Below are 57671 nucleotides of genomic sequence, written 5' to 3' on the forward strand. Positions count from 1 at the left end.
CGGCGCCCGGCCACGGGTTCAGGATGTAGATGCCCGGATTGGCCTTCTCGTCGGCGGCGGACGCTGCCATGACCATGCCTTCGGAAATGCCGAACTTCATCTTGCGTGGCGCCAGATTGGCCACCAGCACCGTCAGCTTGCCGATCAGTTCTTCCGGCTGGTAGGCCGAGCGGATGCCCGAAAACACGTTGCGCAAACGGCCTTCGCCCGCATCCAGGGTCAGGCGCAGCAGCTTGTCGGAGCCGTCGACCAGTTCGCAGTTGACGATTTTCGCGATGCGCAGGTCGACCTTGAGGAAGTCGTCGATCTTGATTTCGGGCGCCAGTTCTTCGATGGCGGCAGCGGCCGGAGCAGCGGATGTTGCGTCATTCGCGGCATCGCCAGCCGGTGCCGCGATGGCGGCCGCTTGCGGTGCGTCAAACAGCGCTTCGATCATCTTCGCATCCATGCGCGTCATCAAGTGGCTGTAGGCGCCGATGGTACGGCCCAGCATGCTGTTCGCGACGGCGTCGCCGAATACTTGCGTATCGGCCCAAGTGAATTGCTCGTCGTTGAGGAACGAGGCCACGTTCTTGGCCACGCCCGGCAGCACCGGCGACAGCAAAATCGTCAGCTGGCGGAACAGGATCAGGGCCGTCGTGCACACGTCGTGCAGTTCTGCGGTTTTTTCTGCATCCTTGGCCAGAATCCACGGCTTGTTTTCATCGACATACTGGTTGGTGATGTCGGCGATTTCCATGATTTCGCGCAAGGCCTTGCCGAATTCGCGGTTCTCGAAGTGCGCAGCGATGCTGGCCTGGCGCTCGACGATGACGCCGTTGACGTCCACCGTCAGGGCGCGGTTGATCCAGCTTTGCGCGCCTTCCGACAGCGTCGACGCCAGCTTGCCGTCGAAACGCTTGGCGATGAAGCCGGCGCAGCGGCTGGCGATGTTCACGTACTTGCCGATCAGGTCGCTGTTCACGCGGGCAACGAAGTCTTCGCCGTTGAAGTCCAGGTCTTCCACTTTCGAGTTCAGCTTGAAGGCGATGTAGTAGCGCAGCCATTCCGGGTTCATGCCCAGGTCCAGGTAGCGCAGCGGCGAAATGCCCGTGCCGCGCGACTTCGACATTTTTTCATTGTTGACCGTCAGGAAGCCGTGGACGTTGACTTTCAGTTTGTCGATCACCGGGTGATCGGCGAACTTCAGCATGGCGGGCCAGAACAGCAAATGGAAGGAGACGATGTCCTTGCCGATGAAGTGGATCTGTTCCGTCGACGGGTCGTTCAGGAAGGCGTCGAAATCGATGCCTTTCTTGTCGCAATAGTTTTTCAGGCTGGCCAGGTAGCCGACGGGCGCGTCCATCCACACATAGAAGAATTTACCTGGTGCATCAGGAATCGGGATGCCGAAGTAGGGCGCATCGCGCGAAATATCCCAGTCGGCCAGCTTTTCACCGGCTTCGCCCAGCCATTCGCTGACCTTGTTGACCATTTCCGGCTGCAAGCGGCCTGGCGTATTCAGCCAATCTTTCAGGAATTCGAAGCAGCGCGGGTCGGACAGCTTGAAGAAATACTGTTCCGACGGCTTCATCACGGGCGTCGCGTTGGTAAACACGGAGAACGGATTGACCAGGTCGGTTGGCTGGTAGGCCGCGCCGCACACTTCGCAATTGTCGCCGTACTGGTTCTTGGCGCCGCATTTCGGGCATTCGCCCTTGATGTTGCGGTCGGCCAGGAACATGCCCTTGACCGGGTCGAAGAAGCGGTCGACGGTTTTCGTGACGATCAGGCCCGTATCGCGCAGCTTGCGGTAGATCGATTGCGACAGGTCGACGTTTTCCGGCGAATCGGTCGAATACCAGTTGTCGAAGGCGATATGGAAGCCATCGAGGTACTGGGCGCGGCCGGCGGCGATGTTGGCGACGAATTGCTGCGGCGTGATGCCTTCCTTTTCGGCGGCGATCATGATGGGCGTGCCATGCGTATCGTCGGCGCCCACAAAGTGCACTTCACGGCCGGCTGCGCCATCGCGTTGCATTCGCTGGAACCGGACCCAGATATCGGCCTGGATGTATTCCATGATGTGGCCAATGTGAAAAGCGGCGTTTGCGTAAGGCAGGGCAGTGGTGACGAACAGCTTGCGAGTCATGATTGATGCACTTTTGGGATGGATAATAGGACATTTTAACAGCGGAAAGGCAATATGAGCAGATGCTGCGCCGGCAAGTGATACTTTTGCCGCCATCGCGCCATGCAAATTTGCGCTAGACTGCGCGTATTGCATATATGTAGTACACACGGAGATTGTCATGAGCATCACAGTAGAAGACGTCAAGGCCGCGCTGGCCCAGGTTATTGATCCAAATACACATAAAGATTTCGTTTCCAGTAAAACCGTCAAGAATCTGAAGGTCGATGGCAATGATATTTCCCTCGACATCGAGCTGGGCTACCCCGCCAAAAGCCAGATCGACCTGATCCGCAAATCCGTGCTGGCCGCCCTGCGCGTGCTGCCGGGCGTGGGCAACGTCAGCGTGGGCGTGTCGTCGAAAATCATTTCGCACACGGTGCAGCGCGGCTTGAAGCCGATGAGCAACGTGAAAAACATCATTGCCGTCGCTTCCGGCAAGGGCGGCGTGGGTAAATCGACCACGGCCGTCAACCTGGCCCTGGCCCTGGCAGCCGAAGGCGCCACCGTCGGCATGCTCGACGCCGATATCTATGGTCCGTCGCAACCGATGATGCTGGGTGTCAAAGGCCAGCCAAAAACGCTGGATGGCAAGAGCATGGAACCGATGGAAAACCACGGCCTGCAAGTGTCGTCGATCGGTTTCATGATCGATCCGGACGAGCCGATGGTGTGGCGCGGCCCGATGGTCACGCAAGCGTTGCAGCAATTGCTGGACCAGACCAACTGGCGCGACCTCGATTATCTGATCGTCGACATGCCGCCAGGCACGGGTGACATCCAGCTGACCCTGTCGCAGAAAGTGCCCGTCACGGGCGCCGTTATCGTCACGACGCCGCAGGACATCGCGCTGTTGGATGCGCGCAAGGGCTTGAAAATGTTCGAAAAGGTCGGCATTCCGATCCTCGGCGTGGTGGAAAACATGAGCACGCACATCTGCTCGAACTGCGGCCATGCGGAAGAAATCTTCGGCGCCGGCGGCGGCGCGAAGATGTGCGCGGACTTCGGCGTGGAATTCCTCGGCGCCTTGCCGCTGACCATGGCGATCCGCCAGCAGACGGATTCGGGTACGCCCACCGTCGTGGCCGAGCCCGATGGCCCCATCGCCGTGATCTACAAGCAGATCGCCCGCACCATCGCGATCAAGGTGGCGGAAAAGGCGAAGGACATGACCAGCAAGTTCCCGTCGATCGTCATCAAGAACGATTGATGATCGGCCATGGGGTCAGACCCCAGCAGCTCCCCTGCGCCATGGTCGCCAGGAATATGGTTTCATGCAGTCTGTGTTGTTATTAAACAAGAGGAGACATCATGCAATTGAGCACCGTATTCCTGCGCCAGGCCGCAGGCCTGGTCGCCGGCAGCCTGCTGGCCGCCAGCGCGTTCGCCCAATCCGTATCCTTCGTCGAGCCAGTCGATGGCGCGACGGTGACCAGTCCGTTCAAGGTGAAATTTGCCGTCAGCGGCATGGACGTCAAGCCGGCCGGTGACATGACGGCCAAGACGGGCCACCATCATCTGCTCATCAATATGGGGCCGATGAAGGCGGGCGAGATGATACCCATGGATGACAAGCATTTGCATTTCGGCAAAGGACAAACGGAAACGGACGTCACCTTGCCGCCGGGCCAGTACACGCTCACCATGCAGTTCGCCAATGGCGCGCACCAGTCATATGGTCCGGAGTTGAGCAAAAGCATCAAGGTGACGGTCAAGTAAGTCAGGCAGATTGTCTGTTGCGGCAAAGGCCGGGTTCCAGCGATGGAGTCTGGCCTTTTTCATATTGTTGTCTCTTGTCATCATCGCGTCATATGGTTGGCGTATGCTGGCCGGTGGCCTAACTTTTGATGAGCGGATATGACGAAACATTTCTCCCTTTCCCGGCAACTGGCACAGGCGCTGCTGCTGGTCGCTGGCGTGGCGGCGTGCCAGGCGCATGCTGCCAAGGCGCTTCCTGCTGCTGCCTCTGCGGCGCAGCCGAAACTGGTCGTGGTGCTGGTGGTCGATGGCTTGCCGCAGGAACAGGTGACGCGCTACCGCGAGCAGTTCGGCCAAGGCGGTTTCCGCCGCCTGCTGGAGCAGGGCGCGTGGTTCAGCGACGCGCACCAGGCGCACGGCATCACGGTCACCGCCATCGGCCACTCGGCCGTGCTGTCGGGTGCCTATCCTTACCAGCATGGCGTGATCGGCAATAACTGGATCGATCCCGTCACGAAAAAATCCGTGTACTGCACCGAAGACGGCAATTTCCATTACATCGGCGAAGCAACACAGCCCGACGACGGCACGGCGCCGACCAAGCTGCGCGTGAGTACCCTGGGCGACGAGCTGCGCTATGCCACGGGCGACAAGTCCAAGGTCGTCACCGTGTCGGGCAAGGACCGCGGCGCCATCCTGCTGGCCGGGAAAACGGGCACGGCCTATATGTACATGGAAAAGACGGGCAATTTCGCCAGCAGCACCTACTATATGCAGCAGCATCCGCAATGGGTGCAGCGCTACCAGGCGACCAAACCGCAGGATCGCTACTATGGCAAGAGCTGGACGCCGCTGCTGGCCGATGCCGCCTATGCGCGCGACGCCCGTGATGATCTGGTGGCGGCCAAGCCGGGCACGCGCAACACCTTCCCGTTTGCCTACTACAGCGACAGCGGTAAGCTCGATGGCGAGTACTACAGCCGCCTGAAATCCGGTCCCTTCCTCGATGAGCTGACCCTGGAATTTGCCCGCGCCGCCATCGATGGCGAAAACCTGGGCCGCAACCCGGCCGGCGTGCCCGATATCCTGGGCGTGAGCCTGTCCGCGCACGACTATGTGAACCACGCCTACGGCCCGGAAAGCAAGATGTCGCACGACCACCTGCAGCGCCTGGACCGCATGCTGGCCGGCTTCTTTCTTGATCTCGATAAAAAAGTCGGCATGGACAACGTGCTGGTGGTGCTGACGGCTGACCATGGCTTTGCCAACGTGCCGGAATTTGCCGAAACGCGCGGCTTCTCGGCCAAACGCATCGATGGCGCCAAACTGGTCGATGGCTTGAACCAGCACCTGGCAACAAGCCTGGGTATCGACAAGCTGGTGACGACGTCGTCGCTGCCGAATATCTATCTCGATTACGCGCTGGCGGAAAAGAGCGGCATCCATCGCGCTGCCCTGGAAGATGCGGCGGCCCGCTTCCTGCTGCAGCAGGACGGTCTGGCGCAAGTCTACACGCGCACGCAGATGGAAGCGGGGGCGGTGGCCACGCGCATGGACACCCTGATGCGCCGTGCCTGGAACCGCCAGCTGTCGGGCGACCTGATGGTCGTCACCAAGCCGGCCTGGTACTTCGGCAAGGGCAGCGGCGGCACGTCGCACGGCACGCCGTACACGTATGACACCAACGTGCCGCTGATGGTCTTCGGCCCCCGCTGGATCAAGCCGGGCGCCTATGGCCAGTACGTGGAAGTGGTCGACATCGCGCCGACCCTCGCCCACCTGCTGCGCATACGCCAGCCGTCGGCGTCAGAGGGGCGGGTGTTGACGGAGGCGGTGCGCTAACGATGTTGGCTTGTGGTGTTGTCGGCTTACGCGCTGCGCGCTAAGCCGACCTACATTGGCCTTGTGGTGGGCATAGAGCGTAGGTCGGATTAGCGGGGCAAAGCCCCGCGTAATCCGACAACAGTGTTGGCAAAACAGCTTACAGCAGCCAGTCTATCGGCAGCACCGATAAAATCGCCACCCCCATGCGCTTCCACACGCTGGTGCCCGGTTCCGTGTCGTAGCGCGTGGTGGCGCCGTTGGCGTCGCGGGCGAGCCAGTACAGCGCGCCGTCGTCGCCCAGCAGCACCTGGTAGGCGCGCTGCGGGATCGTGGTGCGCATGGCCTGGCCCAGCTGGCTGGCCAGCGCGGGGCTGTCGATGACGAGGCCCATTTCCGTATTCAACTCGATCGAGCGCGGATCGAAATTGAACGAGCCGACAAAGATGCGCCGGTCATCGACGGCAAAGGTCTTCGCATGCAGGCTCGATGCGGAGCTGCCCAGATGGCCCGGCTGCGCGCGCGCATCGTCCCGTTCCCACGAGCGGCGCGATTCATACAGCAGCACGCCCGCTTCCAGCAGCGGTTTTCGCCACTTCGCATAGCCGGCATGCACGGCCGCCACGTCGGTCGCTTCCAGTGCATTCGTCAGGATGCGCACGCCCACGCCTTTTTTCGTCAGGTCGGCAAAGGCTTGCGTGCCCGATTTGCCGGGCACAAAATACGGCGACACCAGGTCGACTTCCTTTTCCGGCACGCCCAGCAGGTTTTGCAGGTTTTCCGCCACGCCCGTGCCGGGCCTGGCCTTGTCCAGCACCTTGGCCGGGTCGTCGCTGACCATGCGCGTGCGCGCCCATTCGAAGGGCAGGGTGCGTTCCATCATCTGCTTGACGAAGGGCGAGGTGCGCAGTGCCTGTACGTATTCCTCGGCCGCCCTGGTATCGTCGATGCGGTCCGCCTCGGCGGCGATGGTGGCCGCGTCGCCCTCGACGGGGCGGGTCAGCAGCAGGCTGGCGGGGTAGGCCGAGGCGCTGTTCCAGTAGCGGTCGAAATCGTGCGAGACGTCGTCGACGACGGGGCCGACGGCCAGCACGTCAAGGTCGGCGAACAGCACGTCGCCGGCCGCGCCAAAATATTCGTCGCCCACGTTGCGCCCGCCGACGATGGTGGCCTGGTTATCGGCCGTGAACGATTTGTTGTGCATGCGCCGGTTGAGGCGGGAAAAATCCGTGGCAAAGGCCAGCGCGCGCGGTGAGCGGGGCACGAAGGGATTGAACAGGCGGATTTCCAGATTCCGCTGCTTGCCCAGCATGGTCAAGGTCTGGTCCAGCCCCGCCGTGTTGTTATCGTCGAGCAGCAGGCGCACGCGCACGCCCCGTTCGGCCGCCTGGCGCAGGGCGTCGAACAGCAGGGTGCCCGTGATGTCCTTGTGCCAGATGTAGTACTGCACGTCCAGGCTGCGCTGGGCGGCGGCGGCCAGCAGGGCGCGCGCGGCAAAGGCGTCGCGCCCATCGGCCAGCGGGTAAATGCCGGACACGCCCGGATGCTGCGCCACCATGGGCGCGATGGCCTCGGCCAGTTGGGTGTGCTTTGTGTCGGCCATGACGGTCGACGCGCTGCGGCCTTCCAGCGAAGGCAGTGAAGCGCAGCCGGCAAGGACGGCGGACAGCAGCAGGGGCAGCAGCAGCCTGGTGGCGCTGCGGAAGGGAAGTGCTTGGGCGGGCATGGCAGGCTTTCATCGAGTTGCCCCGATGTTAGCAGATGCGCATGCCCGCACGCGGGCGCGGTGTTACAGTTGTTCCAGCGCGATCAGCTCGGCCACCGTCTGGCGGCGGCGGATCAGCCGCGAAGCATCTCCATCGACCAGGTATTCGGCCGCATGGGGGCGGCTGTTGTAGTTCGACGACATCGACGCGCCATATGCGCCCGCGCCTTCGAAGACAACGTAGTCGCCCACCTGCGCTGCGGGTAACAAACGGGTTTCCACCACGCCGCCATCGCGCTGGGTAAACACGTCGCCCGATTCGCACAGGGGGCCGCCGACCACGGTGGCGCGCTGCGTGTTCAGTGTCCGGCCGTCATGCGCGATGACCGACATTGCATGGTAGCTGCCGTACATGGCGGGGCGCATCAGTTCATTGAAACCCGTGTCGAGCAGGGTGAAGTGATTGCCGCCCATTTGCTTGGTGGCGCGCACTTCGGCCACCAGCAGGCCCGCATCGGCCACGAGGAAGCGTCCCGGTTCGATTTCCAGGTGCACGGCGTGGCCCAGGTGCGCCTCGATCTGCTTGCGCGCCGCATCCCACAGCTGGAAGTAGTGGTCCGTATCGACCGGCTGCTCGCCGTCGCGGTAAGGCACGGACAGGCCGCCGCCCGTGGAAATGGCTTCGATATCGTGGCCCATGTTCTTGACCAGGTCGACCATGGTGCCGCAGACGGTTTCCAGGTGGCTGTAGTCGACGCCCGAGCCGATGTGCATGTGCAGGCCGACCAGGTGCAGGCCATGCGCGCGGATGACGGCCAGCGCCTCCGGCAGCTCTTCGTGCCAGATGCCATGCTTGCTGTTTTCGCCGCCCGTATTGGTCTTGTTGCTGTGGCCGTGGCCATAGCCAGGATTAATGCGCAGCCAGACGCGGTGGCCGGGCGACACGGGGCCCAGCTGGCGCAGCATGTCGACGGAGCCGCAATTGACTTCGATCTTCGCTGCCGCCACGCGCGCCAGGGTAGGGCGGTCGAACAGGTCGCAGGTGAACACCAGGCCGGCGGCGCCGTTCGTTTGCGCCGGCGTAAAGCCCGCCTGCAGCGCGCGTTCGATCTCGCCCAGCGAGACGGCGTCCACGTGCACGCCCGCTTCACGCATCAGGGTGAGCAGGTGGATGTTCGAATTGGCCTTTTGCGCGAAGCGCACGGTGTCGAACTGCGCCAGCTGCGCCACGCGGGCGCGGATGGTGGCCGCGTCATACACCCACAGGGGCGTGCCGTGTTCCTGGGCGAGTTGGGCGAGGGTCTGGTCGTTGACGGGCTTCATCGTGTGCTTTCGGTGGAATGAGGAGGTAGCGCATGATGGCTGATTGTGCTTCGACTATAAAATATCTATTTAGGCCTACCTTATTCATTTATGATATGACCATGACTATCTCCCTGCGCCATATCGAGGTCTTTCGCGCCATCATGACGACGGGCAGCGTGACGGCCGCCGCCGCCATGCTGCACACGTCGCAGCCCACCGTCAGCCGCGAGCTGGCGCGCCTCGAACACTTGACGGGCTTGACCCTGTTCGAGCGCGAGCGGGGGCGGCTGCGTCCGACGGCGCAGGCGCTGCAGCTGTTCGAGGAAGTGCAGCGCGCGTATTTCGGCCTGGAGCGCATCGTCAGCACGGCGGCAGCCTTGCGCCAGTTCGACCAGGGCCAGTTGTCGATCGCCTGCCTGCCCGTGTTTTCCCAGTCGCTGCTGCCGCAGGCGTGCAAGCGCTTCGTCGCCGATTTTCCCAAGGTGAGCATCAGCATCACGCCGCAGGAGTCGCCGCTGCTGGAAGAGTGGCTGTCGGCGCAGCGCCACGACATCGGCCTGACGGAAGTGGGCAATGCGCCACCTGGCACCGCGCTCGATACCTTGATGTCCGTCGACGAGGTGTGCGTGCTGCCCGACGGCCATGCGCTCGCCGGCAAGGCGGTGCTGCAGCCGGCGGACTTCGCGGGCCAGCCTTTCATCAGCCTGGCCGCCGTCGACCCCTACCGCCAGCAGATCGACGCCATCTTCGCGCAGGCCGGCGTGGAGCGGCGCATGGCGCTCGACACGCACAGCGCCGCTTCCGTCTGCGCCATGGTGCGCGAAGGCGTGGGGCTGGCCATCGTCAATCCGCTCACGGCCCTCGATTATGCGGGGCAGGGCTTGCAGATACGCCGCTTTGCCGTGTCCTTGCCGTTCACGGTGAATCTCGTGAAACCTTTGCACCGCCCCCTGTCGCAACTGGTCGCCCTGTTCGAGCAGGCGCTGCATGCGCAGGCGGACGAGGTGAAAAGGCGCTTGCTGCAGCTGTGACGACGCTTGTGGAGCGGCGGCGGTCAACAGAGTAAAATGGCGTTTTACTTATTCAAGCCTGATTACCTCGATGACCACAACCGCTACTCCCGTCCGTACCCGTTTCGCTCCCAGCCCGACCGGCTATCTGCACCTGGGCGGCGCCCGCACCGCTTTATACAGCTGGGCGTATGCCCGCCACTTCGGCGGCACCTTCGTGCTGCGCATCGAAGACACGGACGTGGAGCGTTCCACGCCGGAAGCCGTGCAAGCCATCATCGAAGGCATGAAGTGGCTGGGCCTGGACCACGACGAAGGCCCGTTCTACCAGATGCAGCGCATGGACCGCTACCGCGAAGTGGTGGCGCAGATGCTGGCTGAAGGTACGGCATATCACTGCTACTCGTCGCCGGAAGAAGTCGAAGCGATGCGCGAGCGCATGCGCGCCGCCGGCGAAAAGCCCCGCTACGACGGCACCTGGCGCCCGGAGCCGGGCAAGACCCTGCCGGCCATTCCTGCCGACCGCAAGCCCGTCGTGCGCTTCAAGAATCCGCTCGATGGCGACGTGACGTGGGACGACGTGGTCAAGGGCACGATCACGATTTCGAACCGCGAGCTGGACGACCTGGTGATCGCGCGTCCGGACGGCACGCCAACGTACAACTTCTGCGTGGCCGTCGACGACTGGGACATGCAGATCACCCACGTGATCCGCGGCGATGACCACGTCAACAACACCCCGCGCCAGATCAACATCCTGCGCGCCATCGGCGCACCGCTGCCGCTGTACGGCCACCTGCCGATGATTCTGGGGGCGGACGGCGAAAAGCTGTCGAAGCGCCACGGCGCCGTCAGCGTGATGGATTACCCGGCGCAGGGCTTCCTGCCCGAAGCGATGCTGAACTACCTGGCGCGCCTGGGCTGGAGCCATGGCGACGACGAGGTGTTCTCGACCGAGCAGTTCTGCGAGTGGTTCAATCTGAATCACCTGTCGAAATCGGCGGCCCAGTTCAACAATGAAAAACTGGCCTGGCTGAACAACCACTATATCAAGCAGGCCGACAACACGCGCCTGGCCGACCTGGCGCGTCCGCAAATGGCCGCCGCCGGCGCCGTCTTCGAAGGCGCGCCGGACCTGGCGCAAGTGCTGGGCATGATGAAAGAGCGCGCCAATACCATCAATGAGCTGGCGGCCGCCTCGATGCTGTTCTTCCGCGCGCCGCAGCCGGAAGCGGAACTGGCAGCGCAGCACATTACGGATGCCATCAAGCCCGTGCTGGCGCAGTTTGCCGAGCGCATCGCCACGGTGGAGTGGAGCAAGGAAGCCGTGGCCGCCATGATCAAGGAAGTGCTGGCCGCCAACACCATCAAGATGCCGCTGCTGGCCATGCCTTTGCGTTTGATTCTGACGGGCCAGTTGCAGACCCCGGCCATCGACCAGGTGGTGGTGATCTTCGGCCGCGAGACCGTGCTGGCGCGCCTGGCAAAGTGGCTGTAATCGCCGCTCTTAAATACGCGTAAAAATACGGTGCGGAAACCGCCCCTATGAAAAGTTGCTCATAGACGAAAAAGGGTATTTGCAGAGTGAAACTTCTTTGCTATACTCTTGTTTCTGCACCAACGGGGGTATAGCTCAGCTGGGAGAGCGCTTGCATGGCATGCAAGAGGTCAGCGGTTCGATCCCGCTTACCTCCACCAGCAGCAATGATGTTGCTTGTTGAAGTGGTGCAGATGTTGTTTGGAAGTTCCGCGGTCCCCATCGTCTAGAGGCCTAGGACATCACCCTTTCACGGTGAGTACAGGGGTTCGAATCCCCTTGGGGACGCCAGGTAGTTGTGGTATAGTAGTGGCAGTTGTTTGTACTGATTGTTGTAAGTTCAGGCCCGTAAAAAACGGAATCTGGATGGAAAGCAAGTAGTGGAACAAAGTCGCCAAGTGCGGCTTTTATTATTTCTGCGCCCGGGGGGTATAGCTCAGCTGGGAGAGCGCTTGCATGGCATGCAAGAGGTCAGCGGTTCGATCCCGCTTACCTCCACCAACAGCGCAGAAGTAAGGCAGCAAGCTGTAGAAGTAAAAATGTAGTGCCAAGGTCCCCATCGTCTAGAGGCCTAGGACATCACCCTTTCACGGTGAGTACAGGGGTTCGAATCCCCTTGGGGACGCCAGTTCAGTCTGGTGTTGTAGTCGTAAAGAAGTAGCAGTGTTTCTGCGCCCGGGGGGTATAGCTCAGCTGGGAGAGCGCTTGCATGGCATGCAAGAGGTCAGCGGTTCGATCCCGCTTACCTCCACCAACAGCGCAGAAATCACATGATAATCAAAGTCGCCTTGGGCGGCTTTTTTTATTTCCGCGACACTTCCCGCCATACCCCTCGGGGGAATATGGCTAAGCTGTTAGTGTGCTTGCAAGGCATGCAAGAGGTCAGGGTTAGCTCCTGCTGACCTCCACCAACAGCGCAGAAATCACATGATAATCAAAGTCGCCTCGAGCGGCTTTTTTTATTTCCGGACTCTTTTCCGCCATACCCGACAGGGGAGTGTGGCGTAGGACGGATTAGCGTAGCGTAATCCGGCAGCACCATCTTCTGAAGCCAACATCCGTATCCATGCCGCCTCCAGCAACAGCGCATCAATCACATGATAATCAAAGTCGCCTCGAGCGGCTTTTTTTATTTCCGTGCCAATTTCGCCATACCCTTCGGCGAGCGTGGCCAAGCTGTTAGCGCGCTGGCATGGCATGCAAGACGCCAGCGCTTGGCTCCCGCTGATGCCCATGCATGGGTTGCTGGAAGCCGAGGTGGCCAGCGGGCGGCGCATGGCCGGCAGTTATCAGCGTTCCGTTATGCTGCCCAGCGGTCGCGATAGATCGGCAGTGAAGTCGACATATTGGGTGGAAAGCCCGCGTAGCTGGTCGAGCAGTGGACGGTTGTCTCCGCGCCGCCACTGAAAAGAATAGATTACCGGCGCTGGCATTTCGGCGGCGGCGAGCGGGAGCAGCAGACCCTGGTCAACCAGCTTTTGACTCCAGCCAGTGGGCAGTATGCCGATCCCGACAGAGGCAATCAGCATGCCGGCAATGGCCCCCCAATTATTGCAACTTATACGCTCAACGGCAGCGATGCCTTGAGCCAGTAGCCAGTCATCAATCAGTCGCGTGGTGCCAGCTGATGGCGGTAAGGCAACGATGGGCTGTCCAGCGTCAAGTAAATCGGCGGCACCACGTAAGCCAGGCGGGCTGTCAGATACAGCCAGGGTTGGCGCGGCAAGCCAGATGAATTGTGCTTGGCTGACTGGTTGCGACAGGATGCCGTGGTGCGATGAGCGTCCGGCAATGATCGCAAAATCGAGCTCGCCCTTGGTGACACGGCTTTCCAGAACTGAGCCCACGTCGACATAGGGTTCGAGCGTCAATTTGGGATGCAGTGCCCGGACTTGCGCAATGAACTGCGGTAGCCAGGTCAGCGCGCTGAGTTCGCCAACACCAAAGGTGCAACGGCCCACTAGCCCGGCAGAGGGTGCGAAGGCGCTACGTATTGCGGCGGCGTCATCGAGCAGCGCCAGCGCGCGTGGCAGCAATGCCTGGCCTGGATCGCTGAGTACGGCGCGGTGGCCACTGCGGTCGAACAGATTGATGCCAAGCGCTTCCTCCAGTTCTGAAATGCGCTTGGAGAGAGACGATACGGACAAATGCAGGCGTTCGGCGGCAATCGCAAAGTTCGCGCAGGTGGCGGCCCAGTAGAAGGCTTCGAGTTGCTTTAAAGTCATGGACATCACTTGTTCTCTTTTTTCGAAATTAATTGTACATAATTTTTCGCTTTTATCTAAATTGTGGCTGATCAAAAATACATGACAGGGCAAATCGCGTCGGTGCCAGGCGTTGGGCGGGCGGCATATGCGGGCCCTCGCCCTTCGCCAAAGTGATGCATGTAGCAGTGAAATGACGAGTTTGCTATTTTTTGAGAGGCGCAATGAACAAGAAGCGTTATGCAGTTATCGGCGGGGGGATAAATGGCCTCGCAGTCGCACGTCAGTTATTGTTGGATTTTCCCGACGCCACGGTGGTGCTGTTCGAAAAGGAGGCGAGTGTCGCCAGTCATCAGTCCAGCCACAATTCGGGTGTGGTCCATGCCGGTCTGTACTATGAGCCGGGGGGGCTCAAGGCACGACTTTGCAGGCGCGGGGGTGAATTGATTGGCAACTATTGCCGCGACAATGCGATCCCCTACGACGAGTGCGGCAAAGTTGTCGTCGCGCTACAAGAGGAAGAGTTGCCTCGCCTGGAGGCGATTTATCGGAAAGCGCAGGCCAACGGTGTGCCTGGCGTGCGGCTGATCGGCTCAAATGAGCTGCGCGAAATCGAGCCCAACTGCATCGGCCTGGGCGCCTTGCATTCACCGAAAACGGCGATTGTCAGTTACGGTCAAATTGCGGCCCGAATCGCCGATGAAATCAGGGAACGTGGCGGGCGCATTTGTCTGAATTCGCCGGTTGAGCGCCTGCTTGAGCAAGGCGGCGAAGTACGGGTCGAACTTGCAGACGGAGAGGTCTTCGATACGGTATTCGATCAGGCAATTGCCTGCGCGGGTTTGCAGTCAGATCGCCTGGCAGAGCGTTCGGGCGATCAGGACACGCCACGCATCGTACCGTTCTTCGGCCAGTATTACGTGATCGACGAGGCTTTCAAGTCGCATGTCAAAGGCTTGATCTACCCGGTGCCGGACCCGCGCTTTCCTTTCCTCGGGGTGCATTTCACAAAGCGTATCGACGGACAGATGACGATCGGCCCGAATGCTTTCATATCCTTCGGTCGCGAGAACTATGACGGCCGCAGCATGAACCTGGCCGACATCGTCAATTTTGCCAGCTACCCCGGCTTTTGGAAGTTTGCTGCCCGTAACCTGCCGGCGACGCTTCGGGAACTGAAGACTGTGGTCAGCGAGGCGAGCTTTGTCCGCGAGGCGGCGCGCTATGTACCGACGCTTGCCTCGGTCGGTATTGTTCCGGCGGTTCGTGGGATCCGTGCCCAGGCAATGGAGGCCAATGGTGCGCTGGTTGACGATTTCGTGATTCGCCAACACGGCAACATTACCCACATCCGCAATGCACCGTCGCCAGGGGCGACATCGTCGCTAGCCATTGCTGAATACATTGTGCGTGAAGTGATGAGGCGCTGAGTTTGCGTGGCGGACAACGTACGGTTGTCTGTCGCTACCCAGTCGGCCCCAACTCGAACGCTCTAGGCGAAAAAGAAAAAAATTAATTCATGAAGGAGACATTTTGAACACTCAAAAAACGGAACAGGAAACCCCTGCACAGACAAAAAGTCGTTTGCGCAAAGTGGCGGCAGCGACCATCGTCGGCTCAATGCTGGAATGGTATGACTTTTATCTTTACGCGACGATGGCGTCGATTGTCTTCAGCAAGGTCTTCTTCGATACCTCGGACCCGGCGAATGCATCGCTGCAAGCCTTTGCCACCTTCGCCATCGGCTTTGTGGCGCGGCCGATCGGGGGGCTGTTCTTCGGCTACTTCGGCGACCGCTACGGGCGCAAGAAAATGTTGTTCGTTACTTTCTGTATGATGGGCTTGTGCACGACCGCCATTGGCCTGGTCCCTTCCTATGCCAGCATCGGCGTTTGGGCGCCCCTGTGCCTGGTGCTGATCCGCATTGTGCAGGGCCTGGGTGCCGGTGCTGAACTGGCGGGGGCGGCGGTAACTTCCTACGAACATGCGGCCGACAACAAGAAGGGGCGACAAGGTGCGTGGCCTGCATTGGGGCTGAACCTTGGCCTGTTGCTATCGTCGCTGACCGTTTATCTGCTGACCGTCAATGGCGACAAGTTTTTGCTTGCCGGCGGTTGGCGCATTCCCTTCATCCTCAGTTTCGTGCTGGTACTGGTTGGGCTCTGGGTGCGTGGGAGTCTGCCGGAAACGCCAGAGTATCACCACTTCGAGGAAAGCCATCGCCAGAGTAGGCCGTTCCGCGAATTGTGGAAAACCAATCTTAAGGGCCTGGGCGTCGTCTTCTTTGTCGCCATCGGTTACAACGCACTCAGCTATGTCTTCAAGACCTTCTCGCTGGCCTACCTGACCCAGTTCAAAGGTATTTCGGCCAGCGTGACATCGCTATCGGTGACACTGGCCAGTCTGGTTGCAATCTTTACCGTCCCGCTCTTCGGCTATCTGTGTGACAAGTTCAGCAGCAAGAAGCTGCTGATCGCCGGCGGCCTGCTGTCAGCATTGTTCGCGTACCCGTTCATGCAGTTGCTGGACAGCGGCGAGAACAGGCTGATTTACCTGGCGCTGATCGTCGGCACCGGGGTGCTGGCGCCGATGATGTTCGCCCCACAGGGCTCTTTCCTCAGTCGCCAGTTTGCCGTGCAAAACCGCTCGACGGGGGTCGGTTCGGGGCGTGAAATCGGCACTGCCATTGCCGGCGGTATTGCCCCGTTGTGGGCGTTGTCAATGGTTGCCCAGTCTGCGACTCGTGACACGAGCGCAGTGGCCTTGATGCTCACGTGCTCCGGAGTGATCGTCGCATTGGCGGCATACTTCGACCAAGGTTATCGCTTCAGCCATTACAAGAACTGATGGTCAAGGCGGCGGGCCAAGCTTGCTCAGCTCCTCCCGCCGCTCAACCCTTGTATGGCGTGGGTTTGGGCCAGTACAAACGAAGGGGGGAGCAAGAGGCTTTCCTTTTGCTTGTCTGGCTGCTGTTGCTGAGGACCTGTACCTCGCCCGCGCAGCCGATCGATTGCACATTGAGCAATCGCCGCCGGGAGCGGTTTCCTCCATGGAAAATAAGATGCGCCTGCGGTTGATTTTGTGAGTGGCCCCGTGCTATACTTCGCGCACGCTTTTTTGAGGGGCTAAGCAAAGCCTTCAACGAAGAGTCCGCTGAGAGGTAAGCCAGCACAGGTCCCCATCGTCTAGAGGCCTAGGACATCACCCTTTCACGGTGAGTACAGGGGTTCGAATCCCCTTGGGGACGCCAGGATTCAGTTGTAAAGTGAGTGCAGTGCTGAACGGGCCTGACAAGTCAGGCTTTTTTTGTTTCTGCGATTGCTGCAGTACCGGGTCAGGATGCGGAATAATGCATTCAGGACAGATTTCTGTCCCCATCGTCTAGAGGCCTAGGACATCACCCTTTCACGGTGAGTACAGGGGTTCGAATCCCCTTGGGGACGCCAGATTCGCAAGCAGTAAGCAAGTAAAGTAACAGGTCGGGATGCGGAATAATGCATCTTGGACAGATTTTCTGTCCCCATCGTCTAGAGGCCTAGGACATCACCCTTTCACGGTGAGTACAGGGGTTCGAATCCCCTTGGGGACGCCAGACCGGCTGCATCAGCCAACAAAAAAGCCGCCTGGTAACAGCGCGGCTTTTTTGTTATTTGCCGGCATGCCAACCTTTTCCCTTCACTCTTGCCTGCTCATGCCATTACCTAGCGATCGCGCGCCATCCCTCGCCATCTTCTGCAAAGTCGTCGACAACTACGGCGATATCGGCATTTGCTGGCGCCTCGCGCGGCAGTTGAGCGGAGAGCATGGCGTGGCCGTCACCCTGTGGGTCGACGATTTAGCCAGTTTCCAGCGCATCTGTCCTGAAGTCGATGTGGCGGCCGAAGCGCAGCGCGTCTCCGGCGTCATGATCCGCCACTGGCGCGATCAGGATGGCGTGTTTGCGCCGGCCGATATTGCCGATATCGTCATCGAATTCTTTGCCTGCGACATTCCTCCTGGCTACATCGCCGCCATGGCGCGGTGTGCGCCGCATCCGGTGTGGCTGAACCTGGAAGGCTTGACGGCGGAAGAGTGGGTCGAGGGCTGCCATGCGCTGACGTCGCCGCGCCACGGCATGATCAAGCATTTCTTCTTCCCCGGTTTTACCAATAAAACGGGCGGCTTGCTGCGCGAGGCGGCGCTCGAGGAAAAAAGGCTGGCATTCCGGGCCGATGCCGGCGCCATGGCGGCATTCCTCGGGCAATTCGGCGTGAGTCCGGCGGCAATGTCTGCCTTGAAAGTGTCGCTGTTCTGCTACCCATCCGCTCCCGTCGCCGAGCTGTTTGACGTGTGGCAGGCGGCCAGCGAGCCCGTGACATGCCTGGTGCCGGAAGGCGTCGCGTTCGATGCCGTTCAGGCGTTTATCGGCGACGATGCGGCGACGGCTGGTGCGGTGCGCACGCGTGGCGCGCTCACCGTGCACGTGCTGCCTTTCGTGCCGCAAGACGATTACGACCGCTTGCTGTGGGCTTGCGACGTCAATTTCGTGCGCGGCGAGGATTCCTTCGTGCGCGCGCAATGGGCCGGCCAGCCGTTTCTCTGGCATATCTATGTGCAGGATGAAAACTTGCATCACGTGAAATTGCGCGCCTTCCTGCAGCGCTATGCGGCCGATGCCGATGGTGTCATCGACAGCCTGGCGCAGGCGGCGCTGGCCTGGAACGGCGCCAGCGCGGACGCCTTGCCGTGGGCCCAGCTGTGGCCCGCATTGCAGGCCGATTTGCCGCGCATCCGGTCGCGCGCGCAGGCCTGGCAGCGGCAGATGCAGTCCAATGGCGATCTGGCAAGTAACTTGCTGGCGTTCGCCGGCGCGACGAGATAGGCGCTTGCCAAAAATTAAGGTAAAATGCCCGGTTATTTCTCACGTATTTTTAACCGATCAAACGCAAGCTTGCGGCGCTGATGGCGCACAGGCGGCAGATGGTCTTCATGCAACCCACTTTTTACGTACATTCCTATGAAACCCGCAAAAGAAATTCGTGTTGGCAATATCATCATGGTCGACAGCAAGCCAATGATCGTGTTGCGTTCTGATGTCAACGGTTCGAGCCGCACGGGCTTCACCTACAAATGGAAGATGAAAAATCTTCTGACGAACACCCCGATGGAAAACGTGTTCCGCGGCGACGACAAGTTCGACGTTGTTGTTCTGGATAAAAAGCCAGTGACGTATTCGTACTTCGCCGACCCGCTGTTCGTCTTCATGGACACCGAGTACAACCAGTATGAAATCGAAGAAGAAAACCTGGGCGATGCACTGCATTACCTGAAGGATGGCATGGAATGCGAAGCCATTTTCTACGACGGCAAGGCCATCTCCGTTGAACTGCCTACGACCATCGCCCGTCAAGTGGTGTACTCGGAGCCTGCGGTCAAGGGCAACACTTCGGGCAACGTCCTGAAAGAAGCCAAGATCGAAAACGCCATCGACGCACACCGCCACATCGTGCAAGTGCCGCTGTTCGTGGCACAGGACGACGTCATCGAAATCGACACCCGTACCAACGAATACAAGCGTGTCGTACGCAACTGATTTGCCCCAGTGCCAAATCATCAAGAAACGCTGCCTTCGGGCAGCGTTTTTTTTGCTTAAAAAATAATTACCTTTGATAACAATTGTGTTGCAAGGACTGCTATGCTATGGCTAGAACATTATTGCGGCAGAAACATTGAAGTTTCCTGGAGATACCATGCAGCGCAGTCAGATGTTACGCGGTGGCGCGTCGCGTCCCGTATTGAACCGTGCCACGGCGCCCGCCAGCCCCATGGCCCACCTGCTCGATGCGGGCGTCTTGCCGCAACAGCAGATGATGCAGGCAGGCAAGCTCAGTTCGCATGCGCTGACGTCGCAGTACCTGGCGCGTATCCGCTCCCTGTGCAGCATCGGCGCACGTGCCTATGCCGGCATTGAAATCAATCCCGATGCGCTGAAAATTGCCCTGGAAATGGACCGCGAGCGGCAGGGGCACAAAGTGCGCGGCCCCTTGCATGGCATTCCCGTCGTCTTGCGCGACAATATCGCCACCGGCGACCGCATGAAGACGCGCACGCAGTCACCGCTGGCCACGCATGCCGGCTGCGATTCCTTCGTGGCGGCGCGCCTGCGCGCGGCCGGCGCCGTCATCATCGGCAAAAGCAATTTGCGCCAGTGGGCCGCCGTCAGCGTGCCGCATGCCAGTGCCAGCTGGGCCGGTCTGACCATCCTGGCCGTGGACAGCGCGGCGGACGGCTCTATTGTCGCGCCTGCTTCAAACTGCGGCCTGGTCGCCATCAAACCCACGGGCAGGGCAGCTGCCGGGCAGGGCGGCGAGCCAGCCACGGCGGGACCGATGGCGCCCAGCGTGCGGGAAGCGGCCTGGTTGTTCGCTGCCTTGAGCGGCGAGTGCCTGGCCGATGGCATGGTGTTCGATGCCGCCGGCTTGCATGGGCGCCGCATCGGCGTGGCGCGCCACCTGTTCGGCCAGTGTGCCGGGACCGATGCCGTGATCGGGCAGGCACTGCTGGTGCTGCGCGAACAGGGCGCGGAACTGATCGAAACGCCGCCTGCGCCCGGACCTGGCGGCATCGCAGCGTTGCTGTGTTCGCATGAGCTCGATGCGCTGGTGGGGCCCACGTGTCATGGCGTAGCGCAGGCGCAGTGCGCCTTGCCGCAGATTACGGTGCCTGCCGGCGTGGTTGGGGGCTTGCCCGTCGGTTTGTCCTTCATCGGCGCCGCCCATGGTGACCTGCCGCTCATTGCGATGGCCTATGCCTATGAGCAGGCGACGTTGCACCGGCGCACACCGGCATTGCCGTCCAGCATCACGCAGGCGCTGCGCCTGCCATGATGATACTTTTTGCTTTCTTTCGATAAACTATGCTTGCAACCTTGCTGCTCAGTGCGGCCGTGGCCGCCACCCCGACACCTTTCGATGCCGCGCAACTGTCTGGCAGCTGGTCCGACAGCGTCAACACGAATAGTGTGTGCGAAGAAGCGCGGCACTTTACGCGCATGCAGCTGTCTGACGATCATCAGCGGCTGGCGATCTTCAATGACCGGACGTGGAAAAGCAAGCTCGGTGAAACCAACCGCTTTGCCGCAACCGTGGTGGCGGAAACGGAGCGCAGCCTGACTTTGCGCTATGACAATGAAACGCGTGTCAATGCCGCTGGCAAGCTGGTGGAATGGCAGTTGATCATCGTCGCGCCCGGTGTGTACCGCTGGCGCGAGACGGGCTGGGCGGAAGGCAAGGTCAACGGGGTCGTCGGCATCCGCTGTACTCCCTGAGGCCGCTGCGCAAGCATGGCATTCTGCTATGCTGCCCGCATTATCTGATGCTTCCAGGAGAAGTCATGTCTGCACGTTTGCTGGTCCCCCTGTTTCTGGCCGCCGCCGTGGCGCTGGCCGCCATGCCGGCGCAAGCGCGTACGCCCAGGCTGTCGCTGATCGAGCAAGCGCAAAGCTGCGACGGCGGCGCTAGCTGCCCGTATTTCCCCGACGTCTACAAGTCTGACTACGCCTTTCGCAAGGCTTTCAATATCGGCCTGAAAAAGGCCGGCCTGAAGCGGCAGCGCTGGGTGCCCGATGGCGTGGCCAGTCCGCTCAAGCCCGTCGAGATCGACGGCAAGGCGCGCCTGTTGAGCAGTGTCTGCGAGCCGCACAATTGCGGCCACCGCTATTCTATTTTGTACGATCCGGCCGCGCGCAGCATGACGGGCGTGTACATGGGCAGCGACGCCAAGGGAGAGCCGCGCACCGTGTATTTCGGCGAGCCCAGCATCGCCGAAGCCGACTTGCTGTTCAAGAACTGATGCACGCGCCACTGCGTATCTCCAGCGAACGCGACGAGCTGGACGTGCCCATGATCCACCGCTACCTGAGCGAGCAGTCGTACTGGAAGCGCGGCGTGGCGATCGAAACGGTGCGCAAGGGCATCGCCAACGCGCTGTGTTTCGGTGGCTATGTCGATGGCCAGCAAGTGGCGTTCGCCAGGGTCATCACCGATTACACGGATTTTGCCTACCTGCGCGACGTGTTCGTGCTGCCTGCCTTCCAGGGGCGGGGCTATGGCAAGCAGATGGTAGCTGCCGTGCTCGGCGATGCGCGTGTGCGCGATGTCGCGTGGATGCTGGGGACCGACGATGCGCATGGCTTGTATGCAAGTTTTGGTTTTGCGCCACTGGCAGCGCCAGAGAAATACATGCGCCGCCCCGCGCCTTGATAATTATCAAAAATACCTTTATGCGTCAAGAGAGCTATTGTCATTATTGAATGAAATAATGTTGCATTGATAATGGCGTCATGTCATGATGCGCGCTCTGCAGCGTGCGTTGCTGGTGCTGTGCTTTGTCGTCGCCCTCTGGGCGGGGGCAAAGGTGGTGAGCGGTCCGATTGGTCGTCCCTGGCACGTTTTCTCGTCACTTTAAAGGAATACATCATGAAACAATATGGAGCCGAATTCCTCGGCACGTTCTGGCTGGTGCTGGGCGGTTGCGGCAGTGCAGTACTCGCCGCTGCCTTTCCCGGCCTTGGCATCGGTTTTGCCGGCGTGGCGCTGGCGTTTGGCCTGACGGTGCTGACCATGGCTTACGCCATCGGCCACATCTCGGGTTGTCATTTGAATCCCGCTGTCTCGATCGGCCTGTGGGCCGGCGGCCGCTTTCCCGCCAATCAACTGTTGCCATACATTATCGCGCAAGTGCTGGGCGCCATCGTGGCCGGCGGCGTGCTGTACCTGATCGCCAGCGGCCAGGCCGGTTTCGATGTCAGCAAAGGCTTTGCCTCGAACGGCTATGGCGCCCATTCGCCGGGCGGCTATTCGATGCTGTCGGCGCTGGTGATTGAAATCGTGCTGACGATGTTCTTCCTGATCGTCATCCTGGGCGCCACCGACAAGCGCGCGCCAGCCGGCTTCGCCCCGCTGCCGATCGGCCTCGCGCTGACCCTGATCCACCTGATCAGCATTCCCGTCACGAATACCTCCGTCAACCCGGCGCGCAGCACGGGCGTGGCCCTGTACGTGGGCGACTGGGCGACCAGCCAGCTGTGGCTGTTCTGGCTGGCACCGATCATCGGCGCCTTGCTGGGCGCGCTGGCCTACCGCCTGATCGCTGGCGAAAAAGAGTAGGTCGGCTTGGCCCGCAGGGCGTAAGCCGACATTGCCGGCAACGCAGCTTGTCGGCTTACGCGCGGCGTTGCCACGTTAAGCCGACCTACGAGGCTGGCATAGCGCCTGGTTGTCGGTGAAAAAGTAAGGTGTAGGTCGGCTTAGCCCGCAGGGCGTAAGCCGACATTGCCGGCAATGCAGCTTGTCGGCTTACGCGCGGCCTTGCCACGTTAAGCCGACCTACGCGGCGCGCCACTCGCTCAGGTAGTGCTGCGGCGTGCGGCCCAGGATGCGGCGGAACATGGCGCTGAAGGCGCTGGGGCTGGCATAGCCCAGCGCATAGGCGATGGCCGCCACGCCTTCGCCCCGGTCGAGGCGGCAGAAGGCCTCGGCCAGGTGGACTTGCTGCAGCCATTGGCGGTAGTGCAAGCCCGTTTCCTTGGGAAACAGACGGATCAGCGTGCGCGCGCTGGCGCCCGCGTCCTGCGCCCATTCCTCGATGCTGCGCCGGCTGCCGGGCGCTTCCATGATGGCCGAGCAGACGGCCACCAGGCGGCGGTCGCGCGGCCACGGTATGGCGAGGGGCACGGTATCGGCCGCCGCCAGTTCCGACAGGATCAGGTGCGCCAGCCAGTCGCCGCGCCCCGCCAGCGCATACTCGACCGGTTCGGCCAGCAAGGCCAGGATCAGCTCGCGCAGCAACCGGCTCACTTCCAGCACCTTGCAATCGTCGCCATACGGAGCCGCCACTTGCGCATCGATGTAGACGGTGCGCATGCTCAGTTCGCTCAAGATGTGGACTTCATGCACGACGCCGACGGGGATCAGCAGGGCACGCCGCGGCGGCAACATCCACACGCCATGCTCGGTGGAGACGCGCATCACGCCTTGCGTCGCATACAGCAGTTGCGCCCGCACGTGGCTGTGCGGCGCCGTATAGTCGCCCGCCACGTATTGCCTGGACATGGCCGTCACGGGGCGCGGCACGTGCTGGTAATCGTGCGAGCTGGTGCTGCGGCTGAACGGCACGCCATCGGGGTGGGTCTGGGCAGTTGGGTGGCTGTACATGTGGGGCGTTGGCTAGTCTCTTGGTTGTCACTTGGGCGACGATTATTGGAAGTTATCAGTTCAGCGACCATACTATACTGGCTTCTTTGCCGGGCCGCCCGCCGAGCCCGATTATTGCGGATGACACATGCACACAAGCACACCTGCCCCAGCATTGGCCAAGCCCGTGCCGGCGGCCCCCTCGCTTCATCGTTCCCAACAACCATCCGGTCTGGCCATGCACATCCTGGGCGCCGTCGCCTTCGTGCATTTGCTCAATGACTTGATCCAGGCATTATTGCCGTCGATTTATCCGATGCTGAAAGCCGAGTTTTCACTCAGTTTTACCCAGGTCGGCCTCATTACCCTGACGTTCCAGTGCACGGCATCGCTGCTGCAGCCCTGGATCGGCTTGTACACGGACCGCCGTCCGCTGCCGTTCCTGTTGCCGGTCGGCATGTGCTTTACCCTTGCCGGCGTGCTGATGCTGTCCGTCGTATCGACCTTCCCGACCCTGCTGATCGCCGCTGGCCTGATCGGCGTCGGTTCCTCGACCTTCCACCCGGAAGCGTCGCGCGTGGCGCGCATGGCTTCGGGCGGACGCTACGGCTTTGCCCAGTCGCTGTTCCAGGTGGGCGGCAATGTCGGTTCCGCGCTGGGACCGCTGCTGGCGGCCGCCGTCATCGTCAACCGCGGCCACGGCAATGTCGCCTGGTTCAGCTTGCTGGCCGTACTGGCCATCGGCGTGCTGTACAAGGTCAGCCACTGGTACAGCGGCCATCTGGCCAGCTTCAAGCCGAAGACGGGCGGCCAAGGGCCTAACCTGTCGCGCAACAAGGTAATTGGCGCGCTGGGCGTGCTGGCGCTGCTGGTGTTCTCGAAATACATCTACATGGCCAGCCTGTCGAGCTATTACACGTTTTATTTGATCGACAAATTCCATTTGTCGCTCGGCGATGCCCAGCTGTATTTGTTCCTCTTCCTCGCCGCCGTGGCGGCCGGTACCTTCATGGGCGGCCCCATCGGCGACCGCATCGGCCGCAAGCGCGTGATCTGGATTTCCATCCTGGGCGCCGCGCCATTTACCCTGCTGCTGCCCTACGTCGACCTGTTCTGGACGGCCGTGCTGACGGTGATCATCGGCTTCGCGATTTCGTCCGCGTTTTCCGCCATCGTCGTCTTCGCGCAGGAACTGGTGCCGGGCAAGGTGGGCATGATCGCGGGGATTTTCTTTGGCCTGATGTTCGGCGTGTCCGGCATCGCGGCCGCCGCCATGGGCCACCTGGCCGACGTGGCGGGTATCGCCTATGTGTATAAAATCTGTTCCTACCTGCCGCTGCTGGGCATCCTGACGGTGCTGCTGCCGCATATCGAGCAGACGAAAAAGTAGGCCCGCGTCGCGGGAGGGCTTGACGGCCCGCCCGCGCGCATGCGATATTGATTCCATGATCTCTTCCATCCTCCCTCCAGTTTTTGCATCCGGTGCCGCCGCTGCGCTGTGTCCGTGTACCTGGCTTCGCGAGGATGCGGCCCGGCGCCGTTAAACTTTTACTCCTCATACCGATGGCCACAGCGTTGAAAAACCTGTGGCCATTTTCTTTTTCCGCAACGCACATGAAAGTCCCGCATGACACTTCATTTGTACGACACGTATAGCCGCAGCCTGCGGCCCTTCGAGACCATCGCCCCGGGGCCGGCGGGCCTGTACGCCTGCGGCCCCACCGTCTACGACTATGCGCACATCGGCAACCTGCGTACCTATCTGTTCGTCGACGGCTTGCGCCGTGCGCTGGAATTGAACGGCTTGCAGGTGCGCCACGTGATGAACATCACGGATGTGGGCCATCTGACGTCGGATGCCGACAGCGGCGACGACAAGATCGAGGCGCGCAGCGCCCGCAGCGGCAAGTCGGCCTGGGATATCGCCGCTGAATTCACGCGCGCGTTTGAAGATGATCTGCGCCAGTTGAATATCCTGCCGCCCAGCGTCTGGTGCCGCGCCACGGACCACATCGCGGAGCAGATCGCCTTCATCCTTGACCTGGAGGCTAAAGGCTATACTTACCGCACGGACGATGGCATCTATTTCGACACGACGCGCCAGGACAGCTATGGCAAACTGGCGCGCCTGAACCGCGACGGCCTGCAGGCGGGCAAGCGCGTGGACCTCGGGGAAAAGCGCAACATCTGCGACTTTGCGCTGTGGAAGTTCAGCGGCGTGCCGGGACAGCGGCAAATGGAGTGGGACAGTCCGTGGGGCCTGGGTTTTCCCGGCTGGCACATCGAATGCTCGGCCATGGCGGAAAAGCACCTGGGGACGTACTTCGACATCCATTGCGGCGGCGAAGACCACGTGGCCGTCCACCACAGCAATGAGATCGCGCAAACGGAAGCGCGCCACGGCACGCGCCTGGCCAACTTCTGGCTGCACGGCGCCTTCCTGAAAACACAGGATGCGAAGATGTCGAAATCGTCGGGCGACTTTTTGCGTTTGCACAGCCTGGTGGAGCAGGGCGTCGATCCGCTGGCCTACCGCTACCTGTGCCTGGGCGCCCATTACCGCAGCAGCCTCAATTTCACGGACGAAGCGCTGCGCGCCGCCAGCAGCGGTCTGGCGCGCTTGCGCGTCAGCGTGCATGGGCTGGGCCAGGCGGACAGTGAGGCCGCTCCTGATCCTGCATGGCTGGCGCGCTTTGCGGCGCAGGTCAACGATGACCTGAATTATCCGCGCGCCCTGGCCGTGGCCTGGGAACTGTTGAAAAGCGAGCTGCCGGACGCCGTCAAACAGGCCACGATGGCCCGCTTCGATGCGGCCCTGGGGCTCGATCTGCTGGCCTGGCAGCCAGAGCAGGTAGAGGTGCCGCAGCCCGTGCAGGCGTGGATGGCGGAACGGGCCATCGCCCGCGCGCAGCGCCAGTGGGCCGAGGCGGACCGCTTGCGCGCACTGGCGCGCGCGGCCGGCTATGACATCGACGATACGCCGCAAGGGCAACAGGCGCGGCCTTTGTGAAGATGTCCGGCATAATGGCCGCCTGATGATACTGGAGATGCCGTGAAGCGTCGTGTGCTGCTATTGAGTTGTTGCCTGGCCTTTTCCTGCGCGCAGGCGGCCAGCGAATGTCCGGGCTTCCCCGTGCTGGCCACGTCGGGCGAGGCGCTGCTGGCGCAAGTGCGCGCGCTGCCGCCCGTCGGCATCGACCGCGAACGGCAGGCGTGCGCGCCGGCGACCGTCATCGATTTCGCCTACAGCGGCGGGGTGCTGTGCAGTTTTGGCGCGGGCAAGGAAGCCGTGGAGGCGGCGACGGCGGCCGTCACGCGCCTGGCCGACGGCGGTGAACTGGTCGAGTACCTGTATCTGTTCCCGTATGCGCCGGCCACGCATGCGCGTTTGCTGGCGCTGCTGTCCGCGCGTTTTACGCCCGTCGACACGGCGGCCTGGCCCGCCTTTTTGCAGGTGGCCAGGCCGGGCAAGGAAACCACGGCGCTGTTCACGCATGGCGGCTTTTATATTTCGCTGGGCAAGCCCACCGAAGGCGATCCTGCCGCATGGTATTCGAATGTGATCTTTGAAAAGGTCGACAAGCCCGCGCTGGGCGTGCGCAAGGTTTGCCGGGAAGGGCGCGATGGCTGAAGCGGATGCCTTTCCGGCGGCACTGGCTGGCACGGTGGCGCAGCTGTTGCCCGTGTTGGGGAGTAATCACGCGCACCCGCCATTTGCCGTGCGCCAGGATGGACAGGCCTTGCTGATTCCGACGCGCACATATTATGACAGCGAGCAGCTGCTGGCCTGTGCCCGGCTGCCCGGCGACGCAGGCGTGATCGCCCTGTGCCTGGGCGCGCGCCACCATGACGGCTATGTGCGCGAAGCGTGTGTAAAGCGCTTGCTGTTGCAGGAGCGGGCGTGGACGGTGCCGTTCGTCGTGCACCTGTGCGGCGAGTACGTGCTGGAGATTATCGAGGTGATAGGTGCGGCGCTGCCGGCCTGGAATACGCAGGCGCTGGCGCGCTACCTGCGGGACAATCCCGCCTATGTGGACACGCTTGAACGGCGCACGATCAGCTACTGGAGCTGCTACTACCGCCGGCGCCATCCCGTGTGGGAAGACTATCCGGGACGCAGGACCATGGCGGCCCTGCGTGCCTTGCAGCAGCTTACGCCTCGATAAAGCGCATCTTGAAGCTGCGGCCCTTGATGTTGCCGAAGTCGCGGCCCAGGGAGTTACCGGCGTTGAGGCGCTTGAACGCCGCTTCGGCCACCTTGCGGTCCAGCGCCACGTAGGTCATGAACTCGAACACGTTGATCTTGCCCACTTGTTCCTTGGTGAGACCGGCGTCGCCCGTCAGCGCGCCCAGCAAGTCGCCCGGGCGCAGCTTGTCCTTCTTGCCGCCCATGATGCACAGGGTGACCATCGGCGCCGGCAGCGCCTCGATCCCGTCATCTTCCGCCAGTTCCTTCAGGTCGTGCCATTCGGCGGCGCTGTTCTGGTATTGCTCGATCAGCTTGACCCATTTTTTCTCGTTCGGCGCGCACAGCGACAGGGCCAGGCCCTTCTTGCTGCCGCGGCCCGTGCGGCCGATGCGGTGGATGTGCACTTCCGTGTCTTTCGACACGTCGACGTTGATCACGGCGCCCAGGTCGGAAATGTCGAGGCCGCGTGCGGCCACGTCGGTGGCGACCAGCACGGAGCAGCTGCGGTTGGCGAACAGCACGAGGATTTCATCGCGCTCGCGCTGCTCCAGCTCGCCGTACAGCGCCAGCGCGGAAAAGCCTTGCTGGCGCAGTTCGTCGGCCAGTTCGCGGCAATGCACCTTGGTGTTGCAGAAGGCCAGGGTCGATTCCGGCTTGAAGTGCTTGAGCAGCTTGCCGACGGCGTCATTGCGTTCGTCGAAGCCGATTTCATAGAAGCGCTGTTCGATCTTGTCGTTGTCGTGCTGCGCCTCGACCGTCACTTCCAGCGGATTGACGAGGAAGGACGCCGTGGCGCGGCGGATGTCTTCCGGATACGTGGCCGAGAACAGCAAGGTCTGGCGGCGCGCCGGGCAGGCGCTGACGATGCCGGCGATTTCTTCATAAAAGCCCATGTCCGTCATGCGGTCCGCTTCATCGAGCACCAGGGTTTGCACGTGATTCAGGTTGATGGTGCCGCGGCCCAGGTGGTCGCGCAGACGGCCCGGCGTGCCGACGACGATGTGGGCGCCGTGTTCCAGCGAGGCGATTTGCGGGCGCATCGGCGCGCCGCCCGTCAGGGTCAGGATCTTGATGTTGCCGGCCGCGCGGGCCAGGCGGCGCAGCTCATTGGCGACCTGGTCCGCCAGTTCGCGCGTGGGGCACAGCACGAGGCCCTGCACGGCAAACCAGGCCGGATTGAGCTTGTGCAGGATGCCGATGCCAAAGGCGGCCGTCTTGCCGCTGCCCGTTTTCGCCTGGGCGATCAGGTCGCGGCCATCGAGCACCGCCGGCAGGCTTTGCGCCTGGATGGTGGTCATCTCGTGGTAGCCGAGCGAGTCCAGATTGGCCAAAAAGGCGGGCGTCAGCGGCAGGCTGGAAAAAGAAGTGGTAGTGGCAGTGGTGGTGTTCATAGGGGCGGGAACCGGTAAAAAGCGGGTGGATGGGCACAGTCTACAGGCTTACGCCCTTGTGCGGTGGTGTGGAAGCCGGCGGCAAACGGCCGCCGGCACGGGGTTAATTATCGGGCGCCCAGATGGGCAAGCCGGTCAGGTCGAGTCCTGCGTCGCGCGTCCACACGGGCAGGCCCGTGGCGTCCGTCGGCTCCAGCAATTCGAGCTGCACCTGCTTCAAAGCCACCTTGCGCGCGCGCGTGCGGCGCTGCGGCTCCGGCGCCGGCTCTGGCGCCTCGTGCGCTGGCAGCGGGCCGAAGCCGGGCAGGTCGATGGTGGCGTTGTCTTTTTTATCTCTCATTTGCTAACCTCAGTCCCTGGCCTGCGAAAGCCCGGGGGCGGGCAAGGTGCTGCCCGCCTATGTCCATACGCTTTAACTTCATCCACAAAACAAAAGCCCGGCTACTGGAGTCGGGCTCATTGTTGGAACATCCGTCAGGAATACCTGACCTGCTGATGTATTCATCTGCCGGGACAGGTTCAAAGTGCGGCACGCAGTGTATCACAGGCGTGCCGCATTGTGGGTGGCTTAGCGGAAGCTGAGGGCGCCCGTCAGGTCACCCGGCGGCAGCGCACCGCGCGACGCGAATGCGTCATTGCGCACTTTCAGGCCTTCGAGCAGCGGCAAGTCGTGCAGGCGCGTGATCAGGCGCAGGATCGACGTCGTGTCATAAAAACTGTGGTCGACGGCGCCTTTTTTCGCGTACGGCGAGACGACGATGGCGGGGATGCGCGTGCCCGGGCCCCAGCGGTCGCCTTTTGGCGGCGCCACATGGTCCCACCAGCCGCCGTTTTCATCGAAGGTGATCACCACGATCATGTCTTTCCACTGCGGCGATTCCTTCAGATGCTGGATGACGTTGGCCACGTGCTGGTCGCCCGACTCGATATCGGAGTAGCCGGCGTGCAGGTTCAGATTACCCTGCGGCTTGTAGAAGGTCACGGCCGGCAGCTTGCCCGCCACGGCGGCGGCGAGGAATTTGTTCGAGATCGGGCTGTCGCCCGTGCCGCCGTCGCGCAGGTGTTCGGCGCGCGCTGCCGTGCCAGGCGCGAACTGCTTGAAGTAGTTCAGCGGCTGGTGGTGGAACTGGAAGTTCGGCTTGCTGCCGCCGCCCTTGTGGTCGAGCGCCGCTTGCCAGCCGCCGCCATACCACGCCCAGCTGACGCCCTTGCGCGACAGCAGGTCGCCGATGGTGTCATAGGTTTGCGGCGGCAGGGTGTTCGCGTCAGCCGGATCGGCATGCAGCGGGTCGCCGTCAAACGCGGGCCGGATGTAGCTTGGCTGGTAGGGCGGCGCCATGGTGTTGACGGCATAGCCATCCGGCGTGAGGGCGCCGTCGTTGACGTATTTCGGCTTGCCATCGAGCGCCGAGGCGGGGCAGTCGGGCGAGATCGCCAGGCGCACGCCTTGCGGGCCGTCGGACAGCACGGCGATCTTTTTTTTCGCCGCCGTATCAAGCGCGTTGAAGTATTCGTTGGCGCGGCCCGTGACGAGGAACTGGTGGTTCATGTAGGAGCCGCCGAAGGCTGCCATGAAGAAGTTGTCGCACAGCGTGTACTGCTCGGCGATCTGCCACAGATTCAGGTTTTTCGACGTTTCGCCGTAATGGCCCATCACCAGGCCGCCACTGTCGGCCCACGCGGCAAAGCCGTCGTTCTTGCCGCCGTTGATCTGCATCTGGTTGTTATAGAAGCGGTGCACGAGGTCGCGCGTGATGATGCTCTCGGGCAGGGGCTTGCCGGCCGCGTCGCTCAGTTTGTAGGGAGCGTTGGGCAGGCCGGAAATCTGGTCTTCCTTGATCAGGTAATCGGTGCCGCCGATATTTTGCTGGTTCGGCACGAGGCCGCCCCAGATCTTCGGCAGAGTGGCCAGTGGCTTGCCGTCGCGGTCCAGCTGCTGCGCCTGTTCCGCCGTGACGGCGGACAGGGGTGCGCTGGTGCCGGGGAAGTTGGCGAACAGGTTGTTGAAGCTGCGGTTTTCCAGGTAAATCACGACCACGTTCTTGACGTGCGCCTTGAGTTTCGCGTCGAGCGAACCCTTGGCGATGGTTTTTTTGGCGGGTGCGGCATCGGCCAGAGCCGGCAGGCTGGCGGCCAGGCCGACTGCGGAAGCGGCCTGGAAAATGCGCCGGCGCGAGGGATTGGCGGGTTGGCCGGCCGGATCGGCTGGCAGGGCGGGGGCGAGGTCCTTCACACATTCTCCTTGGGTGTCTCTATGGGCACGGGCGTTGGCGGCAATGGCCGGCAACGCCCGTGAAGCGGGAAAATTGTATCACCGGCCCTGCGCCGGTGTGAAATGCTAGAACTGGTAACGCACGCTCAACGCCACCTTGCGCGCCGGGCCATGCATGCCCGAGTACCACCAGTCCGACACGGAAGCCGTGTACTGCTTGTCGAACAGGTTGGCCACGTTGACGGTGGCCGACAGCTTGTCGTTGACGTCGTAGCGCGCCATCAGGCTGGCCACCGCGTACGCCTTCTGTTCCCAGTGCAGGGTACTGTTGATCTGCCACGCCTCGATGTCGGAATACACGCGGCTTTGCCAGTTCATGCCGCCGCCCACCGTCAGGCGATGCAGCTCGCCGGGCAGCCGATAAGTGGTCCACAATTTGACCAGGTGGCGCGGGAAGGTGGTCTGGATCGCCTTGCCGGCATTGTTTTCCGTCTGGCTGTACGACCACGAGGCCGACACATTCCAGCTTGGCGTGAGGGCGCCCGTCGCTTCCAGGTCGATGCCCTTGGTATCGGCGCCCTTGATGGTGCGGAACGCCGGATCGCTGGAGCCGGGCAGGGTGTGGCCCGGGTCCGTTTCGGCCAGGTTTTTCTGGCGGATCAGATACAGCGCGGCGGCCGTGTTCAGGCGGCCATCGAGCCAACCGCTCTTGATGCCCGCTTCAAAGGTCTTGCCCTCGCGCGGCGCCAGCAGCTTGCCGTAGCGGTCTTGCGAGGCTTGCGGCTGGTAGATGGTGGAGTAGCTGGCGTAGGCGCTGTGCGTGGCGTCGATGTCGTACACCAGGCCGCCGTACGGCGTGAAGACGCTGCTGTCCGAGGCTGGCGACGCGCTGAAGAATTGCGCGGCAGGCGCGTCCGAGATGTAATTCTCGCTGTAGCGCAGCACTTTTGCGCCGGCGATCAGTTTCAGGCGCTCGGAGAGGTTGAAGCGGCTGGCCGCGTAGGCGCTGGCCTGGCGGCGCGTGCTGTCGTAGGTGACGAAAGTGTCGCCAAACACGGGCGTTGCCATGCGATTCCAGCGGTACAGGTTGACGGGCGTGCCCTGGATGTTCTTGTCGCGGCGGCCATCCGTCTTGCTTTGGAATTCGTTGTAGTCCATGCCCAGCACCAGTTCGTGCTGGCGGCCGAACGCGCTGAACGGTCCGCGCACGTTGACGTCCACGCTGTTGACCCTGAGATCATAATCGCGGTAGTCGGCGCTCATGCGCAAGCCATCGCCCGTGGCCTGGTCGGCAAAGGCGGTACTCACGTTCATGAACACGGAGCGCTCTTCCTGCGAGGACTGCACGCGGTTGGCCGAGATTTTCAGCTTCCAGTCGTTCGTCAGCGCGTGTTCCACGGTGACGAAGAGGTCGGTCGAATTGCTGCCGAAGCGGTTCGACTTGGCGGCCGGGCTGAAAGAGCGTGGCAGGTCCGTCATGGCGCCATTGCTGTAGAACAGGGGGAAGCCCAGGTAGGACAAGGATCCGTTCGAGCGCTTGCGCTGGTGCGTGACGCCGGCCGTCAGCTTCGTGTCGCGTGACAGGTCCGCCTCGAGCACGCCATAGACCACTTTCTTGTCGTGGCTGTAGTTGTCGATGATGCCGTCGCCTTCCTCGTACACCGTCACGAGGCGGCCGCGCACGCTGCCTGCCTCGTTCAGCGGACCCGAGACGTCGGCCATGCCGCGCCGTTCGTTACGGGAGGCCAGCTCGCCCTCGACGGACGCCTGAAACTGCGCCGTCGGCTTCTTGCGCACCATGTTGATGGCGCCCGAGGCGTCGCCCGCGCCCGTCATCAGGCCCGAGGCGCCGCGCAGCACTTCGATGCGGTCGTACAGCGCCATGTCGGCCAGGCTTTGCGACGGTATCGCATTGAGGCCCAGGTTTTCCGAATGCGTGCTGACGCCATCGAGCTGGTAATTGGTGATCGCATAGCCGCGCGAAGTAAAGCCGGAGCGCTCGCTGCCCAGCGAGAACAGGGTGATGCCCGGCGTTTGCGCCATCACTTGCGCGATGGTGTTCAAGCCCTGGTCCTGCATGCGCTGCTGCGTGATGACGCTGACCGACTGCGGCGTTTCCTTCACGGACAGGCCCAGCGGCGTTGCCGTGGCGATCGGCAGCGTGGAGACATACGCGCCCGAGCCTTCCGTCGCATCCTGCTGCGCCTTGACCGACACTTCCGGCATCATCGCCAGCGCTTCACCAACCGCCGCCGCATCGGCCGGGCGCAGCACATAGCTGCCGTTGGCGCTGCGTTCGGCCTTCAGGCCCGTGCCGCGCAGTACGCCGTTCAGGGCGGCCAGCACCTCGTGGCGGCCGCTCAAGCCGGCCGACGTCTTGCCGCGCGTCTGTTCCGGCGTGAAGCTGAGGATGACACGCGCCTGGCTGGCGACCTGGCGCAGCGCGGCCGACAGGTCGCCGGCCGGCACCTGGAAGTCGAGAGTGGCCGCGGCGGCGGCCGTGCTTTCCTGCGCCAGGGCTGGCGCCTGGGCGTTCAGCAGCAGGGCCGAACCGATGAAAACGAGTTCGATGGCATACGCCATGCGCTTGATGCGCGGCTTGGAATGAATGGCAAGAGACATGGTTACCTTGTGGTGTAGTCGTCAAAAAGAACGTTGCCTACACAGGTCACGCGAGAAAGGAAAACGGGTAAGGTTTTTTTGCGGCGGGCGTCAAATAAATTGTTAGCGCTGCCGGCGCGCCTCCACCTGCACCCAGTAGCGCGTGCGCAGGCGCACGTCGACGGGAAGGGAATCGGGCAGCGACAGCAGCACGGCGTCCAGGTCGGCCAGCGGGAAGACGCCGGAGATGCGCAGGCCGGCGACGGCGTCGTCGCAGCCCAGCAAGCCGTGGCGGTAGCGGCTCAGTTCATGCAGGAAGTCGCGCAGCGGCATGGCGTCGGCCAGCAGCAAGCCCTGGCGCCAGGCCCAGATGTCGGGCGAGACGGCGTGCGCGGGCAAGGTATTCTGCGCCGTCATGCCGCCGCCCTGTCCCGCGCGGATAAGCAGGTTGCCGTCGCCATGGCGCGGCATCAGCCGCACGGCGCCTTCCTCGACGGCGACCACGGTGCTGCTCTCGGCCTGGCGCACCGAGTAGCGCGTGCCCAGCGCCTGGGCGTGGCCATGCGCGGTTTCGACAAGGAAGGGGCGGTAGGGCAGGCCCGTTTCGCGGGCGGTGGCGATGAATACCTCGCCCTGGACCAGCTGCAGCAGGCGCTGCGTGCCCGAGTAGCGGATGTTCACGGCGCTGCCGCTGTTCAGGTGCAGGCGAGTGCCGTCGGGCAGGGTCAGCTCGCGGCGCTCGCCCACGCCCGTGGACAGGTCGGCCAGCGCGGCGCGGGCCATGTCGGGCGCATAGTCCGAGTGCGCGCCGAACCAGCCCGTGAGGCCGATGGTGGCTGTCCACGCCAGCAACTGCAGGCTGCGGCGGCGCGAGATGGTCGAGGCAGGACGGGAGCGCTGTGTCAATGCCTTGCGGCTGGCCTGCGCATCGAGTTCGCGCAAGCCGCCGCTGGCGCTTTCGATGTGTTTCCACGCCCGTTCATGGTCGGGGTGCGCCTGGCGCCACTCGTGCCAGGCCGATTTTTCCGCCGGCGTCGTTTCTCCGCTCATCAGCGTAGCCAGCCATTCGGCCGCCTGCATGGCGATGGCCAGATCGATGGGCTGGCCCAGTGCATACACGGTGGCGGTGCGCATGTCAGGGCGCGGCAAAATCGGGCACGGCAAAAAAGCACAGCAGATTGGCCTTGCTCAGGTATTTTTTGACGGAATGCGTGGTGGTGCCCAGTTCGGCGGCGATCTCGGCGTAGGTCATGCCGTCCAGGTGGGCCAGCAGGAAGGCGGCCCTGGCCTTGGCGGACAGCTGCTCCAGCGCGCGGTCGATCAGCTGCAGCGATTCGAGCAGGATGGACATCGCTTCCGGCGAGGGCGCGCAGGCTTGCGGCTGATGCCGCAGGGCGTCGAGGTAGGCCCGTTCCAGTTCTTCGCGCCGGCAGTGATTGGCCAGCAGGCGCTTGGCGATGGTGGCCAGGAAGGGGCGCGGCTGCGCGATCGCGGCACTGCTGCGCGCAAGGAAAATCTTGAGGAAGGTATCCTGTGCCAGGTCGCCCGCCAGCCCCGCATCGTACAGGCGACGCTTCAGCCAGTGCAGCAGCCAGGAGTGGTGCTCGGCATACAGGGCCTGGAAATCGGTCGACGGGGAAGGGGCGGACAACATGACGGGTGGAATGCAGCTTAATCTAAATGAGAATTGTTCTCATAATAGCGCAGCGGCGCGCGCCAGGCAATCAGGAAAACGCGACGTTGCTGAAATGCGACTGCGCGCCCGGGCCGCGCGCGGTGCCGGCTTTGCGCCTGCGCACGGCAGATGTAAAAGTTTCCTTGGCGCAAGCTTTCATGTGAGAAAATGCGGCTTGTCGATGTGGTGCGGAGCGCAAAATGATGTGGATGGTTGGCGGTGCCCTGGTTCTTTTGGTCGCCAGATTTTTATGGTTGGCCTTTTTCCACCGGGTCAATGCGATGTCGCGCCAGGCTGAACTGATGAACTGGCTCGACATTGGCCGGGTGTCGAATCCCGATGGCGGCAAGGATATTTTATTGGCGAGAAATGAGCGCGGTGCCCGGATCGACTGGCGCACGGGCGAGGTCTGGTTGATGAATCCCAAGGTGGAGGAGCCGTTTGCCGATTTTCTCGCCGTCGAACGCTGGCTGACGCTGCGCGAGATGCCGAAGGCGGACAGGCCGGCGCATGCCGCTCCTGCGCCAGCGGAACCGGAGCCGGAACCGGCGCCTGAGCCTGGCCCCGTGCGCGATACCTTGCCGGCCTTCCAGAAAAAGGTCGACGATTGCCTGGCCAAGGCGCAGGGTGGCCAGGAATTGCTGGAAACCAAGCAGGCCTTCGAGGCGGGCAGCGAGCATTACCTCGAAGCATCGACTGAACTGAGCAAGACCGCGCTGGAGCTCGATGTCTCGCCGGCGATGGTGGCCACGTTTCATATCAGCGCCTTTGCCGCCCTGGCTGAAACGGCGGGCGCCGACAAGCTGGAAAGAGTGGCAGCCAGCCTGCATGCGGCGGCCAGGCAGATCCGGGCCAGCGTCACCGCGTAAAGGTGGGGCAGGCCAGGCCTGGAATGAAAAAACCGCTGTATCCCTTGCAGGAGTCAGCGGTTTTTATGTATTGGTTGCGGGGACAGGATTTGAACCTGTGACCTTCGGGTTATGAGCCCGACGAGCTGCCAGACTGCTCCACCCCGCAGCCGAATTATAACCGAGTTTGTTGCATTGCGAAAGAGCCGATTACAGTAAGCGTAAAGCCAGAGTTTGGCAAATGATGGTGCCACCGCGCCGGGAAGCGGCGTGCTGGCAAGCCGAAGGAGGCTGCGCGGCACGCTTCCAGGGCAGGGGCGAAGTCGTCGAGCTTCGAGCGCGATCGGGCCGCCAGTCGAACGTTTACTGGAGCGGCCAGGCATTTGTGCGTGCGGTGCCGGGACGTCAATTCCTATGGACGCGCATTGATCGTCAGATGCCAGTGGTGCAGATGGTCGGCAGCAGGAACGAACTGCAACGGCGGTTCCCACGTGCCCACACCGGGAATATTGTGCCCTGCCGCACTGCTGAACTTCCCGTCGACCAATGCGAGTTTGATAAAATCCTTGCCAAAATAACCTTTCCGGAAATTTGCCGCCGCTCCCCGCCCGTCGATCATAGTACGGTTCGCTTTAATCCATGCCTGCAGGGCAATCAGGTTTGGCCGCGGCACCGGTGCGGGATTTGCCACCTCGGCGGCGGCTGTATCGATCAGATGCTTGATCGCCGCGCCCCCGCCCGAGCCGCCCAATGCTTCCGTATAGCCACCCATCCCGTCCGCATAGCGCATGTCAAGCGCCTGTCCATCGCTGTGTCCCGCATGGCCCAGGACGGAGCGGCCGTTTGTGAGCTGTGCCACGTGTTTACCGGAGATATCGTCAAACCGGAAGCTGTTGCTGGCAAGCCAGTCAATGGTCTGGCTGGTCGCCCAGGAGTCGCCCCCGGCATCACGAAGTCCTGCGGTTCGTCGGGCGGCCAACGCCGCTTCATCGTTCGCCAGGTACAGGGGTGTGAACGCGTTATTGCCTCTGAACGTCACCTGACCGCCTTCTGTCGGATCGGACACGGCATCGGTGCCGTCGATGGTGCCTTTGATGCGCACGGCCACCGACAGTTTTCCCGGAACACGGCCGCCTGAAAATGTGGGCAATGAGAGTGCGGAGAAGCGGATCTTGCCGGCGCTGATCACGTGCGCTTGCCCCAACAAATTGAGCGTGCTAAAAAGCGGATTATCACCATCTGCCGAGATGCCGATGTTAACTTCTGTGACTTCGGCGTTGGGCGGCGAGAATGTGATTTCCAATGGAATGGCGTGGGTCGCATCCTCGGCAGTGCGGGGAATCGACAGATAATAGCCCTTGAAATTATTCGCCAGATTGAACGGCTCGATGACGGGATGTCCATCGGTGTCAGGCGAAAGAAATTTCGCGCCAATGACCTGTAAAGCGGCGCATGCCGTGGAGATTTCGGCGGTGGTGATGGTGGGGAAAATGCTGTCGCCAATATTGGTCGCGCGTACCGAGCCTGTGATACTGAAACTGCCGTTTTTTGCCTGGGTAGTCACATCGACGCAGGCGCTCCTGGTGATCGTGCCTTGCGTAAAATGACTTTGGTTCACCGAACCAGAGGCGGACAGCACCACACCGGGCAGTCCGACCACCGAATAGGACCAGGTATCGTTGAACTGGCTCAGCGCGGTGGTAAAGGCTGGATATTCCGCCGTATAGACGCGGATCTTGACGCCGACATTTTTTGTGCCCATCGGGACTGTGAAATTGATCGGTGTCGTGATGGTGTCATTTTGGGATGCGGAAACGGCGACATAGGTTGCGGTCGTGACCCCGTCGATTATTTTGGTGGTGGATTTCGCTGGCGCCGACGTCGCCGCGGCACCTGGAAGCCGGCGTGATGGCGCGCCAGTTCCGTTTTGTCTGGAGGTGCCGGCGATCGACGATGACATGGTGCTTGCTGCCCGTGCTGTCTGGCTGGTAATTTGGCCGCCAGTCGCCAGCGCGTCATACACCATCGTGACATTGACCTGCGTGGTGTCAGGCAGCACGACCGTGCTGATCGTCACCGCATTGGGTGCATTGAGATCATTGAGCGTGAGTTGATAGGTATCTGGAATCAGCCCTGAAAACTCGAAATGCCCCGTCTTGTCGACCAATGCGTCAAGACGCAGATCCGAGTTGTAGCCTTTGAGTAAAATTTTCTTTCCAACCAGACCAGTGATGCCAGCGCCTTGAGCGTTGACCAGTCTGCCGCTCAGCTTCGCAATCGACTTTATCCCAAGCAAATCATAAGACTGGGCAAATGCACCATCTTTCGACACAAAGCTCAGCATGATATTCAATGCGCCAGTTGGCAAGGCCGCAAGGAGTTGTTGCATGGCGTTTCCACTGATGGAAAAGCTGCTATCGGCACTGTCGAATACCCAATATTTTTTCAAACTGATTCGTGCATTGTTGGCGCCTTGAATGACCCCGTTGCTGTCATCCTTCAAGTCCAGGCCAGACACGCCATCGAGTCTGAATTTGACGGTGCTTCCGGAGAAGCTATTGTTTGGGCCAAGGCCCGTCACTGACAGCAGCGGTGCACCCGCCGGCGGTGAGCCGTCTTCCTGGGCGTCGCTGTCGGGCACGGCACTGGTGGGCCGCGTCGACCGGATCAGCGCCCTGACGGTCGTGTTGCCACTCAAGTCGTGCAGCGTGATCGTCGCTGTCTGGTCGACGCCCGTGTCCCCGGCCGTGGAAAAGCGCAAAGTGCCATCCTTGATGATCGCGTCGGCGACCGAGGCGGCGGAAGACGTCACCGATGCCGTGCTGCCGATGCCCAGTTCCTGCAGGGAGAACGTATACACTTCCGCCGGTGCCAGGGTGCCGAGGTCGACGCTCGCGCTGGCGGCTGACGCTATTTGCCAGGTCAGATCGGCGGGGCTGAAAGGGGTGGTCCGATCCTGACGCAAAACAATCACATCAGCAGGAGTGACGGTCGCCCCCGCGTTAATGGTCCCAGCGGCAACAGCGCCGTCCACGATCTCGGTGCCATTGGGTGCGCTTGTCAGCAGTGCCGCGACGTCGACGGCGGCTGTGGTGCCGGTATTGGCGATGCTCACCTGAAATGTGTATTCCCACACTGTCCGCGTGACGCGTCGTTCATGGATTTTTTGCAGCTTGACCACGGCAAGCGGTTCGACGGCGTTCGTGGAAGCGGCGCTCGCCAACAGCGTCGATTGTTGCGCAGCCGGTGAGACAGGCGGCTTGTCAGCGCCACCGCAGGCGGTGACCAGCAGCATGGCCGCAGCGCAGACGGCAAGCAGTTGAAACCGCGAAATAGCCATGACGGATGGCCTCCGGCCCTGATTTCTGAACAGCGTTTGACGCGGCGCAGCACGCATTTCAAGTCCGGCACGCCGGCTCGGCCAGGCAAGCGCCAACGCGCCGGCGAATATCAGCCACACGGCGGCAAGATCGACGGTAACACCTTGCTCAATAATATAGAACGTGAGGGAATTGCTCACCGTTCCACCTGCGAGATAGTCAAGCGCAATGGCGAATCCCCCCCCATCGAATTCATCAACGCCATACCGCCGCCTAGGGCCAGTCCGTCATAAAATCCCGCAGCCGGCAACGCCCCATCCGGCTGGATAGTCAAAACATCCCAGTTGGCAACCTTCCCGACTGAAGTAAGATTTTCGTACATTCCATCATTAAAAAAAATGGTAAATTCTTGCAACGGTGTTGGTTTGGAATTATGAAACAGATAGTCGTAACGCCATTGCACGCCACCGAGGTAAGTCGTCGTATAGGAAATCGTCGACGCTTGCGCAAAGGGAAAATTAATACATAGCATTGTCACCAGGATTGTTATAATTCTTCGTATCGTTTTCATGAATCGCTCCGTCTGGAAAGTGAGGAATGGATCAGCGCAATGCATTTTCTGTTCCTGCCGTGATCATTGCCACGTTCTTGCTATGGCATCCTGATCAATTTCCAATTGACCATGGGAAATCACTTTCTACTTTCGCGATTTTTGTAAAATATTTCGACAGTTTGTATTTTCTGAAATGATCATCGCGATACGCCGGTCTGGACACTTACACCGCTTGGTAACGATTCATTGTTTGCCTGTGTGGGTGATCAGATAGTTTGAAATCATAAAGGCCATAGCATGCAAACCAAAGAAGTAATTCAGTCAGAACTAAACCATCTTTATGAACAATTTAAGAGTAACGTCTCCTTCTCCTCGGAGCTTGCCAAGCGCGCGTCACCTCCCTTGCTTCTAAACGTTCCAGAGAAATGGGTGAACTCTACTAAGCGTGTACTGGTCGTTGGCCAGGAGACTCTGGGTTGGGACTTCCACCCAGGCGACTATTTTCCCGAACTTGAAACTTCGATTGCGACCTTTGCGGACTTCCAATCCACGCCGAATAGCGTAGCGGCACTCACTGCTGGTTATCGCGACTTTGAATTCGCCAGACATCAGCGGGAGAATTATAATAGTCCATTTTGGCGAGCCTACCGCAGCGTGCGATTTTCCTTGGGCGAGGATGTAGATGGTCCAGAAACTGCGGTGCTCTGGACTAACCTTTTCAGGATGTCGCTCGATAGTGGAAGTGTGGTTGGAAACGGGAGTTTGGAAGAAGCCACTCTGATACGCGAGCAAGGTGCTGCCTTGTTACGTGCTGAAATTCAGGCGCTCGCCCCAAGTTCGGTGATTTTCTTCACTGGTCCGAACTACAATGAACATCTTTATGCACAGTTTCCGGGAGTCGAGCTTATCAGGCTTGAGGACTACGCCCCCGAAAAAACTTCTATGCTGAAACATTCCCAGCTTCCACTTCAAACTTTCAGAACCTATCATCCAGGTTATCTTGTAAGAAGTGGCCAGTGGGACATAATTTCCGTAATAAATTCTTTGGGAAAATGATTGCTCTAATCGCGCTGTTTCAATGATTTAATGCCACGGTGGTGTACTCGCCGATTGTGAAGTACACAAGCTCTGAATTTTTGAAAATCTTCATTGCATGCTCCCCAATGTTGATAGCGTTGTCGAGCCCTCCCGATGTGAGGCGAAAATAGACGGCGCCAAGCCAGTGGCGGCCGGGTCTTGGGGCGTTGAAATGCATAAGCTGGCGCACTTGGTGCTGCGCGCTGGACAAAAAAAACCGCTGAATCCCTTGCAGGAGTCAGCGGTTTTTATGTATTGGTTGCGGGGACAGGATTTGAACCTGTGACCTTCGGGTTATGAGCCCGACGAGCTGCCAGACTGCTCCACCCCGCAGCCGAATTATAGCCGGGTTTGCTGCAATGCGCAATGGCCGGGTTTCAAATCCTCGATTACGCCGCCGCCAGGCGCCACAGCGACGTGACTTCCTTCGAGCGGGCTGCGTGCAGGCTGTCCGTCGCATCTTGCGCGCGCGGGTGCGTGGGTTTCACGTCCAGGCGGTCGACGACCTTCAAGCCCGCTTGCGCTATCCATTCGAGCAATTGTGCGCGCGGGCGCAGGCCCAGGTGCTCGGCCAGGTCCGATAAAATCAGCCAGCCTTCGCCATTTGCTTCCAGGTGCTCGGCCAGGCCGGCGAGGAAACCGCGCAGCATGCGGCTGTCCGGATCGTAGACGGCGTATTCGATGGGCGAGCTTGGGCGCGCCGGCAGCCATGGCGGATTGCACACGATGAGCGGCGCGCGGCCGGCGGGGAACAGGTCGGCCTGCACCACCTCGACCTTGTCGGCCACATCGAGGCGGGCCAGGTTTTCGCGCGCGCAGGACAGGGCGCGCGGGTCCTGGTCGGTCGCGACGATGCGTTGCACGCCACGCTGCGCCAGCACGGCGGCCAGCACGCCCGTGCCGGTGCCGATATCGAAGGCCAGGCTGGCGCGCGCGGGCATCGGCGCGTCTGCCACCAGGCCCACGTATTCGCCGCGGATGGGCGCGAACACGCCGTAGTGCGGGTGGATGCGCTGGCCCAGGGCCGGCAGTTCCACGCCCGTGCGGCGCCATTCGTGCGCGCCGATCAGGCCCAGCAGCTCGCGCAGCGAGGCGACGAACGGCTCTTCGCCGCGGCCATATGCCTCATTGCACGCCAGTTTCACGTCCGGTGCGCGGCGCAGCGGGATCGTGTAGTCGGCGTCAAAAGGCAGCAGCAGCATGGCCAGGGTGCGGGCGCGCTGCGACTGCGCCTGGCGGTGCAAGTGAAACGCTTCCGTGGCCGTCGGTTCCGGCTTGGCCAGCTTGGCGGCCATGGCTTTCTTGCTCGGTTTGTCGTTCTTGTGGTCGGCGCGCCGCGCCAGCGCCTGCAGCAGCTGGCGCGCGTTCTGGAAGTCGCCGCGCCACAGCATGGCCGTGCCTTCGCAGGCCAGGCGGTAAGCTTGGTCGGCCGTCGTGCGGTCATCGGCGATGACGACGCGCTTGGGTGGCGGCATGCCGCTTTCCGAGCGCCAGCGGGCCGAATGCTCGGCGCCGTTTTCGCTCCAGTGGATCTGCGGATGAACGGTAGGTGAAGAGGTGTCGGACATGGGATTCAATCGATAGAAGGGGGCGCGCGGCATGGTCGCCTGCGCAGGCCGTCTTCCATTATACGTCGCGGGCCGTGCCGTCAGCGCTGTCCGTGCCATAGGCGAGTGCCAGCGCGCGGGCGCGCGCCTGGTCTGCGGGCGTGGTTTCCACGGTTTTTTTGACGGCCTCTGCGGCATTGTCAGGCTGCACCAGCTTGAGCAAACGCAAGCTCAGGCTGCCAGCCAGCTCGCCATCGTTGCCGCTGGCGCTGGTGCTGGCGCCATCGGACGTGCTCTGATAGAGATTGCTTTGCAATTGCTGGCCCAGCAGCTTGAACAGGTCGTGCAGATTACCGGCGAAGGTCGTGGCGGGCAAGTCCTTGGCGGGCAGGGCGGCGTCACCGGAGGCCGGGGCTTCCGGCGTTTCGCCTTGTGTTTGCACCAATGCGCCTGCGCTGATGGTCGATTGATATTGCACTTCCAGTTCGAAGTCGAAGCTCTGGCCATCGGCCGTGGTGATCTTGCCCTTGCCGATGAAGTGCGCGTTTTCATCGAGGCTGAAGGCGGCCGCGCGGCTGCTGCCTTTGCTTCCCGAGATGCTGGCACTGCCGCTGCTGAAACTGGACCCGGCTTGCAGGTCGACCGAATCGAAGGCGACAGTGGCGCCGTCGCCAAACAGCTGGCGCGTCATGTTGCCAAGAAAATCTTGCGCGACATCGACGGTGGCGTTGCCCAGCGCATCGGTGCGTTGCGACAGTCCCTTGGCCGACAGGTCCAGGCCGTTTTTCGACAGCGCCACCACGTCTTGCGCCGTGCGTTGCATCAGGGGCGAACCGGCCAGGCCCGTGGCGTTGCTGCCCGTGCGGGACGGCTGCTGACCAGCCAGCATATTCGAGGCGGGTTGACGGCTGGCGAGGGCGGGAAGCTGGGACATGGCGGTTTCTCAATGAGCGAAGTACCGTTATTAACGGCGTTCTACGCGCATTCTTTAACCATTAGTGGTGGTGCGACCAGCTACCGTCTGCCGACTCCAGGTAAGACTTGACGGCATCGGCCTGGCCCGTGGCGTGGCGCTTGAGTTCGCCGCATGCGCAAATGCCCTGATACGGCTGGATATGCGAGCAGGCGGACACTTTTTGCAGGTAGACCTGCATGGATTTGTGACATTTGACGCACTTGAAGGTGAGGCTGCGGGCGGCTTTCATGTGTTTCCTTGAACTGTTGCGGGGTGCAGGCGGTGCCTGCGCGAAGGCGGCGATTTTAACGCACTCCGGCCATCGTTACACGTTGTTGCAACTGCGCCACGCTGAAGTCAACTGAATCCTGTCTACCACGTTGAGACACTACGGAGGCCATCTGGCATCCATTGAAGAGGTAGCACCATGGACAAGCAAGACAAGGAAAAGCCTGTACAGCCCGCCAAGGAGCTGGTCAGGAAGTGGCTGAAAGCGGAGCTGGCACAACGCCGGCCGCCGCCCGACCCCGAGCAGATCCGCCGCGAACTGGGCTGGGATATGCTCAAGCTGTGCCGGGAGCCGGCCAGCCGCTAGCGGCTTAGCGCACCGTCACCACGCTCTTGCCGCCAGACCCCGGCTGCACGAGGATGCGCGTGGCGATGCGTTCCGTCATTTCCTGGACGTGCGAGATGACGCCCACCTTGCGTCCCATCGCTTGCAGGCCGTCGAGCGCATCCATGGCCACGCGCAGGGTTTCCGTGTCCAGGCTGCCGAAGCCTTCGTCGATGAACAGCGATTCCACGCGCACGCGGTTCGAGGACAGCGAGGCCAGCCCCAGCGCCAGGGCCAGCGAGACGAGGAACGATTCGCCGCCCGACAGCGAGTGCACGGAGCGCAGCTCGCCGCCCATGTCCTGGTCGCGCACCATCAGGCCCAGCGACGGCTTGTCCGGATTGTCGATGCGTTCCAGTTGATAGCGGCGCGCCAGGTGGTTCAAATGCGCATTCGCATAGCCGAGCAGCACTTCCAAGGTGAATTGCTGCGCGTAGTTGCGAAATTTCTTGCCGTCGGCTGAGCCGATCAAGTCATCGAGGCTGGCCCAGCGCCGCTCGATGACGGCTTGCGCTTCGATTTGCGCCAGCATCGCTTGCGCGCTGTGGCGCCTGGCGTCGTCCTGCGCGATGGCCAGGCGCAAGCGCGTCGCTTCCTGGTTGGCCGCCTGGCGTTCCAGCAGCAGTGCGTCGAGCGCCGCCTGCAGCGCGGCCACGTCCATTTCCAGCGCTTCCGGCGGCTGCTGCACGTGCGCGGCCAGCTGCTGCCGGCGCTCGGCCAGCACGGAAACGGCCGCCGTGTGGCGGTCGGCGATCACTTGCAGGGCGTCGCGTTCGGCGCGCATGGCGTCCGGCGCGATGGCCAGGTGTGCGCGCAAGCCGGCCATGTCGGCGGGCGCATGATCAGGGTGGGCAAGCTGGAACTGGCGCAGCCAGTCGTGCAGGGTAGCGGTGGCGCCGTGTTCCTGTTCCCGCAAGGCGGCCAGGCGCTGCGCCAGCTGCGCGCACGCTTCGTCCAGGCGCGTGCGCTGCTGGCTGGCCGATTGCGCCGCCGCTTGCTGCTGCGCCAGCTGCTCTTTGGCAGTTGCGATGGCGCCTGCCAGCGCGCCTTCCACCTCGGTCACGGCTTGGCCCTGCCATAGCGCGTTGCGCTGCGCCTGCAGTGCCGTGCGCTGTTTGTCGGCGGCAGCAAAGGCGGCGTGGGCTTGTTGCGCCGTGTGCTGCGCCTTGCCGGCCGCCAGCAGCGCCGCTTCCAGCTGCGCGGCCAGGGTGGCCAGCGCGTGGCCGCGGTGGTCCTGGTCCGCCTGCTGTTTCAGCCATTGCCGGCTTTCCGTTTCACGCGCCGCGCGGAAGGCGGCCGGGCCGGCGCGCCAGCCCTCTTTCCATCCCTCGGCGCCGTCGGCGTCGGCAAACGCGCCATCGAGCTGCGCCAGCAAGCCATCGAGCGCGGCGCGCGCCGTCTCGCCCTTGTCGGCGTTGCCCGCTTGCTGCGCTTGCAGCTGCGCCAGCCGCGCTTGCGCATCGGCGACGGCGCTGGTGCAGCGCGCGTGCTCGCTGGCCGCCAGTTCGTGCGCCGCCTGCGCCTGCTCGCGCAGTGTACTGGCCTGGCGCAGCGCCGTTTCCTGCCCCGCCAGCGCCTGCAAGCCGGCCGCATTGGCTGCCAGCTGCTGCGTGAACCAGTCCGCGCGCTGGTTTGCCGGCGGCAGTTGCAGGGTGTCGGCATGCGGCTGCCACTGTGCATTCAGGCTGTCGATGATGGACGGCAGTGCAGATAATTCTTCGGCCGTCTGCGCCTGTTCGTGCAGATGGGCGGCCAGCGCCGCCTTGTGCGTGGCCAGGCGTTCCAGATTGCCGCGCGCCTGCGTGCGGCAAGCCAGCACATCATGCTGCAAGCTGGCCAGCATCGCCTGCAAGGCGTTGTCGGCGTGGCCAGCGTGGCTATATGGGTGTTCCAGCGCGCCGCAGACGGGGCAGGGCTGCTCATCCTCCAAGGTGGCCCGCAGCTGCTCGACGCTGGCCGCGCATGCCGCTTCCGCGCCCTTCAATGACTTTTCCGCCTGCGCCAGGCGCGCTTCCAGCAGCGCCGTTTGCGCCGCTTCCGCCGCCAAGGCCGTGCTTTCCGTTTGCGCGGCCTGCGCCAGCTGGGCTGCCTTCGCTTGCCAGTGCGCCAGCGCCTGCTGCTGGCGTGCCAGTTCGCTCCAGGTTTTTTCCGCGCTGCTCAAGATGCGCACGTGCGCCTCCAGCTGGCCGCGCTGTTCCTGCAGCCGCTGGCCATTGATGGCTTGCATGGCCGCCAGCGCCTCGCGCCGCTCGGTATCGCGCAGCGCCAGCGCGGCAGCGGCACCGTCCAGCGCCGCCCGCGCCGCGTGCGTGGCGTCCTGGGCCTGACGCACCTGGCGCGCAGATGCGGCCATACTGGCGTCGGCCGCATCGGCTTGCGCGGCCGCTTGCCCGGCCTGGGCAAACAATTGATCCCACAATTGCCACGATTGCGCCAGCGGCTGCCACTGCTGGTGCGACGCCAGCCACTGGCGGCCCGCTTCCTGCTCCGCCTGCGCGGCATGCTGGCGCTGTTGCAGTGTCTGCAGCGCGCTGCGCGCCGCCTCGTTGGCCTGGTCGGCGGCCAGGGCCCCATCTTGCGCCTGGCGGTGTGCGGGCAAGTGGGCTGCGATGCCGGCGTCGAGCGCCTTGGCCTGGTCGAGCAGGGGCGCCACGTCGCGCTGCGCCGCTTCCTTCGCCAGCAAGGCCGCCGCCGCCAGCTGCACGGCCTGCGCCAGTTGCGTCTCGCTGGCCACGGCTTGCGCCGCCTGCGCGCGCGACGCTTCCAAGGCCGCGCCCGTGCTGGCGATGTCGTTCGCCAGACGCGCCACGTCGTCGACGAGGGGCCGCGCCGGCTGCAGCAATTCCCATTGCGCCAGCGCCGCGCGGCGCGCGTCGGCAGCGGCCCGTTCGGCATCCGCGCCGTCCAATGCCTCCTGCGCCGCCGCCACCTGGCTTTGCAGCTTGTGTGTCTCCTGGTGCCAGCGCTGCTGCAGTTCCAGCACGGCCTTGCGCAAGTCGATGGTGTGCAGGCTGGTTTCGGCCGCGCCGCACAGCGCTTCGGTCCCGGCGCGCTCTTCCGGCGACAGGGGGCGCTGGTCGGCCAGTTTTTCGCCCAGGCGCTCAAGCACCTGTTTTTCCTTCTTTGCCCGCTCGAAGGCGCGCATGGAAATGTCCGTATAGATGCTGCTGCCCGTCAGGGTTTCCAGCAACTCTCCCCGTTCATTGTCTTCCGTCTTCAGGAAGGTGGAAAACTCGTTCTGCGCCAGCAGCACGGCGCGCGTAAACTGGTCGAAGGACAGGCCGATGCGTTTTTCGATCTCGTCCTTGACTTCCGTCTTGGTGCCGCCGATGGGCTGCAGCGCGGGCAACTGGTGCAAGCTCATGGCGGTCGCCTGCAGCGCGCCTTCCGCCTTGGTGCGCGAGCGGCGCACGCTCCAGCGCGCGCGGTATTGACCGCCGTCGTTGCCGACGAAGTCCACTTGCGCGTAGCCGTCCGGCGTGCCGCGGCGCAGCAGGGTGCGCGTATCCTGGGCGTTGACGGTTTCCTTGCCCACGTCGGGCAGGGCGCTGCCCCGGCCCAGCACTTTCAGCAAACGGGGCGTGGCGTCGTACAGGGCCAGGCACAGGGCGTCGAGCAGGGTGCTCTTGCCCGCGCCCGTGGGGCCGCTGATGGCGAACAGACCGCTTGATGCCAGCGGTTCCTGCTGGAAGTCGACTTCAAATTCGCCGGCCAGCGAGGCCAGGTTCTTACCGCTGATTTTCAGGATTTTCATGGTTATTCAGGTGCGCTCAAGCGCCGGGCAGCAGCAGTTCGGCCAGGGCGGACAGTTGTTCGGGTGGTGCTTCCTTGCCGTATTTTTGCAGGTACAGGCGGCGGAAGATGTCGTCGGGCTGCAGCTGACTTAACTGGTCGAGCGTCAGGTTCTCGGGCGCGTTGCTGCGCGCGGCGCTCGACGTTTCGATCTTTGCCAGGCGCACCGGTTTGCCGTCGAGCGCCGTTTCGATGCGCGTGCGCAGGCCAGGTTCCGGCGCATCGAGGCGCACGCGCACTTCCAGGAAGGGCTGCGCCTCGACCGGTGCGTCAGGCACGTCGAGGGCGGCCAGCTGCGCCAGCACTTCGTTGATCGCCGCCGGCGTGGCGGGCACGCGCAGCAAGGGCACGGTGCGCGGCACTTCGATGACGCGGACTTCGCGTAATTGCTCGCCGTCGATATTGAGGCACAGCACCTGGTGGCGGTAGTGTACTTCGGCAAACGACAGGGGGATCGGGCTGCCGCAATAGCGGATATGTTCTTGCCCGCCGACGGCCTGCGCCTTGTGCAAATGGCCCAGCGCCGCATACGCGATGGCGGCGTCAAAAATCCCCGACGGCAGCATCTCGGTGCCGCCGATGACGATGCGGCGCTCGGAATCGTTGGACATTTCGCCGCCCACCATGTGGCAGTGGCCCATGGCAAGGATGGCTTGTCCGGGCTGGCGACGCGCCAGCGCCAGGTCCGTCAACTGGCGGTACAGCAGGGCGATGCCGCCCAGGTAGGCATCTTGCGTGTCGCCGGCGGGCAGCTTCGGCACGTCGCCGGGACGCAAAAAGGGCACGGCCAGGCACCAGGCCTGCACTTGCCCGTCGCTGCCGGTGAGCGGCAGCAGCAGGCGTTCCAGGTCGATATTGCCATCGTCGCCGCGCAGCACATGGCCGATCACGTGCGTGCCGTGCGCGGCCAGCAGGGGGGCGGGCGCTTCGAGCCGTCCGGCCGAATCATGATTGCCGGCGACGACGATCAGCTGCAGCGCGGGCAGGCGCGCGCGCGCCTGCTGCAGGAAGACATATAACTGCTTTTGCGAGGCGGCCGACGGGTTGGCGTTATCGAACACGTCGCCGGCGACGAGCAGCACGTCGACGCGTTCGGCCACGAGCGTGTCGAGCAGCCATTCGAGGAAGCGCTGGTGTTCGTAACCCCGTTCATAGTTGTGCAGGGTCTGGCCCAGATGCCAGTCGGAAGTGTGCAGCAGGCGCATGGTGGGGCAAGGGTAGGGAGGACAGGCGCCAATATAGCAGGAATGATCGGGGTCAGACCCGTTGGGTCTGACCCCAGCCTTCAGTTGGGCTTGCCCTAAACGATTAAGCCGTCAATGCGCCGGCTCTGTACGTGTTACGTCCATCCTGCTTGGCCTGGTACAGCAGCACGTCGGCCCGCTGCAGCAGCACGGCCGGGGAAATGTCTTCGTCGCGGTAGAAGGCCAGGCCGATGCTGGCGGAAATGCGCACGGTGATGCCATCGAGTTCGAACGGCTGCTGCATGGCGGCGACGATTTTTTCCGCCAGCACGGCCGCATCGTCGGGACGGGTGATCTGTTCCATGATGATGGTGAATTCGTCGCCGCCCAGGCGGGCAACGATGTCGGTGGCGCGCATGGTGTGCGTCAGGCGCTGGGCGAACGCGCGCAGCAGGGCGTCGCCGGTGCCGTGGCCGTGCGTGTCGTTGACGGGTTTGAAACGGTCGATATCCATGTACATGACAGCCATCAGGTGCTGCTGCTGGCGGCTCGCGTGCATGGCGTCGCTGAGTTTTTGCTGGAAGCCGGCGCGGTTCGACAAACCGGTCAGCACATCGACCTGGGCCAGTTTCAGCAGGCGCTGTTTTTCGCGCTTTTGCACGGTGATATCCTGGCGCATCACGTGAAAGCCCACCACCTGCAGCTTGTCTTCGCCGATCTGCGGAATGTAGATCACTTCCATGCAGCGCTCGATGCCTTCCTTGTCGTCTTCTTCCTCGAAGCTCAACGTTTCGCCGGCCAGCACGCGCTCGATATACGGCGCCACCGTGCGGTAGCGCACCTCGCCGACGGTCTCGCGCACGCTCTTGCCCAGCACCTGCCGATCCGTCAGGCCGAATTCGCGCTCATAGGCGATGTTCAGGAAGCGGTAGACCTGGTCGGCGTCGATGTAGGCGATCATGGCCGGCAAGGTGTCGGCGATGGTGCGCAGGCGCGCTTCGCTTTCCAGCAGTGCCACTTCCGATTCGCGCAAGGTGGTGATGTCGTCCAGGGTGCCCACGTAGCCTTCGATCTGGCCGTCGATGAGGATGGGGGCAATTTTGACGGAGGCCCAGACCTGCCTGCCGTCGGGTTGCAGGCAGCGCAAGGTCGACTGGAACGGCGCGTGGCTGCGCTTGAGCTGTTCCAGCGCCACGTGCATCAGCGGATAGTCGTCCGGGTGCAGGGCGCTGGTCCAGCCGGCGCCCAGGGCGGCCGCACGCGGCAGGCCCGTGATCGATTCGAAGGTGCGGTTGACGTAGGTGCAGCGGCGCTGGCGGTCCAGGCGCACCAGTCCGAGTGGCGAAGCGTCGTTGACGGCGGTCAGTTCGGCCTGTTTCTGGCGCAGTTCCAGTTCCTGCTGGCGGCGCTGCGAGACATCCTCGGCAATGCACAGGATGTGTTCGATCTGCTGGCGCTCGTCGAACACGGGCACGGAGACGGCGTGCACATGGCGCAGGCTGCCGTCCGCCAGGCGCAAGGGCTTTTCCGTATGCTCGATGACGCCGCGCTCGGCCAGGATGGCACGGTCGTCCTCGGCATCGTGCAGGCCGAAGTCGGGCGGGAAGGCCTGGCAATCGGTCTTGCCGATGACGTCGGCGGCCAGGTGGCCGGTGATATCCTCGGCCGCCTTGTTCCACACTTCCATCTTGCCGAAGTTTTCCGGGCGCGCGCTTTTCACGTAGACGAGCACGGGCAAATGGTCGATCAGCGACTGCAGGAAGCTGCGGTTATCCTGCAGCGCCAGTTCGTCGTGCTTGCGCGCGCTGATGTCGCGCGAAGTGACGGCCACGCCGTCGATGATGGGCACCACCTGGTGGCGCAGCCAGCGCGTGCCGCCCGACGCCAGCGGCAGCTCGAATTCGTCCTCCAGCGGCTGGCCCGTTTCCATCACCAGCACGAAGCGCTGGAAAAAACGCTCGCCGCGCAGCAGCGGCATCTGCTGCAGCACGCGCTGGCCCAGCAGTTCGGAGCGCGGCTTGCCCAGCATGTCGGCGGCCCGCTCGTTGACGTCGGCGAAGATGAAGTCTTCCGCCGGCTTGCCTGGCGCGGGGCGCCAGGCTTTCAGCAGCAGCACCGAGTCGAGGCTGCCGTGATGCGCCGCGCGCAGCAGCGCCTGCGTTTCCGTGGCCTGGCGGATGCTGCGGCGCAGCCGCGCACTCTGGCGCATCAGCAGGGCCGTAAAGCCGGCAATGAGCACGCTGGCGGCGAGCAGCGCGCCGACATACACCAGGCGGCGGTGTTCGAAGCGGGCCAGGGCGACGGCGCGGCTCACGCCCACCACGGCCAGCAGCGGGTAGCGCGGCAGTTCGCGGTAGCTGTAGATGCGCGCCGTCGTGTCGACGGGCGGCTCGATCAGCAGTTCTTCGGCGGCATGCTGGGGCGGCCCGGGCATGCGGAAGTCGATGCGGTCGCTGAGGATGCGCTGTTCGCCGACGCGCCCCACCGTCAGGCCGCTGTCGCGCGCCACCAGCATCAGCGCACCCCGTTCATCGAGGTCCAGGCGGTCGTAGTCGTCGACAAAATAAGTCGGGTCGACGTGGATGACGATGGCGCCGGCAAAGTGGCCCCGCGCATCGTTCAGGCGGCGCGCCAGGCGGATGGTCCAGCGCTTGCTGCTGGCATCGAGCATGGGCGTGTCGACCAGGGCCGTGTCGGATGCATTCGCGGCAAGCGCCCTGAAAAATGGCTGCGTGGCCAGGTTTTCCGGCAGATAGGCGTGGGCGCTGTCGAGCACATTGCCGTGCGCGTCGATGAGGGCGATCGGCAGTTCCAGCTTCGATGGCAGCACGCTGTCGAGCAGGCCCTGGCGGCGCGTGAATTCATTCAGGCGCAGGCTGCCATCCGATTCCTCGTATTTGAGCTTGAACAATTGCGTGGCGTGGTCCGTCTGGCGCAGGGTGAAACTGGTATGGTCGGCCAGGGTACGCGCCAGCGACTGGCTGACGGCCACGGCGTCGCGCACGGCATTGGCACGCTCCTGGCTTACCTGGTAAAAGACGGCCGTCCACAGCGCCAGCAGCAAGACGAGCGCGAACAGGGGCACCAGGCTGAGACGGTACAGGCGGCGGGCAAGGCGTTGCAGGGGTCTTGTTATCGCTATCACGGGCGCTTGCAGGCTAGGGTCATGGAAAAGGGGAGGGGCGGCGTGGCGCGCATGATAGCCGAAATCGGCTGCCTTGCGCATAAGCCAGTCGCCACGCCCATCGTCTGTTCGCGGTCTGTCGCTGGGCTTATTCTGCGTTAAATCAAGTATCCGTGGTGCCGCGCACGCTAAAAAAAGCGCGCCGGCGACGACACGGGCTGGCGGCGTGGCAGAAAAAGTACAATTGCGCCCCCATCCTCATTAAAATGGGCGCTTCTACCTCCCATATCGAAAGTTGTCATGCAGAGTAAAAAGCCCGACGCAGCAAGACTGGACAAGATCGTGGCCGAAGCGCGCCGCGCCGCCGACCAGCGCGAGAGCGGCTACCGCGAACGCTCGCTGAAGATGTATCCATGGGTATGCGGCCGCTGCACGCGCGAATTCACGCGTGCCAACGTGCAGCAGCTGACGGTGCACCACCGCGACCACAACCACGACAACAATCCGCCGGACGGCAGCAACTGGGAACTGCTGTGCCTGTATTGCCACGACAATGAGCACTCGCGCTACCTGGAAGCGGACCGTGGCGCCGGCCTGCTGTCGGCCGAGGTGGCGCCCGCCACGCACAATCCGTTCGCCGCGCTGGCTGGCCTGATCAAGAAGAAGGACTGAGCGGGCCGCGCCGCTTCCCCCATGCGCATCTTGCTGACCGAAGACGACCCTCAACTGGGCCGCGCCACGCAGATCGGCCTGGAACAGGGCGGCCATGCCGTCGACTGGGTCACCAGCGCTGAACACGCGCACACGGCCGTGCGCCTGCACGACTATGGCTGCATCCTGCTCGACCTGGGCTTGCCGGGGCAGGATGGCATGCAGGCGCTGGGCATGCTGCGCGACAATGGCTACAGCGGCGCCGTGCTGATCGTCACGGCGCGCGACACGGTGGGCGAGCGCATCGCCGGCCTGGACGCGGGTGCCGACGACTTCATCGTGAAACCGTTCGACCTCGACGAGCTGGCCGCGCGCATCCGCAGCGCCTGCCGCCGCGCCGCCGGCCGCCTGCGCGAGCACCTCGTGCATGGCGAGCTGGTGCTCGACATCGCGGACCGGCAGGTAACGCAAGGGGGCAGGCCCGTGACCTTGACGGTCAAGGAGTTCCGCATCCTGCAATTGCTGCTGGAGCACGGCGGCCGGGTGCTGAGCCGGGAACAGCTGGAGAAAAACCTGTACAGCTGGGGGGATGAAGTGGAGAGCAATGCCGTGCAAGTGCATATCCACCACCTGCGCAAGAAGCTGGGGCGTGACCTGATACGCACCGTGCATGCGATCGGTTATTGCATCGACAAGCCGAAGGCGGCTTGACGAAAAAAAGGCGGCCCGCAGGCCGCCCCCTTGATCAGAAATCGACGGTGGCCGACAGCCACAAGCGGCGTCCGTCCATGCTGTTGACATAGCGGTTGGCGTAGGTCAAGGTCGGCGCCGATGAGCCACGGTAAGGCTGGTAGTCGATGAAGTCCTTGTTGAGCAGGTTGTACACGGCCGCGTTCAAGGTCACGCGTTTGTTCAGCTGGTAGCTGGTGCCCAGGTGCAGCATGGTGTAGCCCTTGTAGTCGCCCAGCGCGGCCTTGGCGGCGCGCGTGGAAGCCGAGGTGCCCGGATCGCGGAAGCGCTCGCTGCGGTACTCGGCGCGCAGCCAGCCATTCCACTCGCGCGAGATATCCCACGACAGGCGCGCGTTGACGGCGTGCTTGGGCGTGTCGCTCAGCGGTTTGCCCGCGTTGCTGCTGCTCTTCTGTTCGCTTTCCGTGTACGTGTAGTTGGCGCTGGCCGACAAGGTCTTGCTCAGCGGGAAGCGCGTGTTCAGCTCGACGCCGCGTGTGACGGCCTCATCCACGTTGACGGACTGGCCGAATGCATCGACGTTGGGCCAGTTGCCGAAGCTGACGCAGCCGGGACGGTTCGGCGAAGGACGGTAGCTGCAATTGACGAGGCCCGTGCCCGTCGTGATCTTGTCCTTGAATGTATTGTTGAACAGGGAGCCGCTGGCCGTCCAGCCGGCCAGATTGTCGAAATACGCGCCAATTTCCGTCGTCGTGCTCGTTTCCGGCTTCAGGTTCGGGCTGCCGACGAGGGGAATCGTGCCCTGGCCGCCGAAACCGTTGATGCCTGGCGACAGTTGTTCCACGCGCGGCGTCTTGTAACCCTTGCTGACGCCGCCTTTGACGGTCCAGCTTGGCGTCGCGTTCCACACGGCATACGCGCGGGGGCTGGTCTGGCCGCCGAAGATGCTGTGATCGTCATAACGGGCGCCGAAGGTCAGCGCGAGATGCTCCAGCACTTGCCATTCGTCTTCCACGAACAGGGCTTTTTGCGTGAATTCGAATTTCTTCGGCGCCACGCCGTCCGTCATTTCCGCCTTCCACCATTGCGCACCGACGGTCGCCATGTGCTTGCCCAATGGCATGACCAGCTTGGTGTCGAACACCTGGCTTTCCACTTCCAAGGTGCGCGCGCTGCCGGCCACGGCGCCTGGCGTGCCCGGCGGAATCGTGCGGCCCAGGGTTTCCGTCTTGTTCACCATGTAGCTGCTGTCGACGGTGCCGAAGCCGAAGCGGCCCGTGTGCGACAGGGTCCACTGGTCGCGGTTGTATTTCTGCTCGGGACCGTAGCCGCCCTGCAAGCCCAGGGTGCCCAGCTGCTTCTTCGAATTGTCATAGGTCTGGCGGCCTGCGTCGGCGTCGAGGATGACGGTGTGGTAGCGGTTAGGCGTAAAGGCCAGGCGCGCGCCAAAGTTTTCAATGTCGGCGCGCACGGGGTTGGCGCCCATGCTCGGCACATTTTCCCCTCCGGCCGCGTCGTTGTAGCGGATGTTGGCCGCATCGCGGCGCTGCTTGCTGCCGCGCAGGGACAGGCCCAGCAGGTCGGTGGCGATGGGGCCGCTCAAGTAGAAGCGGCCGTTTTTCACGTCGCCGAAATCGGATTCTTCCTGCACCGTGTAGTCGGCCGAGACGGAGCCCATCCACTCTTTGCCCACCTTGCGCGTGATGATGTTGATCACGCCGCCCATGGCGTCCGAGCCGTACAGGGTCGACATGGGGCCGCGGATGATCTCGATGCGCTCGATGGCGGCCAGCGGCGGCATGAAGCTCGTCTGCGTGCCGCCGAAGCCGTTCGGCGTGACGTTGCCGGCCGCGTTCTGGCGCCGTCCGTCGATCAGCACCAGCGTGTAGTCGCTGGGCATGCCGCGGATGCTGATGTTCATGCCGCCCGTCTTGTCGCCCGCCGCGCCCACGTCGATGCCTTCCACGCTTTCCAGCGCCTGCGTCAGGTTGCCGAAGCGCTCCTTCGACAGCTCTTCACGCGTCAGCACGGTAATAGAAGCGGGCGCCTGTTTGATGTCCTGCTCGAAACCGGAGGCGGAAACCACCACTTCGGGCATGCTGGCAGGCGTGCCCGTCTGGGCGTAGGCCGGCAGGCAGGACAAGGCGGCCATGGCCAGGGCCAGTGTGGTGGGGCGCGGCAGGCGCGCGCGGCGGGTGCTGTTGGACATGCAAACTCCTGGAGGGTGGATGAGTGATTGGTCTGTATTATTTAGGTAATGGGAATCATGGGGGCAATAAGAATCATTTACAATTGCGCGCGTAACATCCCAAAAAATATTTTGCTCCGGATCATGCGCAGAAGTTCTTAAGAGATTCTTAATAGCGATAAAACCTGCAAGTGTCTCGCGGAATGCGGTATCTTTCAGCTATGCCCAGCCCACACCAGCCCATTCCCTCCGACATCCCCCCGTTATCGCTGGCCGCCGCGCGCGCCTTGCACCTGGCCGCGCAGGGCTTGCTGCAGGCGCGGCGCAAAAAGGCCGTGAAGGCCGACGTGCTGGCCGCCATCCGCCAGATGGGCGTGCTGCAGATCGACACCATCCACGTGGTGGTGCGCAGCCCGTATCTGGTGCTGTGGAGCCGGCTGGGCGACTATCCGCAGCCGTGGCTGGAGCAATTGCTGGCCGAGGGCGCGCTGTTCGAGTACTGGGCGCATGAAGCGTGCTTCGTGCCCATCGAAGACTATGGCTTGTACCGGCACCGCATGCTCGATCCGGCCGCCATGGGCTGGAAGTATTCGGTCAAATGGATGGCCGAGCAGGGCGACGCCGTCGCTGCCGTGCTGGAGCACATCCGCGCCAACGGCGCCGCGCGCTCGGCCGATTTTGAACGCTCGGACGGCAAGGCGGGCGGCTGGTGGAGCTGGAAACCGGAAAAGCGCTCGCTGGAAGTACTGTTTACGTCGGGCGTGCTGATGATCGCCAAGCGCCATCAGTTCCAGCGCTATTACGACCTGGCCGAACGCGTGCTGCCCGGCTGGCACGATGGCTTGCTGCCGCCCGAAGAGCAGGTGCGCCGGCGCCTGCTGCTGGCCAGCGTGAAGGCACTGGGCCTGGCGCGCGCCAGCTGGATCAGCGACTACTTCCGCACGAAACAAGCACGTGCCAGCCTGGCGCACGATCTGCAGGCGCTGGTGGACGAGGGTGCGCTGCTGCGCTGCGCGGTCGATGGCTGGATGGACGCCGTGTACGTGCATGCGGATCATGCGGAACTGGCGCGCAATGCCGCCGCCGGCAAGCTGGCGCCCACCCTGACGACGATATTGTCGCCCTTCGACCCCGTCGTCTGGGACCGGCGCCGTGCGCTGGAATTGTTCGGTTTCGACTACCGGCTCGAATGCTATACGCCGGCCGAAAAACGCCGCTATGGTTACTTCACCCTGCCGATCTTGCGCCGCGGCGCGCTCGTGGGGCGCCTGGACGCCAAGGCGCACCGCGCGCAGGGCCGCTTCGAGATCAAGTCGCTGGCGCTGGAAGACGGCGTGCGCCTCAGCCCCCGCCTGGTGCTGGACGTGGCCGGCGCCGTGCGGCGCCTGGCGAACTGGCATGCCTGCCCGGATATCGATATCGTCCAGGCGCAGCCGGCA

The 57671-nt window shown here is 62.8% G+C and carries 45 protein-coding genes and 10 tRNA genes (2 of these 55 running past the window's edge); 32 read left to right on the plus strand and 23 right to left on the minus strand.

Features of this window, described 5'->3' with window-relative positions:
- Positions 1-2131, minus strand: partial view of a methionine--tRNA ligase gene (metG, locus tag CLU91_RS25700; protein ID WP_100876380.1) — the 5' portion only. Its footprint begins 23 nt before the window's first position; the window shows 2131 of its 2154 coding nt (coding positions 1-2131); it begins with the start codon at positions 2129-2131; its stop codon lies beyond the left edge, outside the window.
- A gap of 160 nt (positions 2132-2291) precedes the next feature.
- Between metG and apbC the strand changes: the two genes are divergently transcribed.
- The 3 genes from apbC (at position 2292) to CLU91_RS25715 (ending at position 5710) form a co-directional block, all read left to right on the plus strand.
- Entirely contained in the window at positions 2292-3380 is a 1089-nt protein-coding gene (apbC, locus tag CLU91_RS25705) for an iron-sulfur cluster carrier protein ApbC (protein WP_100876381.1), read from the plus strand.
- Between the two features lie 101 nt (positions 3381-3481).
- Positions 3482-3889 carry a DUF4399 domain-containing protein gene (locus CLU91_RS25710; protein ID WP_100876382.1) on the plus strand — a complete coding sequence of 136 codons (408 nt, stop codon included), beginning with the start codon at positions 3482-3484 and terminating at the stop codon, positions 3887-3889.
- 138 nt (positions 3890-4027) lie between these two features.
- Positions 4028-5710, plus strand: a complete 1683-nt coding sequence (locus CLU91_RS25715) for an alkaline phosphatase family protein (RefSeq protein ID WP_232730884.1) — start codon at positions 4028-4030, stop codon at positions 5708-5710.
- A 139-nt stretch (positions 5711-5849) separates the two neighbouring features.
- Here the strand turns inward: CLU91_RS25715 and CLU91_RS25720 are convergent, their stop codons facing one another.
- Positions 5850-7415 (minus strand): phospholipase D family protein, encoded by a 1566-nt coding sequence (locus tag CLU91_RS25720; protein ID WP_100876383.1) that lies wholly within the window; start codon positions 7413-7415, stop codon positions 5850-5852.
- Positions 7416-7478: 63 nt separating this feature from the next.
- Positions 7479-8717: a diaminopimelate decarboxylase gene (gene lysA, locus CLU91_RS25725; protein ID WP_100876384.1), complete on the minus strand. Its 1239-nt coding sequence runs from the start codon at positions 8715-8717 to the stop codon at positions 7479-7481.
- A gap of 101 nt (positions 8718-8818) precedes the next feature.
- On the opposite strand from lysA, the gene CLU91_RS25730 reads away from it, so the two are divergent.
- The 7 genes from CLU91_RS25730 to CLU91_RS25760 all read left to right on the plus strand — a co-directional run bounded on the left by CLU91_RS25730 (position 8819) and on the right by CLU91_RS25760 (position 12000).
- Positions 8819-9730, plus strand: coding sequence for a LysR family transcriptional regulator (locus CLU91_RS25730; protein ID WP_100876385.1), 912 nt, complete (start codon positions 8819-8821; stop codon positions 9728-9730).
- Between the two features lie 70 nt (positions 9731-9800).
- A complete protein-coding gene (gene gltX / locus CLU91_RS25735; protein ID WP_100876386.1) occupies positions 9801-11207 on the plus strand; it encodes a glutamate--tRNA ligase in 1407 nt (468 codons plus the stop codon).
- Positions 11208-11331: 124 nt separating this feature from the next.
- A tRNA-Ala gene (locus CLU91_RS25740) sits at positions 11332-11407 on the plus strand.
- Between the two features lie 54 nt (positions 11408-11461).
- A tRNA-Glu gene (locus tag CLU91_RS25745) sits at positions 11462-11537 on the plus strand.
- A gap of 134 nt (positions 11538-11671) precedes the next feature.
- Positions 11672-11747, plus strand: a tRNA-Ala gene (locus tag CLU91_RS25750).
- Positions 11748-11798: 51 nt separating this feature from the next.
- Positions 11799-11874 (plus strand) — tRNA-Glu (locus CLU91_RS25755).
- Between the two features lie 50 nt (positions 11875-11924).
- A tRNA-Ala gene (locus tag CLU91_RS25760) sits at positions 11925-12000 on the plus strand.
- Positions 12001-12205: 205 nt separating this feature from the next.
- Here the strand turns inward: CLU91_RS25760 and CLU91_RS28035 are convergent.
- Positions 12206-12421: a hypothetical protein gene (locus CLU91_RS28035; RefSeq protein WP_157814811.1), complete on the minus strand. Its 216-nt coding sequence runs from the start codon at positions 12419-12421 to the stop codon at positions 12206-12208.
- Positions 12422-12535: 114 nt separating this feature from the next.
- Positions 12536-13471, minus strand: coding sequence for a LysR family transcriptional regulator (locus tag CLU91_RS25765; protein WP_100876926.1), 936 nt, complete (start codon positions 13469-13471; stop codon positions 12536-12538).
- A 203-nt stretch (positions 13472-13674) separates the two neighbouring features.
- Between CLU91_RS25765 and lhgO the strand changes: the two genes are divergently transcribed.
- The 12 genes from lhgO (at position 13675) to aqpZ (ending at position 22596) form a co-directional block, all read left to right on the plus strand.
- Positions 13675-14880, plus strand: coding sequence for an L-2-hydroxyglutarate oxidase (gene lhgO / locus CLU91_RS25770; RefSeq protein WP_100876387.1), 1206 nt, complete (start codon positions 13675-13677; stop codon positions 14878-14880).
- Between the two features lie 103 nt (positions 14881-14983).
- Positions 14984-16297: an MFS transporter gene (locus tag CLU91_RS25775; protein ID WP_232730885.1), complete on the plus strand. Its 1314-nt coding sequence runs from the start codon at positions 14984-14986 to the stop codon at positions 16295-16297.
- 327 nt (positions 16298-16624) lie between these two features.
- Positions 16625-16700 (plus strand) — tRNA-Glu (locus CLU91_RS25780).
- A 120-nt stretch (positions 16701-16820) separates the two neighbouring features.
- Positions 16821-16896: transfer RNA gene (locus CLU91_RS25785), tRNA-Glu, on the plus strand.
- Between the two features lie 70 nt (positions 16897-16966).
- Positions 16967-17042: transfer RNA gene (locus CLU91_RS25790), tRNA-Glu, on the plus strand.
- 99 nt (positions 17043-17141) lie between these two features.
- Positions 17142-18311, plus strand: coding sequence for an elongation factor P maturation arginine rhamnosyltransferase EarP (gene earP, locus CLU91_RS25795; protein WP_100876389.1), 1170 nt, complete (start codon positions 17142-17144; stop codon positions 18309-18311).
- Between the two features lie 135 nt (positions 18312-18446).
- A complete protein-coding gene (locus CLU91_RS25800; protein ID WP_100876390.1) occupies positions 18447-19022 on the plus strand; it encodes an elongation factor P in 576 nt (191 codons plus the stop codon).
- Positions 19023-19179: 157 nt separating this feature from the next.
- On the plus strand, positions 19180-20316 hold the full coding sequence (locus CLU91_RS25805; protein WP_100876391.1) for an amidase family protein: 1137 nt from the start codon (positions 19180-19182) through the stop codon (positions 20314-20316).
- 29 nt (positions 20317-20345) lie between these two features.
- Entirely contained in the window at positions 20346-20756 is a 411-nt protein-coding gene (locus CLU91_RS25810) for a hypothetical protein (protein ID WP_157814812.1), read from the plus strand.
- 65 nt (positions 20757-20821) lie between these two features.
- Positions 20822-21280: an Ivy family c-type lysozyme inhibitor gene (locus CLU91_RS25815; RefSeq protein WP_157814813.1), complete on the plus strand. Its 459-nt coding sequence runs from the start codon at positions 20822-20824 to the stop codon at positions 21278-21280.
- Positions 21280-21690 (plus strand): GNAT family N-acetyltransferase, encoded by a 411-nt coding sequence (locus tag CLU91_RS25820; protein WP_100876394.1) that lies wholly within the window; start codon positions 21280-21282, stop codon positions 21688-21690. Before CLU91_RS25815 ends, CLU91_RS25820 begins: the two co-directional genes overlap by 1 nt.
- A gap of 216 nt (positions 21691-21906) precedes the next feature.
- On the plus strand, positions 21907-22596 hold the full coding sequence (gene aqpZ / locus CLU91_RS25825; RefSeq protein ID WP_100876395.1) for an aquaporin Z: 690 nt from the start codon (positions 21907-21909) through the stop codon (positions 22594-22596).
- 219 nt (positions 22597-22815) lie between these two features.
- On the opposite strand, the gene CLU91_RS25830 is transcribed toward aqpZ, so the two are convergent.
- Positions 22816-23643: an AraC family transcriptional regulator gene (locus CLU91_RS25830; protein ID WP_100876396.1), complete on the minus strand. Its 828-nt coding sequence runs from the start codon at positions 23641-23643 to the stop codon at positions 22816-22818.
- A 127-nt stretch (positions 23644-23770) separates the two neighbouring features.
- Between CLU91_RS25830 and CLU91_RS25835 the strand changes: the two genes are divergently transcribed.
- The 4 genes from CLU91_RS25835 (at position 23771) to CLU91_RS25850 (ending at position 27788) form a co-directional block, all read left to right on the plus strand.
- Positions 23771-25012 carry an MFS transporter gene (locus CLU91_RS25835; protein ID WP_100876397.1) on the plus strand — a complete coding sequence of 414 codons (1242 nt, stop codon included), beginning with the start codon at positions 23771-23773 and terminating at the stop codon, positions 25010-25012.
- A gap of 237 nt (positions 25013-25249) precedes the next feature.
- The gene (gene cysS / locus CLU91_RS25840) at positions 25250-26632 is read left to right on the plus strand and encodes a cysteine--tRNA ligase (protein ID WP_100876398.1); all 1383 of its coding nucleotides are present in this window, start codon (positions 25250-25252) and stop codon (positions 26630-26632) included.
- Between the two features lie 42 nt (positions 26633-26674).
- On the plus strand, positions 26675-27253 hold the full coding sequence (locus CLU91_RS25845; RefSeq protein WP_157814814.1) for a hypothetical protein: 579 nt from the start codon (positions 26675-26677) through the stop codon (positions 27251-27253).
- Entirely contained in the window at positions 27246-27788 is a 543-nt protein-coding gene (locus CLU91_RS25850; RefSeq protein ID WP_100876400.1) for a hypothetical protein, read from the plus strand. Before CLU91_RS25845 ends, CLU91_RS25850 begins: the two co-directional genes overlap by 8 nt.
- Here CLU91_RS25850 and dbpA read toward each other — a convergent pair.
- From dbpA to CLU91_RS25880, 6 genes are all read right to left on the minus strand, one after another.
- Positions 27775-29202: an ATP-dependent RNA helicase DbpA gene (dbpA, locus tag CLU91_RS25855; protein WP_100876401.1), complete on the minus strand. Its 1428-nt coding sequence runs from the start codon at positions 29200-29202 to the stop codon at positions 27775-27777. The two genes, CLU91_RS25850 and dbpA, sit on opposite strands and share 14 nt — an antisense overlap.
- Before the next feature lie 103 nt (positions 29203-29305).
- Complete coding sequence (locus CLU91_RS25860) at positions 29306-29542, minus strand: hypothetical protein (protein WP_071078230.1); 237 nt, start codon at positions 29540-29542, stop codon at positions 29306-29308.
- A 228-nt stretch (positions 29543-29770) separates the two neighbouring features.
- Positions 29771-31435, minus strand: a complete 1665-nt coding sequence (locus CLU91_RS25865) for an acid phosphatase (RefSeq protein ID WP_100876402.1) — start codon at positions 31433-31435, stop codon at positions 29771-29773.
- Between the two features lie 105 nt (positions 31436-31540).
- Positions 31541-34036 (minus strand): TonB-dependent siderophore receptor, encoded by a 2496-nt coding sequence (locus tag CLU91_RS25870; protein WP_232730886.1) that lies wholly within the window; start codon positions 34034-34036, stop codon positions 31541-31543.
- A gap of 102 nt (positions 34037-34138) precedes the next feature.
- Positions 34139-35149, minus strand: coding sequence for a FecR domain-containing protein (locus CLU91_RS25875; RefSeq protein ID WP_157814815.1), 1011 nt, complete (start codon positions 35147-35149; stop codon positions 34139-34141).
- Between the two features lies 1 nt (position 35150).
- On the minus strand, positions 35151-35669 hold the full coding sequence (locus tag CLU91_RS25880) for a sigma-70 family RNA polymerase sigma factor (protein WP_100876404.1): 519 nt from the start codon (positions 35667-35669) through the stop codon (positions 35151-35153).
- 323 nt (positions 35670-35992) lie between these two features.
- Here CLU91_RS25880 and CLU91_RS25885 point away from each other — a divergent pair, with 323 nt between their 5' ends.
- Positions 35993-36559 (plus strand): hypothetical protein, encoded by a 567-nt coding sequence (locus CLU91_RS25885; RefSeq protein ID WP_157814816.1) that lies wholly within the window; start codon positions 35993-35995, stop codon positions 36557-36559.
- Between the two features lie 71 nt (positions 36560-36630).
- On the opposite strand, the gene CLU91_RS25890 is transcribed toward CLU91_RS25885, so the two are convergent.
- The 3 genes from CLU91_RS25890 to CLU91_RS25900 all read right to left on the minus strand — a co-directional run bounded on the left by CLU91_RS25890 (position 36631) and on the right by CLU91_RS25900 (position 40429).
- Positions 36631-36707 (minus strand) — tRNA-Met (locus CLU91_RS25890).
- A 243-nt stretch (positions 36708-36950) separates the two neighbouring features.
- Positions 36951-40058 carry a carboxypeptidase-like regulatory domain-containing protein gene (locus CLU91_RS25895; protein WP_100876406.1) on the minus strand — a complete coding sequence of 1036 codons (3108 nt, stop codon included), beginning with the start codon at positions 40056-40058 and terminating at the stop codon, positions 36951-36953.
- A complete protein-coding gene (locus CLU91_RS25900) occupies positions 40055-40429 on the minus strand; it encodes a hypothetical protein (protein ID WP_157814817.1) in 375 nt (124 codons plus the stop codon). The genes CLU91_RS25895 and CLU91_RS25900 overlap by 4 nt, the downstream gene beginning before the upstream one ends.
- 279 nt (positions 40430-40708) lie before the next feature.
- Here CLU91_RS25900 and CLU91_RS25905 point away from each other — a divergent pair, with 279 nt between their 5' ends.
- On the plus strand, positions 40709-41467 hold the full coding sequence (locus CLU91_RS25905; protein ID WP_100876408.1) for a hypothetical protein: 759 nt from the start codon (positions 40709-40711) through the stop codon (positions 41465-41467).
- Positions 41468-41744: 277 nt separating this feature from the next.
- Here the strand turns inward: CLU91_RS25905 and CLU91_RS25915 are convergent.
- The 4 genes from CLU91_RS25915 to CLU91_RS25930 all read right to left on the minus strand — a co-directional run bounded on the left by CLU91_RS25915 (position 41745) and on the right by CLU91_RS25930 (position 44240).
- Positions 41745-41821 (minus strand) — tRNA-Met (locus CLU91_RS25915).
- Positions 41822-41877: 56 nt separating this feature from the next.
- Positions 41878-43056 carry a N5-glutamine methyltransferase family protein gene (locus CLU91_RS25920; RefSeq protein ID WP_198521409.1) on the minus strand — a complete coding sequence of 393 codons (1179 nt, stop codon included), beginning with the start codon at positions 43054-43056 and terminating at the stop codon, positions 41878-41880.
- 58 nt (positions 43057-43114) lie between these two features.
- On the minus strand, positions 43115-43969 hold the full coding sequence (locus CLU91_RS25925; RefSeq protein WP_100876411.1) for a hypothetical protein: 855 nt from the start codon (positions 43967-43969) through the stop codon (positions 43115-43117).
- Between the two features lie 61 nt (positions 43970-44030).
- Positions 44031-44240 carry a hypothetical protein gene (locus CLU91_RS25930; RefSeq protein ID WP_034755039.1) on the minus strand — a complete coding sequence of 70 codons (210 nt, stop codon included), beginning with the start codon at positions 44238-44240 and terminating at the stop codon, positions 44031-44033.
- A gap of 177 nt (positions 44241-44417) precedes the next feature.
- Here CLU91_RS25930 and CLU91_RS28320 point away from each other — a divergent pair, with 177 nt between their 5' ends.
- The gene (locus tag CLU91_RS28320) at positions 44418-44585 is read left to right on the plus strand and encodes a hypothetical protein (protein ID WP_198521410.1); all 168 of its coding nucleotides are present in this window, start codon (positions 44418-44420) and stop codon (positions 44583-44585) included.
- 4 nt (positions 44586-44589) lie between these two features.
- Here CLU91_RS28320 and CLU91_RS25935 read toward each other — a convergent pair whose 3' ends face one another.
- From CLU91_RS25935 to CLU91_RS25945, 3 genes are all read right to left on the minus strand, one after another.
- Complete coding sequence (locus CLU91_RS25935) at positions 44590-48357, minus strand: AAA family ATPase (RefSeq protein WP_100876412.1); 3768 nt, start codon at positions 48355-48357, stop codon at positions 44590-44592.
- Between the two features lie 16 nt (positions 48358-48373).
- Positions 48374-49600 carry an exonuclease SbcCD subunit D C-terminal domain-containing protein gene (locus CLU91_RS25940; protein WP_100876413.1) on the minus strand — a complete coding sequence of 409 codons (1227 nt, stop codon included), beginning with the start codon at positions 49598-49600 and terminating at the stop codon, positions 48374-48376.
- Positions 49601-49703: 103 nt separating this feature from the next.
- Positions 49704-52805 (minus strand): PAS domain S-box protein, encoded by a 3102-nt coding sequence (locus tag CLU91_RS25945; protein WP_232730887.1) that lies wholly within the window; start codon positions 52803-52805, stop codon positions 49704-49706.
- A gap of 198 nt (positions 52806-53003) precedes the next feature.
- On the opposite strand from CLU91_RS25945, the gene CLU91_RS25950 reads away from it, so the two are divergent.
- Both CLU91_RS25950 and CLU91_RS25955 read left to right on the plus strand, forming a co-directional pair.
- Entirely contained in the window at positions 53004-53375 is a 372-nt protein-coding gene (locus CLU91_RS25950; protein ID WP_010396763.1) for a YajD family HNH nuclease, read from the plus strand.
- Positions 53376-53396: 21 nt separating this feature from the next.
- On the plus strand, positions 53397-54065 hold the full coding sequence (locus CLU91_RS25955; RefSeq protein WP_099759857.1) for a winged helix-turn-helix domain-containing protein: 669 nt from the start codon (positions 53397-53399) through the stop codon (positions 54063-54065).
- Positions 54066-54099: 34 nt separating this feature from the next.
- Here CLU91_RS25955 and CLU91_RS25960 read toward each other — a convergent pair whose 3' ends face one another.
- Complete coding sequence (locus CLU91_RS25960) at positions 54100-56253, minus strand: TonB-dependent receptor domain-containing protein (RefSeq protein ID WP_100876415.1); 2154 nt, start codon at positions 56251-56253, stop codon at positions 54100-54102.
- 200 nt (positions 56254-56453) lie between these two features.
- On the opposite strand from CLU91_RS25960, the gene CLU91_RS25965 reads away from it, so the two are divergent.
- Positions 56454-57671, plus strand: partial view of a winged helix-turn-helix domain-containing protein gene (locus tag CLU91_RS25965; protein WP_100876416.1) — the 5' portion only. The gene runs 66 nt beyond the window's last position; only the first 1218 of its 1284 coding nucleotides appear in the window; its start codon is at positions 56454-56456; the stop codon falls past the right edge of the window.

The sequence above is a fragment of the Janthinobacterium sp. 64 genome, from assembly GCF_002813325.1.
In the GTDB taxonomy this organism is placed as follows: domain Bacteria; phylum Pseudomonadota; class Gammaproteobacteria; order Burkholderiales; family Burkholderiaceae_D; genus Janthinobacterium.

Coding starts and splice junctions, on each gene's coding strand:
- apbC (WP_100876381.1), top strand. CDS start 2,292: ATGAGCATCACAGTAGAAGACGTCAAGGCCGCGCTGGCCCAGGTTATT.
- CLU91_RS25710 (WP_100876382.1), top strand. CDS start 3,482: ATGCAATTGAGCACCGTATTCCTGCGCCAGGCCGCAGGCCTGGTCGCC.
- CLU91_RS25715 (WP_232730884.1), top strand. CDS start 4,028: ATGACGAAACATTTCTCCCTTTCCCGGCAACTGGCACAGGCGCTGCTG.
- CLU91_RS25720 (WP_100876383.1), bottom strand. CDS start 7,415: ATGCCCGCCCAAGCACTTCCCTTCCGCAGCGCCACCAGGCTGCTGCTG.
- lysA (WP_100876384.1), bottom strand. CDS start 8,717: ATGAAGCCCGTCAACGACCAGACCCTCGCCCAACTCGCCCAGGAACAC.
- CLU91_RS25730 (WP_100876385.1), top strand. CDS start 8,819: ATGACTATCTCCCTGCGCCATATCGAGGTCTTTCGCGCCATCATGACG.
- gltX (WP_100876386.1), top strand. CDS start 9,801: ATGACCACAACCGCTACTCCCGTCCGTACCCGTTTCGCTCCCAGCCCG.
- CLU91_RS25765 (WP_100876926.1), bottom strand. CDS start 13,471: ATGACTTTAAAGCAACTCGAAGCCTTCTACTGGGCCGCCACCTGCGCG.
- lhgO (WP_100876387.1), top strand. CDS start 13,675: ATGAACAAGAAGCGTTATGCAGTTATCGGCGGGGGGATAAATGGCCTC.
- earP (WP_100876389.1), top strand. CDS start 17,142: ATGCCATTACCTAGCGATCGCGCGCCATCCCTCGCCATCTTCTGCAAA.
- CLU91_RS25800 (WP_100876390.1), top strand. CDS start 18,447: ATGAAACCCGCAAAAGAAATTCGTGTTGGCAATATCATCATGGTCGAC.
- CLU91_RS25805 (WP_100876391.1), top strand. CDS start 19,180: ATGCAGCGCAGTCAGATGTTACGCGGTGGCGCGTCGCGTCCCGTATTG.
- CLU91_RS25810 (WP_157814812.1), top strand. CDS start 20,346: ATGCTTGCAACCTTGCTGCTCAGTGCGGCCGTGGCCGCCACCCCGACA.
- CLU91_RS25815 (WP_157814813.1), top strand. CDS start 20,822: ATGTCTGCACGTTTGCTGGTCCCCCTGTTTCTGGCCGCCGCCGTGGCG.
- CLU91_RS25820 (WP_100876394.1), top strand. CDS start 21,280: ATGCACGCGCCACTGCGTATCTCCAGCGAACGCGACGAGCTGGACGTG.
- aqpZ (WP_100876395.1), top strand. CDS start 21,907: ATGAAACAATATGGAGCCGAATTCCTCGGCACGTTCTGGCTGGTGCTG.
- CLU91_RS25830 (WP_100876396.1), bottom strand. CDS start 23,643: ATGTACAGCCACCCAACTGCCCAGACCCACCCCGATGGCGTGCCGTTC.
- CLU91_RS25835 (WP_100876397.1), top strand. CDS start 23,771: ATGCACACAAGCACACCTGCCCCAGCATTGGCCAAGCCCGTGCCGGCG.
- cysS (WP_100876398.1), top strand. CDS start 25,250: ATGACACTTCATTTGTACGACACGTATAGCCGCAGCCTGCGGCCCTTC.
- CLU91_RS25850 (WP_100876400.1), top strand. CDS start 27,246: ATGGCTGAAGCGGATGCCTTTCCGGCGGCACTGGCTGGCACGGTGGCG.
- dbpA (WP_100876401.1), bottom strand. CDS start 29,202: ATGAACACCACCACTGCCACTACCACTTCTTTTTCCAGCCTGCCGCTG.
- CLU91_RS25860 (WP_071078230.1), bottom strand. CDS start 29,542: ATGAGAGATAAAAAAGACAACGCCACCATCGACCTGCCCGGCTTCGGC.
- CLU91_RS25870 (WP_232730886.1), bottom strand. CDS start 34,036: ATGTCTCTTGCCATTCATTCCAAGCCGCGCATCAAGCGCATGGCGTAT.
- CLU91_RS25875 (WP_157814815.1), bottom strand. CDS start 35,149: ATGCGCACCGCCACCGTGTATGCACTGGGCCAGCCCATCGATCTGGCC.
- CLU91_RS25880 (WP_100876404.1), bottom strand. CDS start 35,669: ATGTTGTCCGCCCCTTCCCCGTCGACCGATTTCCAGGCCCTGTATGCC.
- CLU91_RS25885 (WP_157814816.1), top strand. CDS start 35,993: ATGAACTGGCTCGACATTGGCCGGGTGTCGAATCCCGATGGCGGCAAG.
- CLU91_RS25900 (WP_157814817.1), bottom strand. CDS start 40,429: ATGAAAACGATACGAAGAATTATAACAATCCTGGTGACAATGCTATGT.
- CLU91_RS25905 (WP_100876408.1), top strand. CDS start 40,709: ATGCAAACCAAAGAAGTAATTCAGTCAGAACTAAACCATCTTTATGAA.
- CLU91_RS25920 (WP_198521409.1), bottom strand. CDS start 43,056: ATGTCCGACACCTCTTCACCTACCGTTCATCCGCAGATCCACTGGAGC.
- CLU91_RS25925 (WP_100876411.1), bottom strand. CDS start 43,969: ATGTCCCAGCTTCCCGCCCTCGCCAGCCGTCAACCCGCCTCGAATATG.
- CLU91_RS25930 (WP_034755039.1), bottom strand. CDS start 44,240: ATGAAAGCCGCCCGCAGCCTCACCTTCAAGTGCGTCAAATGTCACAAA.
- CLU91_RS28320 (WP_198521410.1), top strand. CDS start 44,418: ATGGACAAGCAAGACAAGGAAAAGCCTGTACAGCCCGCCAAGGAGCTG.
- CLU91_RS25935 (WP_100876412.1), bottom strand. CDS start 48,357: ATGAAAATCCTGAAAATCAGCGGTAAGAACCTGGCCTCGCTGGCCGGC.
- CLU91_RS25940 (WP_100876413.1), bottom strand. CDS start 49,600: ATGCGCCTGCTGCACACTTCCGACTGGCATCTGGGCCAGACCCTGCAC.
- CLU91_RS25945 (WP_232730887.1), bottom strand. CDS start 52,805: ATGCGCAAGGCAGCCGATTTCGGCTATCATGCGCGCCACGCCGCCCCT.
- CLU91_RS25950 (WP_010396763.1), top strand. CDS start 53,004: ATGCAGAGTAAAAAGCCCGACGCAGCAAGACTGGACAAGATCGTGGCC.
- CLU91_RS25955 (WP_099759857.1), top strand. CDS start 53,397: ATGCGCATCTTGCTGACCGAAGACGACCCTCAACTGGGCCGCGCCACG.
- CLU91_RS25960 (WP_100876415.1), bottom strand. CDS start 56,253: ATGTCCAACAGCACCCGCCGCGCGCGCCTGCCGCGCCCCACCACACTG.